Origin of the sequence: Rheinheimera sp. UJ63, from assembly GCF_021568285.1 — a bacterium.
GTDB lineage: Bacteria > Pseudomonadota > Gammaproteobacteria > Enterobacterales > Alteromonadaceae > Alishewanella > Alishewanella maricola.
This window is the reverse complement of the sequence record NZ_JAKGTQ010000005.1, coordinates 1-57671: the sequence shown is the minus strand read 5'-3', so window position 1 is coordinate 57671 and position 57671 is coordinate 1. Positions and strand designations below refer to the sequence as shown.

47 protein-coding genes (1 of these 47 running past the window's edge) are annotated in these 57671 nt (G+C 48.0%); 25 read left to right on the top strand and 22 right to left on the bottom strand.

Annotated elements, in window-relative coordinates:
* The 3 genes from rpoD to rpsU all read right to left on the bottom strand — a co-directional run.
* On the bottom strand, window positions 1–680 hold the 5' end (the start) of the coding sequence (rpoD, locus tag L1N97_RS13565; RefSeq protein ID WP_226751719.1) for an RNA polymerase sigma factor RpoD. The gene continues 1171 nt to the left of window position 1, outside the view; only the first 680 of its 1851 coding nucleotides appear in the window; the start codon lies at window positions 678–680; the stop codon falls past the left edge of the window.
* 85 nt (window positions 681–765) lie between these two features.
* Window positions 766–2526, bottom strand: a complete 1761-nt coding sequence (gene dnaG / locus L1N97_RS13560; RefSeq protein WP_236130153.1) for a DNA primase — start codon at window positions 2524–2526, stop codon at window positions 766–768.
* Window positions 2527–2673: 147 nt separating this feature from the next.
* Window positions 2674–2889 (bottom strand): 30S ribosomal protein S21, encoded by a 216-nt coding sequence (rpsU, locus tag L1N97_RS13555; protein ID WP_189430033.1) that lies wholly within the window; start codon window positions 2887–2889, stop codon window positions 2674–2676.
* A gap of 27 nt (window positions 2890–2916) precedes the next feature.
* Here rpsU and L1N97_RS13550 point away from each other — a divergent pair, with 27 nt between their 5' ends.
* Window positions 2917–3126 (top strand): hypothetical protein, encoded by a 210-nt coding sequence (locus L1N97_RS13550; RefSeq protein WP_229587024.1) that lies wholly within the window; start codon window positions 2917–2919, stop codon window positions 3124–3126.
* Window positions 3127–3144: 18 nt separating this feature from the next.
* Window positions 3145–4158, top strand: coding sequence for a tRNA (adenosine(37)-N6)-threonylcarbamoyltransferase complex transferase subunit TsaD (tsaD, locus tag L1N97_RS13545; protein WP_236130152.1), 1014 nt, complete (start codon window positions 3145–3147; stop codon window positions 4156–4158).
* A 13-nt stretch (window positions 4159–4171) separates the two neighbouring features.
* Here tsaD and plsY read toward each other — a convergent pair whose 3' ends face one another.
* Window positions 4172–4777 (bottom strand): glycerol-3-phosphate 1-O-acyltransferase PlsY, encoded by a 606-nt coding sequence (plsY, locus tag L1N97_RS13540; protein WP_229587069.1) that lies wholly within the window; start codon window positions 4775–4777, stop codon window positions 4172–4174.
* A gap of 137 nt (window positions 4778–4914) precedes the next feature.
* Here plsY and folB point away from each other — a divergent pair, with 137 nt between their 5' ends.
* Genes folB through L1N97_RS13525 form a run of 3 tightly spaced genes read left to right on the top strand, consistent with a single transcriptional unit; the run spans window position 4915 to window position 6577 of the window.
* On the top strand, window positions 4915–5280 hold the full coding sequence (gene folB / locus L1N97_RS13535) for a dihydroneopterin aldolase (RefSeq protein WP_226751724.1): 366 nt from the start codon (window positions 4915–4917) through the stop codon (window positions 5278–5280).
* On the top strand, window positions 5280–5774 hold the full coding sequence (gene folK, locus L1N97_RS13530; RefSeq protein WP_226751725.1) for a 2-amino-4-hydroxy-6-hydroxymethyldihydropteridine diphosphokinase: 495 nt from the start codon (window positions 5280–5282) through the stop codon (window positions 5772–5774). The genes folB and folK overlap by 1 nt, the downstream gene beginning before the upstream one ends.
* Complete coding sequence (locus tag L1N97_RS13525) at window positions 5771–6577, top strand: undecaprenyl-diphosphate phosphatase (protein ID WP_236130151.1); 807 nt, start codon at window positions 5771–5773, stop codon at window positions 6575–6577. Before folK ends, L1N97_RS13525 begins: the two co-directional genes overlap by 4 nt.
* Here L1N97_RS13525 and L1N97_RS13520 read toward each other — a convergent pair.
* The gene (locus L1N97_RS13520; RefSeq protein ID WP_236130250.1) at window positions 6574–7806 is read right to left on the bottom strand and encodes a multifunctional CCA addition/repair protein; all 1233 of its coding nucleotides are present in this window, start codon (window positions 7804–7806) and stop codon (window positions 6574–6576) included. The genes L1N97_RS13525 and L1N97_RS13520 overlap by 4 nt on opposite strands.
* A gap of 71 nt (window positions 7807–7877) precedes the next feature.
* Between L1N97_RS13520 and L1N97_RS13515 the strand changes: the two genes are divergently transcribed.
* Both L1N97_RS13515 and L1N97_RS13510 read left to right on the top strand, forming a co-directional pair.
* Window positions 7878–8807, top strand: coding sequence for an ExeA family protein (locus L1N97_RS13515; protein WP_236130150.1), 930 nt, complete (start codon window positions 7878–7880; stop codon window positions 8805–8807).
* A 5-nt stretch (window positions 8808–8812) separates the two neighbouring features.
* Window positions 8813–9523 (top strand): general secretion pathway protein GspB, encoded by a 711-nt coding sequence (locus tag L1N97_RS13510; RefSeq protein WP_229587108.1) that lies wholly within the window; start codon window positions 8813–8815, stop codon window positions 9521–9523.
* A gap of 1 nt (window position 9524) precedes the next feature.
* Here the strand turns inward: L1N97_RS13510 and L1N97_RS13505 are convergent, their stop codons facing one another.
* Together L1N97_RS13505 and putA are read right to left on the bottom strand one after the other, a co-directional pair.
* On the bottom strand, window positions 9525–10649 hold the full coding sequence (locus L1N97_RS13505; protein ID WP_236130149.1) for an HD-GYP domain-containing protein: 1125 nt from the start codon (window positions 10647–10649) through the stop codon (window positions 9525–9527).
* A 118-nt stretch (window positions 10650–10767) separates the two neighbouring features.
* Window positions 10768–14544 carry a bifunctional proline dehydrogenase/L-glutamate gamma-semialdehyde dehydrogenase PutA gene (gene putA / locus L1N97_RS13500; protein ID WP_236130148.1) on the bottom strand — a complete coding sequence of 1259 codons (3777 nt, stop codon included), beginning with the start codon at window positions 14542–14544 and terminating at the stop codon, window positions 10768–10770.
* A 183-nt stretch (window positions 14545–14727) separates the two neighbouring features.
* Between putA and L1N97_RS13495 the strand changes: the two genes are divergently transcribed.
* Window positions 14728–15237, top strand: coding sequence for an Lrp/AsnC ligand binding domain-containing protein (locus L1N97_RS13495; protein WP_226751731.1), 510 nt, complete (start codon window positions 14728–14730; stop codon window positions 15235–15237).
* A gap of 13 nt (window positions 15238–15250) precedes the next feature.
* Here the strand turns inward: L1N97_RS13495 and L1N97_RS13490 are convergent, their stop codons facing one another.
* On the bottom strand, window positions 15251–15850 hold the full coding sequence (locus L1N97_RS13490; RefSeq protein WP_236130147.1) for a TIGR04211 family SH3 domain-containing protein: 600 nt from the start codon (window positions 15848–15850) through the stop codon (window positions 15251–15253).
* Window positions 15851–15971: 121 nt separating this feature from the next.
* On the opposite strand from L1N97_RS13490, the gene L1N97_RS13485 reads away from it, so the two are divergent.
* The gene (locus L1N97_RS13485) at window positions 15972–16886 is read left to right on the top strand and encodes a CYTH domain-containing protein (protein WP_229587121.1); all 915 of its coding nucleotides are present in this window, start codon (window positions 15972–15974) and stop codon (window positions 16884–16886) included.
* Window positions 16887–16901: 15 nt separating this feature from the next.
* Window positions 16902–19718: a bifunctional [glutamate--ammonia ligase]-adenylyl-L-tyrosine phosphorylase/[glutamate--ammonia-ligase] adenylyltransferase gene (gene glnE, locus L1N97_RS13480; protein WP_236130146.1), complete on the top strand. Its 2817-nt coding sequence runs from the start codon at window positions 16902–16904 to the stop codon at window positions 19716–19718.
* Here the strand turns inward: glnE and L1N97_RS13475 are convergent.
* The 3 genes from L1N97_RS13475 to tolC all read right to left on the bottom strand — a co-directional run bounded on the left by L1N97_RS13475 (window position 19715) and on the right by tolC (window position 22658).
* The gene (locus L1N97_RS13475) at window positions 19715–20299 is read right to left on the bottom strand and encodes a TcpQ domain-containing protein (protein ID WP_229587125.1); all 585 of its coding nucleotides are present in this window, start codon (window positions 20297–20299) and stop codon (window positions 19715–19717) included. The genes glnE and L1N97_RS13475 overlap by 4 nt on opposite strands.
* 13 nt (window positions 20300–20312) lie before the next feature.
* The gene (lpxL, locus tag L1N97_RS13470; protein ID WP_236130145.1) at window positions 20313–21239 is read right to left on the bottom strand and encodes an LpxL/LpxP family Kdo(2)-lipid IV(A) lauroyl/palmitoleoyl acyltransferase; all 927 of its coding nucleotides are present in this window, start codon (window positions 21237–21239) and stop codon (window positions 20313–20315) included.
* 123 nt (window positions 21240–21362) lie between these two features.
* A complete protein-coding gene (tolC, locus tag L1N97_RS13465) occupies window positions 21363–22658 on the bottom strand; it encodes an outer membrane channel protein TolC (protein ID WP_229587145.1) in 1296 nt (431 codons plus the stop codon).
* A gap of 116 nt (window positions 22659–22774) precedes the next feature.
* On the opposite strand from tolC, the gene L1N97_RS13460 reads away from it, so the two are divergent.
* From L1N97_RS13460 to rraB, 9 genes are read left to right on the top strand one after another with little or no spacing between them, the layout of a single operon-like run.
* Complete coding sequence (locus L1N97_RS13460) at window positions 22775–23419, top strand: NUDIX domain-containing protein (RefSeq protein WP_229587147.1); 645 nt, start codon at window positions 22775–22777, stop codon at window positions 23417–23419.
* On the top strand, window positions 23412–23846 hold the full coding sequence (locus L1N97_RS13455) for a DUF1249 domain-containing protein (protein WP_236130144.1): 435 nt from the start codon (window positions 23412–23414) through the stop codon (window positions 23844–23846). Before L1N97_RS13460 ends, L1N97_RS13455 begins: the two co-directional genes overlap by 8 nt.
* Entirely contained in the window at window positions 23846–24604 is a 759-nt protein-coding gene (locus tag L1N97_RS13450) for a metallophosphoesterase family protein (protein WP_236130143.1), read from the top strand. Before L1N97_RS13455 ends, L1N97_RS13450 begins: the two co-directional genes overlap by 1 nt.
* Window positions 24604–25194, top strand: a complete 591-nt coding sequence (locus tag L1N97_RS13445) for a YqiA/YcfP family alpha/beta fold hydrolase (protein ID WP_236130142.1) — start codon at window positions 24604–24606, stop codon at window positions 25192–25194. The genes L1N97_RS13450 and L1N97_RS13445 overlap by 1 nt, the downstream gene beginning before the upstream one ends.
* Window positions 25191–27083 (top strand): DNA topoisomerase IV subunit B, encoded by a 1893-nt coding sequence (parE, locus tag L1N97_RS13440; protein ID WP_229587189.1) that lies wholly within the window; start codon window positions 25191–25193, stop codon window positions 27081–27083. Before L1N97_RS13445 ends, parE begins: the two co-directional genes overlap by 4 nt.
* A gap of 34 nt (window positions 27084–27117) precedes the next feature.
* Window positions 27118–28521, top strand: a complete 1404-nt coding sequence (locus L1N97_RS13435; protein WP_236130141.1) for a hypothetical protein — start codon at window positions 27118–27120, stop codon at window positions 28519–28521.
* Complete coding sequence (parC, locus tag L1N97_RS13430; protein WP_236130140.1) at window positions 28518–30797, top strand: DNA topoisomerase IV subunit A; 2280 nt, start codon at window positions 28518–28520, stop codon at window positions 30795–30797. Before L1N97_RS13435 ends, parC begins: the two co-directional genes overlap by 4 nt.
* A 52-nt stretch (window positions 30798–30849) precedes the next feature.
* Window positions 30850–31584: a 1-acylglycerol-3-phosphate O-acyltransferase gene (locus tag L1N97_RS13425; protein WP_236130139.1), complete on the top strand. Its 735-nt coding sequence runs from the start codon at window positions 30850–30852 to the stop codon at window positions 31582–31584.
* A 13-nt stretch (window positions 31585–31597) separates the two neighbouring features.
* A complete protein-coding gene (gene rraB / locus L1N97_RS13420; RefSeq protein WP_229587217.1) occupies window positions 31598–31981 on the top strand; it encodes a ribonuclease E inhibitor RraB in 384 nt (127 codons plus the stop codon).
* 59 nt (window positions 31982–32040) lie between these two features.
* Here the strand turns inward: rraB and L1N97_RS13415 are convergent, their stop codons facing one another.
* The 9 genes from L1N97_RS13415 to L1N97_RS13375 all read right to left on the bottom strand — a co-directional run bounded on the left by L1N97_RS13415 (window position 32041) and on the right by L1N97_RS13375 (window position 41458).
* Window positions 32041–32574, bottom strand: coding sequence for a hypothetical protein (locus L1N97_RS13415; RefSeq protein ID WP_236130138.1), 534 nt, complete (start codon window positions 32572–32574; stop codon window positions 32041–32043).
* Between the two features lie 329 nt (window positions 32575–32903).
* Complete coding sequence (locus L1N97_RS13410; RefSeq protein WP_236130137.1) at window positions 32904–34175, bottom strand: DUF2254 domain-containing protein; 1272 nt, start codon at window positions 34173–34175, stop codon at window positions 32904–32906.
* Window positions 34176–34236: 61 nt separating this feature from the next.
* Window positions 34237–35592 carry a M24 family metallopeptidase gene (locus L1N97_RS13405; protein WP_236130136.1) on the bottom strand — a complete coding sequence of 452 codons (1356 nt, stop codon included), beginning with the start codon at window positions 35590–35592 and terminating at the stop codon, window positions 34237–34239.
* Window positions 35593–35620: 28 nt separating this feature from the next.
* On the bottom strand, window positions 35621–36307 hold the full coding sequence (locus tag L1N97_RS13400; protein ID WP_229587246.1) for an RDD family protein: 687 nt from the start codon (window positions 36305–36307) through the stop codon (window positions 35621–35623).
* Window positions 36308–36354: 47 nt separating this feature from the next.
* Entirely contained in the window at window positions 36355–36825 is a 471-nt protein-coding gene (locus L1N97_RS13395; protein ID WP_229587248.1) for a hypothetical protein, read from the bottom strand.
* Between the two features lie 319 nt (window positions 36826–37144).
* Entirely contained in the window at window positions 37145–37504 is a 360-nt protein-coding gene (locus L1N97_RS13390) for a VOC family protein (protein ID WP_236130135.1), read from the bottom strand.
* A 126-nt stretch (window positions 37505–37630) separates the two neighbouring features.
* Window positions 37631–37810, bottom strand: coding sequence for a hypothetical protein (locus tag L1N97_RS13385; RefSeq protein WP_229587258.1), 180 nt, complete (start codon window positions 37808–37810; stop codon window positions 37631–37633).
* 208 nt (window positions 37811–38018) lie between these two features.
* Window positions 38019–39653, bottom strand: a complete 1635-nt coding sequence (locus L1N97_RS13380; RefSeq protein WP_236130134.1) for a serine hydrolase domain-containing protein — start codon at window positions 39651–39653, stop codon at window positions 38019–38021.
* A 107-nt stretch (window positions 39654–39760) separates the two neighbouring features.
* Window positions 39761–41458, bottom strand: a complete 1698-nt coding sequence (locus L1N97_RS13375; protein WP_236130133.1) for a TIGR03545 family protein — start codon at window positions 41456–41458, stop codon at window positions 39761–39763.
* 198 nt (window positions 41459–41656) lie between these two features.
* On the opposite strand from L1N97_RS13375, the gene L1N97_RS13370 reads away from it, so the two are divergent.
* From L1N97_RS13370 to L1N97_RS13345, 6 genes are all read left to right on the top strand, one after another.
* Window positions 41657–43231, top strand: a complete 1575-nt coding sequence (locus L1N97_RS13370; RefSeq protein ID WP_236130132.1) for an amidase — start codon at window positions 41657–41659, stop codon at window positions 43229–43231.
* 125 nt (window positions 43232–43356) lie between these two features.
* On the top strand, window positions 43357–45807 hold the full coding sequence (locus L1N97_RS13365; RefSeq protein WP_236130131.1) for a heavy metal translocating P-type ATPase: 2451 nt from the start codon (window positions 43357–43359) through the stop codon (window positions 45805–45807).
* A gap of 74 nt (window positions 45808–45881) precedes the next feature.
* Window positions 45882–46298 carry a hypothetical protein gene (locus tag L1N97_RS13360; protein ID WP_236130130.1) on the top strand — a complete coding sequence of 139 codons (417 nt, stop codon included), beginning with the start codon at window positions 45882–45884 and terminating at the stop codon, window positions 46296–46298.
* Window positions 46299–46366: 68 nt separating this feature from the next.
* On the top strand, window positions 46367–48253 hold the full coding sequence (locus tag L1N97_RS13355) for an efflux RND transporter periplasmic adaptor subunit (RefSeq protein WP_236130129.1): 1887 nt from the start codon (window positions 46367–46369) through the stop codon (window positions 48251–48253).
* A gap of 2 nt (window positions 48254–48255) precedes the next feature.
* Window positions 48256–52053, top strand: coding sequence for an efflux RND transporter permease subunit (locus L1N97_RS13350; RefSeq protein ID WP_236130128.1), 3798 nt, complete (start codon window positions 48256–48258; stop codon window positions 52051–52053).
* 187 nt (window positions 52054–52240) lie between these two features.
* Complete coding sequence (locus tag L1N97_RS13345) at window positions 52241–54304, top strand: hypothetical protein (protein WP_236130127.1); 2064 nt, start codon at window positions 52241–52243, stop codon at window positions 54302–54304.
* A 99-nt stretch (window positions 54305–54403) separates the two neighbouring features.
* Here the strand turns inward: L1N97_RS13345 and L1N97_RS13340 are convergent, their stop codons facing one another.
* Both L1N97_RS13340 and L1N97_RS17090 read right to left on the bottom strand, forming a co-directional pair.
* Window positions 54404–57238 (bottom strand): serine/threonine protein kinase, encoded by a 2835-nt coding sequence (locus L1N97_RS13340; RefSeq protein WP_236130126.1) that lies wholly within the window; start codon window positions 57236–57238, stop codon window positions 54404–54406.
* Window positions 57231–57584: an ECF-type sigma factor gene (locus L1N97_RS17090; protein WP_442967248.1), complete on the bottom strand. Its 354-nt coding sequence runs from the start codon at window positions 57582–57584 to the stop codon at window positions 57231–57233. The genes L1N97_RS13340 and L1N97_RS17090 overlap by 8 nt, the downstream gene beginning before the upstream one ends.
* Between the last annotated feature and the right edge of the window lie 87 nt (window positions 57585–57671).

Sequence of the window (57671 nt, the reverse complement as noted above, 5' to 3'; positions counted from 1 at the left end):
AACTCAGCAAATTTAACGCGAGCAACTTCGGGATCAGGCCCCGTATCTGTATCGCTATCGTCGCTGTCGCTATCATCATCGCTGTCGTCGTCGGTATCTTTACTGTCATCCTGATGTTCTTCAGGTAAATCAGAGCCGATATTGCTACCCATCACAGGTGCTTCTTCAACTTCGTTCGGATCAATAAAAGCAGAGACAATGTCACTTAGGCGAATTTCTTCCGCTTCAAACTTATCCCATTGTTCTAACAGGTAAGTAATGGCTTCAGGATATTCAGCAACCGAAGTTTGCACCTGATTGATGCCTTCTTCGATCCGCTTAGCGATAACGATCTCGCCTTCGCGAGTCAACAACTCAACGGTACCCATTTCACGCATGTACATACGTACGGGGTCCGTGGTGCGACCTAATTCTTTATCTACGCTAACTAGCGCTTGAGCAGCTTCTTCCGCAGCGTCTTCATCGGCGGCGGCATCGGACATGATCAGATCATCAGCATCAGGTGCAGTTTCGTACACTTGAATGCCCATATCGTTGATCATACGAACAATATCTTCGATCTGATCTGAATCGATAATGTCTTGTGGAAGGTGATCGTTAACTTCAGCAAAGGTTAGATACCCTTGCTCTTTACCTTTCAGGATCAGGAGTTTTAACTGCGACTGAGGACTTTGCTCCATAGAGACTTATCTTCCACCAAAGTTGATTAATCTAAAAATGCGAACTAGCGATTATAACAAAGCGGGGCTTTTCTAGCCAGCCGCGTTAGCCAACTGTTCGCGGTTTTTTGCTTTTTAAAGCTCTTAACAGCAAAACATACTCATGTTGTTCTGCTTGTGTTAGTTGTTTTAATTTATCTTTTCGTTCCAACGCTTCTAGCCGTTGTTGTAAATATATATCTTCGATCGAGTGAAACGTGTCGAGAAAATCCTGACTTAATTGTTCCGGTTCGATTTGATGCTCCCATGTAGCTAACTTTAACAGGATGGCATGCTCAGGCAAATCTCGCCAGTATTCCAACAATTGAGCTGTAGTTAACTCGGGTTTTTCTAATAGCAGTTCTTGTATTTTTAATAACAAGCTCATGCCAGGAATGCTTGCTGTTGCCAGCTCGGGAGCGTAGGGCATAACCTTTGCTAAAGACGGATACTGTAATAACAAAGCCATGGCGCGACGCATCGGTGTAATTTTTAGATTAGCACTGGCTGGGCGTGGTGCTACAGGCCTGGCGTTGCTGGGTTTAGTCCGCTGTGTTTTACGGCCTAACAAGTTATCCAGTTTGTCGGTTAATTGCTCGCGGTAAAAACTGCCGGGTACTTGTTTAATTAATTCAGCGCCTTTATTGGCCAGTGCCGATTTACCCGCATCAGTCGCCACATCATGCATCACCAACAAATGCTCGAATAAATATTGTGACAGCGGTTGTGCTTGCTCTAAGCGAGCCAAAAAGGCCTCTTTACCTTCTTTTTGTACCAACGAATCTGGATCTTCGCCATCAGGTAAGAACACAAAGTTAAGTTCTACACCGTCTTTTAATTGCGGCAAGGCATTTTGTAAGGCGCGCCATGCTGCATCGCGACCGGCGCGATCACCGTCGTAACAACAAATTACCTGCGGAGCATAGCGGAACAACGTATTAATATGATCTGAAGTGGTCGCCGTACCTAAACAGGCTACAGCAAAGCGAATGTCATGTTCCGCCAGTGCCACAACGTCCATGTAGCCTTCAACCACTAACAGTCGGCTTAGATGACCAGGTTGTTGGCGTGCTTCATATAAACCGTAAAGCTCCCGACCTTTATGAAATAAGGTTGTTTCGGGTGAATTAAGGTATTTGGGTTGTCCATCACCGAGTACTCGACCACCAAAAGCGATGACTCGACCGCGCTTATCGCGGATCGGAAACATCAGTCGGTCACGGAAAAAATCAAACTCACGGCCATTTTCATTCCGGCTGATCAGTTTTAATTGCAACAACTGATCTCGTATCGCTTTACCACCTTGGCCGCTGAGTACTTTCAGCAGCGCGTCCCAGCTTTCTGGGGCATAGCCTAGTTGAAATTCGGCAGCGGTTTGGGCACTTAAACCACGACGAGTTAAATACGCTTGCACTTCCGCTGCTTTACTATGCTGTTGTAACTGCTGCTGATAAAAATCAGCCGCTTTTTGCATCAAGCTATAATCATCGGCTTGCGGTGCCGGCCTGTGCGGTTGGTTGCCTTGCTCACGCGGCACTTCCATATGCAGATCTTTGGCAAGCTCTTCAATCGATTCAACAAATTCTAGCTGCTCAAACTCCATCATAAAGGTGATGGCATTACCGTGCGCGCCACAACCAAAGCAATGATAAAACTGCTTATCGGGGCTAACCGTAAAAGAGGGGCTTTTTTCGTTATGAAAAGGGCAGCAAGCGGTGTAGTTGCGACTACCTGCTTTTTTTAACGGTACGCGTTTATCGATTAGCTCAACAATATCGGTGCGAGCCAGTACATCATCGATAAATTGACGGGGAATTTGTCCTGCCACTTTTGTCCTTTTTAATGCTGTTTCAGAAAAAGACAAACCGTGTTACAAGAACACGGTGTGCAGATAAAGCATGTTTCGAAAGCGGCAAGTGATTAACTTGGCAGTAGCACTGCACTCCGCTTTCTACCGATAACCGGCAGCTGTAGATTAGTACAGGCGGATACGGCGTGCGTTTTCGCGAGAAAGCTTCTTAGCATGACGTTTTACCGCTGCTGCTTTCTTACGCTTACGAATCCAAGTTGGTTTTTCATAGAACTCTTTTGCACGAACGTCTGCTAATACGCCGGCTTTTTCACAAGAGCGCTTGAAACGACGTAAAGCTACGTCAAAGGGTTCGTTTTCTTTTACTTTAACTACAGGCATTAAATTCTCACCTCAGGCCAAAACTGGTTGTCGTTAACCAATACGATTAAAAATGGTGCGGTATTTTACGCAAAAAGCGCCCCAGATGTAAAGCGCTTCTGCGATCTTAAATCAGATCATCTGGCTATAGGTGCTGCAAGCCGTTACAATGCGCGTTTTCAGGGCGGCAATCATAACGGAAAAAAACAGCGTCTGCTTGCGTTTTTCTGCATTTTTCGTCGTGCTTGGCGCAAATAATCAGCTGAGGCTCTAAGAATGCGTGTATTAGGTATCGAAACCTCTTGTGATGAAACCGGTATCGCCATTTATGATGGTGAAAAAGGGCTGCTTAGCCATGTGTTATACAGCCAAATCCCTATTCATGCTGATTACGGTGGCGTGGTGCCTGAGTTAGCGTCACGCGATCATGTGCGCAAAACCTTACCCTTGATTAAACAAGCTTTAAAAGAAGCCGGTTTAACGGCGGCAGATATTGATGGTGTTGCTTATACGGCGGGGCCAGGTTTGGCTGGCGCCTTGTTGGTGGGGGCCACTTTGGGACGCAGCTTAGCTTTTGCATGGCAGAAACCGGCGCTGGCGGTGCATCATATGGAAGGGCATTTACTGGCGCCCATGCTTGAAGAAGACGTACCGGCCTTTCCGTTTTTAGCGTTATTAGTGTCGGGCGGCCATACGCAATTAGTGGCGGTAGAGGGCATTGGTCAATACCGTTTGCTGGGCGAGTCAATTGATGATGCTGCCGGTGAAGCTTTTGATAAAACAGCGAAGTTAATGGGTTTAGATTACCCTGGCGGCCCGTTACTGGCTAAGTTAGCGAAAACGGGCGATGCTAAAAAATACCCATTCCCGCGGCCGATGACTGACCGTCCTGGTTTAGATTTTAGTTTTAGCGGTTTAAAAACAGCTGCCTCTATGGTGATTCAAAAAGAAGGCAACGCTTTACAGGTGCAAGCTGATATTGCCGCCTCATTTCAGCAAGCAGTGGTTGATACCCTTTTGATTAAATGCCGTCGTGCCTTGGCAGAAACCGGCTATAAGCGTTTAGTGATTGCCGGTGGGGTTAGCGCGAATGAATCGCTGCAACACCAATTAGCCGAGCTGCTCAGTAGTTTAGGGGGTAAGGTGTATTATCCGCGCAAGGAGTTTTGTACTGACAATGGCGCGATGATTGCGTTTGCGGGTTATCAGCGTTTAAAGGCTGGGCAACAGCAAGATTTAACCATAGGTGTAACGCCACGTTGGCCGCTAGAGCAGTTACCTGCGCTATAAAAATCTCGGGTGCTTATTCACGCACCCGTTTTGATTTATCCCAAATTTTACTTTCTTGGCCGCGGTAGAGGCGTAAAATGTTTTCACGATGCCGTGCAATAATCAGCAGGCTAAGCATAAACACCGGCAGGGTATATAAAGGTTTAATCCACCAGGTAAATAGCGGTGCCAAAGCCACGGTCATTATTGCGCCCAGCGAAGAGTAACCCGTTACTAATACCACTGTTAGCCAAGAGCCAATTAATAAACCCGCTAAATCTAAGCCAATCGGCATCATTGCCCCTAACGCGGTGGCAACGGCTTTTCCGCCTTTAAAACCAAAAAATATCGGATAAATGTGACCGATACAGGCGCAAATACCCACAGCCCCTAACCAGACCGGTTCGATTTTTAAGAAATAAGAGCCCCAAACCGGAATAGTGCCTTTGAGAATATCGAACACTAAGACCAAAACGGCCGGGAATTTACCGCCAAGGCGCAGCACATTAGTGGTACCAGGGTTACCCGAGCCGTGAAAACGTGGGTCAGGTAAGCGAAAAAGTTGGCAAACCAGCACAGCCGAAGAGATAGAACCTAGCAGGTAAGCAATAAGCATCATTAACAAGATCAGCAGGGTCATTCCATGGTTCCTCAGCACCCTTTTTTACGATACTATTGCGGCATATTTGTCGGACAGCAAAATACGGGCGTTGCTGTATATATTCTATCCGACCAGCCTACCTGAAACGAAAAATAACGCAATGCGGAATTAACTGGATGGACATCGTTTTTATCAAGCAGCTACAGGTTGATACCGTGATTGGCGTGTACGACTGGGAAAAAACAATCAAGCAGCGCTTGCTGTTAGATCTTCGCTTAACCGCCGATCAGCGGGCTGCCGCTCAAGCAGATGATATTCGCTTAACACTTGATTATGCAGTGATTAGTGCCCGCGTGATTGAGTTGATTACTGCCGAACCTATTGAATTAATTGAAACAGTGGCTGAGCGCGTGGCGCAATTGTTATTAACAGAATTTAGTACCAGCCAAGTGGAAGTGACGGTCAGTAAACCCGGTGCGGTGCCTCAAGCGCAAACGGTCGGGGTACAGATCACGCGCTTTGCGCCAGAGGTTAATCACTGATGCCACGTATTTATATTAGTGTAGGTTCTAACATTAATCGTGATTTTCATGTGCGCCATGGTGTACGCGCCTTAGTCAGTGAACTGAGTGCGGTAACGTTATCTTCTGTTTATCAAAGTGAAGCCGTGGGGTTTGTTGGCGATGACTTTTTTAATATGGTGCTCGGTGCAGACACCGATTTATCTATTGTTGATTGCATTAGTTTATTAAAGCGCATTGAAGATCAATTTGGTCGCGTGCGTGGTGCCGAAAAGTTTTCTGGTCGTACTCTGGATTTAGATTTGTTGACCTACGATCAGCAAATCTGTGATTCACCCGTGGTGTTACCTCGGGCAGAAATTACCGAGAATGCTTTTGTACTGTGGCCTTTGGCTGAAATTGCCGCAGATGAGATCCATCCTACCACCGGTTTAAGCTATGCCGCTTTATGGCAGGGCTACAACCAATCCCAAAAAATATGGCCCGTTGAATTTTCATGGAGTGAGCCAACTTGAGTACCATTGAAGTTATTATCCTGTCTTTAATCCAAGGATTAACCGAGTTTTTACCTATTTCCTCTTCGGCCCATTTAATTTTGCCCTCTGCCGTTTTGGGCTGGCAAGATCAGGGTATTGCTTTTGATGTCGCGGTGCATGTCGGTACCTTGTTGGCAGTGATGCTGTATTTTCGACAGGATATTGGCAATTTAACTGTGGGTTGGGTGAAAAGCCTAGGCGGTAACCACAGCACGGATAGTAAGTTGGCATGGTGGGTGATTTTAGCCACGATCCCCGCAGCCTTGGCAGGCTTATTGGCGGCCGATTTAATTGAAACCTTTTTACGTTCACCTTGGGTGATTGCTATCACCACCATCGTTTTTGGTTTGGCGCTATGGTGGGCTGATGTTACGGCAAAACAGCATATTCCGATGAATGCATTAACCTTAAAGCAAACTTTGTTTATTGGTTTTGCCCAAGCCATTGCCTTAATCCCGGGTACGTCGCGTTCGGGGATCACCATGACGGCGGCTATGTTAATTGGTTTAGATAAAGTTAGCGCTGCGCGTTTTTCATTTTTACTGTCGATCCCGATCATCGTACTCAGCGGTGGCTATCAGGCCAGCAAACTGCTCAGTGAGCCAGCCGAGTATGATGTGGGCGGCATCTTGTTAGGGGTATTGTTATCCTTTATCAGTGCCACCATTTGTATTCACTTCTTTTTAAAAATTATCAGCCGCATGGGCATGTTGCCCTTTGTCATTTACCGCATGTTGCTAGGTATCGGCTTGATGGCGTTTTTAAGCCTGTCTGCGAGCTAATTACCATTTAGCGTTTGTTGTGCGTGGCTAATGGCTTGTAAGCGTGCTTGTTGCAAGGCCTCTTTAATGGCGGGCCCTGTTATGCCCTGTGCGATCAGGGCTTTTGCACTTACCGCCATCGCTGCTTCGGCCAGCTTGGGTAACAGCACTGCGGGCGGGTAGTCTGCCTGTTCAAAGCCTGTTCTACCGCGTAAATCAGCGGTACAGCACAGTAAAATATCGCTCAAACGCTCAGGCTTTCGCCACAAATCGATAGCGTTAAACAGTTTTAATACGGTTTTAGCATTAAGTTCTGCTGCCCGATGGATCAGTTGATGGTATTCACAGACCAACAATGCCAGATCGCGACAGTCGTTGGGTACGCGTAGTCTTTTACATAACGCCGTAATGAGCGCTAAACCACGATGTTCATGACCATGATGGGCGGGTAATTCTGCTGTTGGCGTCAGCCCTTTCCCTACATCATGCACCAAAGCAGCAAAGCGGATATCTAAGCGTTGACTTAACGTGGCCGCTTGTTGCAGCACTAATAAGCTATGAATGCCGCTATCAATTTCTGGATGCCATTTCTCGGGTTGTGGTACGCCCCAAAGTGCGGCAAGTTCGGGCATCAATACCGACAGTGCACCACATTGCTGTAATAACTGAAAATAAGCAGCAGGCTGCTCGGTATTTAACGCTTTAGCGGTTTCAACCCAAACGCGCTCGGCACTGAGTGTGGTTAATTCACCGTGCTGACTAAGCTGTGTCATCAGTGCTAAGGTTTCAGGCGCTACAGTAAAACCCAGATGAGCATAACGCGCATAAAAACGCGCGACACGAAGCACGCGTAGCGGATCTTCAACAAAGGCGTCAGAGACATGGCGTAGCTGTTTTTGCTCTATATCACGCTGGCCGTGAAAAGGATCAATATAGTTTCCTGCAGCGTCTTGGGCGATGGCATTGATGGTCAGATCGCGCCGGGCTAAATCTTGTTCCAAAGTGACATCTGGGGCGGCGTATACCGTAAAACCAGTATAACCTGAACCCGCTTTGCGCTCTGTGCGCGCTAAGGCATATTCCTCTTTCGTTTTGGGGTGCAGAAATACCGGGAAGTCTTTACCGACTTGTTGGTAGCCTTGGCTGAGTAATTCTGCAGGTGTTGCCCCCACAACCACCCAATCGCGTTCGTGAAAAGGGTAACCGAGTAATTGATCGCGAACTGCGCCGCCGACAAGATAAATTTGCACAAGCTTTCCTGCTGCTGGTTTTTTTGCCATTATACCTGCCTTGCGATGAAATGCAGTGCTAAAGGAATGTGATGTACACCGGATTTTTTGGTTTAAACAGTGCGCCATTTTCAATAGCGCCGAATCCCGACTTTATGTATCTCAGCCCACGTCATGCTGAAGCGTTAGCCCATTTGCGTTATGGCTTGGGGGATGCCGGCGGCTTTGTGCTACTGACCGGCGAAGTAGGTACCGGTAAAACGACCGTCTCACGCAGTTTGCTGCAAGAGTTAGACGAGACCACCGATGTGGCGTTTATTCTTAACCCAACGTTATCGGAATTAGAATTACTGGCGGCCATTTGTGACGAGTTGAAAATTCGTTACCGCAAAACCGATGCGAGCTTAAAACTATTAGGCGACAAAATTACCCAACGGTTGCAAAAAAACCATGATGCCGGCAAGAAAACCATTTTAATTATTGATGAAGCCCAGCATTTACAGCCTGCTGTATTGGAACAGTTACGCTTGCTCACCAATTTAGAAACAAATACCAAGAAATTACTGCAGGTGATTTTAATTGGCCAGCCAGAATTACAGCAGCTGTTGCAACGTAACGATTTACGGCAATTAGCTCAGCGCATTACGGCGCGTTATCATTTATTGCCGCTTAATTTAGCCGAAGTGCAGCAATATATGCGTTATCGTCTGCAAGTGGCGGGTTGCCAGCGACCGGTATTCAGTGACAAGGCGGTAAAAAAACTGTTTGAATTAAGCGGCGGTATTCCACGGTTATTGAATTTACTCGCCGACAGAGCGTTATTAGCAGCTTATAGTCAACAGCAAGCGTTAGTCGAATTAACACATGTGCAACGGGCAGCAGCCGAAATTTTGCCTAGTCACCCAGCCACAAGTCAGCGACAAGCTTTACCTAACTGGTTATGGCCGCTGTTAGCGCTATTAGGTATAATGTTCGGGTTTTTATTGGCGCTACAAATTGTGCCGATACTGCGCGGAGAGTAAAGATTATGTCCATTTTAATGGATGCGTTAAAACAGCAACAACCCGCGCCTCAGGTGCCATCCACCTTTTGGCGCAATGTGGCAATTAGCCTTGCCTTAATTTTAGCCACCACCCTTGGTTTTGTAGCCGGTTATATGCTGTTAGCCAGCAAACAATCGCCAAGCGATGTGACTCAACCGGCCGCACTGATCCCCGAGGTGGCGCAACCCGCAGGCCCAGCGTTAATCGCAAAAACCCTAGAGACTAAAGCGGTTGAAGCACCGGTGGTTGCAACAACAGAGCCAGAACCGGCCGCTGAGCCAGAGCGTTTTGCGCCTGAGCCACAGATGGTAACCGTGACAGCGAATACGCCACAAGCTGAGCCGGTGAACGATCCGGAAATCTCGGCTGAGTTACGTGAGCGTTTTGCCAGTGCGCTGGCCGAAACAGCAGGTAATCCACGTTCTGCCTCGAATAATCTGACAACACACAGTGCGCCGGCACAAGATATCGCCATGCTGGATCTCACTTTACAGCGGCAATTACCGAAGTTACGTTTTGAAGCCCATGTTTTTGCTACCCAGCCCGCTCAGCGCTGGGTGAAAGTGAATGGTAAATCATTACAAGAAGGGCAATGGATCACGGCTGACGTGCGCTTACGGGAAATTACACCGCAATATGTGTTGCTCGAATTTGGCCAACAACTTTTTAGTATGCGGGCGTTAAGCGAGTGGTGAGTTACAAATAGTTACGTACTTCTAAACCATATTTTCTTAAATCAACACAGCCTTCTATTTGTTCTTCTTGCTGCCGCGATAAATCGATGACTCGCGGCGGCAGATGATGCTGATGCACACTGTGGTAAAACACCTTTACCCGTGGCAACGTCGGCTTTTTCTGATTATTCTCCAGTACTAAGGCTAGCCGCCCAGTCGTTAAGCGTACCACGCTACCCGGCGGGTAAACGCCAATACATTTAATGAACAATTGTAATAAACTATTATCCAATTGTGCTGGCGCCATCGCCATCAGTTGCCGGATCACATTAAGCGGATTCACGTAGCTGGTTTGCACATTACTTAATTTCTCATACAAATTAACGATGGTTAGCATACGGCTACCATTACTGATTTGTTGTTCTTGGAGCGGCGGTGAGCCACTGCCATCTAACAAGGCACAATGTTGGCTGATCCAAAAAGACACTTCGCCAGCCAAAGCCGTGCTTTGCTGCAACACCATCAAACTGGTGCTAATGGCGTTAGCATCGGGTTGTTGCAACAGCATCGGCTGTTGCGCTTTACCCACATCATGTAACAAGGCTGCCGTGATCAGGTTTTGGACTTTGTGTTTGGGGAAATTTAAAAAACGGGCGAAAGCGGCCATATAAACGGCACAGTTAATGGAGTGTTGTAGCAGCATATCGCTTTTTTCGGCGATACGAGTCAAATACAGCAAAACATCCGGATTGCGACTAACCGAATCAAATAATCCGGCACTGACTTCATGTACCAGGCTCAAATCAATAGGCTCTTCGTTGGCGGCGGCTTTTAGCACCTGCTGCTGTGTTTTTTTGGTTTGCTCTAAACTGCGCTCGGCTTTGGGTTGCTCTTCGGCAAATACTGCGCGAAATGCTTCGGGCTCTTTTTCAGGTGGTGGCGGTTTTGTTTCGACTGGGCGTGGGGTCAGTTGTTTGCTCGGGTCAATGGCAACCACAAGCACGCCCTGATTTTTTAAATTGCGGATGCTTTCACGTGTGCGGACAAAGCCAGCATGTTTGATGGCCAGTTGTCCGGTTTGCTCCAGCACTTTGACAATATAGCTGCCGGGCTGTAATTGGGCTATCGACACTCTTTGATATGGCATCTAATGATCTTTGCATCCGTGAAAAGTGATGAGACTCAACTAGGTCGTATTCCTAGCATAGCAAAAAGCCCGCATTTAAGCGGGCTTTTTTAATCGCACAAGCTTCTATTTTGCCGCGTTAACCGACGTTTTCAGCCATTGTCATTAACGAGGCATTACCGCCAGCCGCTGTGGTGTTGATGGTAATGGTTTTTTCAGTGACTAAGCGATGTAACATCCGTTCATCGGCAGGCGCGGTGATTAACGGCAGTATTGCACCTTCACGCGCGGCGATCAGTTCTGCTGCCAGCGGTTTTAAAGCACTGCTGACTTCAATCACGGCACCGGCCAGATCGGTATGCGCTAACAACGTCGTTAAGCAATCTAAGCGAACTACCGCTAACAGATGTTGTGGCATACCGGCAGCAATTAACGCTTTAATACAGGCTTCCGCTTCGATAACATCGTCTTCTTCAACCGCGGTGATCACGGCATTACCTGCGGCTAAAGCAGTAATAATGCTTAATAACCAATGGCTAAAGCTGCTGGTGTCATCACGCAGTAACGCTAATATCCCGCGTGGATCTAACGTTAAAGTGTTGCTTTCACCTGTCGGCCCCGGCAGATTAATCGGCCGTTGCAGCTCCAGTTCAACACGTTGTAACTTGCTGCGGGCCACGGTTAACACTTGCTCTAAATCAGGCTCTTGTCGACTGACAACCTTGTTAGAAGCCAAAGAGGCTAAGAACTGCCGTAACACAGATGTACGCTGGTTAATGGGTAAGGCTGCCCATTTATGCTGCGCAATATCCGCCGCTGGCATGGCATAAGCCACGGCACGGCTGGTGGTTTCTGCCAGCAGACGCACTTTTTTACCCTCATCTAACGCTGGGCAATCAACACTCAGGTTATCTTTGACTAAGCGCTGCAAATACAGTGGGCCACCGGCTTTGGGGCCGGTACCCGATAAACCACGACCACCAAAGGGTTGCACACCAACCACGGCACCGATCATGTTACGATTTACGTAAATATTTCCGGCTTTAATTTCACGGCGAACTTTTTGCGTTAACTGATCAATACGGCTGTGCACACCGGTGGTTAGGCCATAGCCGGTGGCATTGATTTGCGCGATCACGTTATCAATCTCTTCCGCTTTAAAGCGAATAATATGCACCACAGGGCCAAACACTTCACGCTCTAACACGGTGAGATCGCTAATTTCGTATAAGTGTGGTGCAAAGAAGAAATGCTCACCTTCTGCTGGGATCGGACAAGCAAAATGCAGCGTCGCTTTATCTTGCAAATACTGTACGTGATTGGTTAAACGCTCATGTGCTTTGCTATCGATAACCGGGCCTAAATCGGTGCTTAACCATGCAGGATCACCTACATGTAGCTCTGCCATGGCGCCTTTGATCATGGTGATAATTTTATCTGCAACATCTTCTTGCAGGAACAACACCCGTAAGGCCGAGCAGCGCTGACCCGCGCTTTGGAAACCCGAAGAGATCACATCATCGACCACTTGCTCAGGCAAGGCTGTCGAGTCGACAATCATACAGTTTTGACCGCCTGTTTCCGCGATAAGCGGCACAGGTTCACCGCCGCGCTCAGCTAATTTACGGGCGATCCAACAACCGGTTTCTGTTGAGCCGGTAAACATCACACCTTGCACACGCAGATCCGGCACAATGTGTTCACCTACTTGGCGCCCTGGTGCAATGACCAACTGCACCACATGCTTAGGCATGCCGCATTCACTTAACAGCTCGAGCGTCCGCACGGCAACTAAGCTGGTTTGCTCTGCCGGTTTGGCAACAACAGTATTACCGGCAACAATAGCGGCGGCCACTTGGCCGATAAAAATTGCTAGCGGGAAGTTCCATGGGCTAATACATAAGAACACGCCACGGGCTTGTTGTGGTTTAGCGAACAACAGCTCAGCTTGATGCGCGTAATAACGACAAAAATCAACTGCTTCTCGTACTTCCGCTACGGCATCGGCCAGCACTTTACCGGCTTCTTTAACGCAGAGGGTCAGTAATTCATCTTGATGTGCTTCCATGGCATCGGCTAAGCGACGTAACAAGGCGGCGCGCTCCGCAACCGGCGTATCAGCCCAACTGGCAAAAGCGGCGTCGGCATCGCTTAACATTTGCTGCATGGCTTCAGGGGTAGCATATTGCAGGTAACCAATCACTTCTTTTAAGTTGGCCGGGTTTACTACCGCTACGTCATCCGCGTCGCTGCTGACGACGTGCAGTTTGTCTTCCCACTCTTCCATACTCTGTTTTAGCGGCGTCAGCTGGTTGATGTCGGTGAGATCTAAACCCCGCGAGTTATTGCGGCTGTGGCCAAATAAGGCGATGGGCAGTGGAATGCCTGGGTTACGTTTACTTTGCCAACCTTTGACGATTTCTACCGGGTCATGCAGTAAGGATTCAACCGGAATAGAATCGTCGATAATGTTGTTAACAAAAGAGCTGTTGGCACCGTTTTCCAATAAACGACGCACCAGATAGGCTAATAAGTCAGAGTGTTCGCCAACCGGAGCATAGATGCGGCACGGGATCTTTTCATTTTCGACAATCAGATCATAAAGTGCATCACCCATACCGTGCAGACGTTGGAATTCAAAGCCAGTCAGATCACCTGCCATTTCAATAATGGTGGCGACGGTATAGGCATTGTGCGTGGCAAATTGCGGGTAAATACTGTCACGATAACTGAGCAGTTTTTTCGCACAAGCTTGATAAGAGACATCGGTAGCCGGTTTGCGGCTAAATACTGGGAAGTCGGCTAAACCTTCTACTTGCGATAACTTAATTTCAGTATCCCAATAGGCACCTTTTACTAAGCGCACCATCATTTTACGGCCAACTTTAACCGTTAACTCGCGCAGCCATTCAATGACATAAAAGCCGCGTTTTTGATAGGCTTGTACGGCTAAACCAAAGCCTTCCCAACCATCCAGATCGGGGTCGCTAAACACTTTGGCAATCACATCTAACGACATGTCTAAGCGGTCAGCTTCTTCCGCATCCACGGTAAAGCCGATATCGTATTTTTTAGCGGCTAACGCCAGTTGTTTTAAGCGCGGCACTAATTCGGCATGCACCCGATCTAGATGGCTAAATTCATAGCGTGGGTGGATAGCAGATAATTTTACCGAGATACCCGGGCTAACAATGGGGCCCCGACCTTTGGCTGCTTTACCAATAGCTTCAATGGCCGTTAAATAAGCCTCAAAATAGCGATCTGCATCGGCCATGGTACGGGCGCCTTCGCCCAGCATATCGTAAGAATAACTAAACCCTTTGGCTTCCATGACGTTAGCACGTTCTAGTGCCTTATCAATGGTGGTACCCAAGACAAATTGCGTACCCATAATTTGCATGGCATAGCGCACGGCTTGGCGGATCACTGGCTCGCCTAAGCGACCACAGGTACGCTTGAGCAAACCAAATTGTTGTTTTTTCTCGTCATCAGAATAATTAACTAATTTACCTGTGACCAATAAGCCCCAGCTTGAAACGTTAACAAATAATGAGCTGCTGTTGCCCAGGTGAGCACTCCAATCGCCTTGCGATAATTTATCGCGGATCAGTCGATCGGCTGTTAGGCTGTCAGGCACACGCAGCAAGGCTTCGGCTAGGCACATTAACACCAAGCCTTCCTCTGTCGACAGTGAAAACTCGTTTAATAGGGCATCAACTCCGCCTTTACCCACCTGCGCTTGGCGAATATATAAAACCAGTTGCCGTGCACGCTCCCAAGCCCGACTGCGTGTTTTCGCATCCACTTCTGCCAGTGGCAACAAAAAGTCTAGAACGTCATCTTCATCGGCGCGGTAATAATCGCGAATGAGTTGGCGGATAGGGTCTGTGGTGACCAAAGAACCATTAAACAGCATAGAATTATCCTGATTGTCGATACGTGAATTTGCGTTGTCATTAATGACCCGCACGAACATGCCTTTGGCTTTATTGTTATCAGCGGCATTTTAGAGAAAAGACCACAGCATAGGGTGGTTATTTTTGCGGTTTAACCGTATATAATTCTGTCAACAATATCAAATACCCAAGAAAATACTGCTATGAACTCGAACCCCAAAGCGAAAGCACTTGATCGTATTGACATCAGTATTCTCGATACGTTGCAAAAAGAAGGTCGAATTGCCAATGTTGACTTAGCCAAAAAAGTCAATTTAAGTGCTAGCCCTTGTATTGATAGAGTAAAACGTCTTGAAAAAGAGGGGTTTATTGAAGGTTATGGCGCAAGGCTGAATAGTGGCAAGTTAGGTTATGGCACCGCGGCTTTTATACAAGTAACGTTAGATAGAACCACCAGTGATGTGTTTGATAAGTTTCGCGATGCCGTGGTGCAGATCCCGGAAGTGGCAGAGTGTCATATGGTTGCTGGGGGCTTTGATTATTTACTGAAACTGCGATTACCGACTATGGAAGCTTACCGGCAGATCCTTGCCAAGATAGTCGATTTACCCGGCGTAGCGCAAACCCACACCTATGTGGTGATTGAGCAAGTGAAAAACGACCGCGGTTTACCCTTGAAAACGCATGCTGATGCCAGTACGCCCCCACAATAGGGGCGTTGGCGTGTTACATCCAGCGGTCGCTGTTGCGACGGCTTGGAATTAGTTTGGGTAACAATAAACCGAATACTAAACCGAAGGTTAAAATCACACCACCAATGGTCATTGGTTGCTGCCAAAAGCTTGCTTGGGTGGCATTCAGTTCGGTGGTTAAACGCTCGTTATTACGTCGTAGTTGTTCTAATTCTTGTACGGCTAAATCACGCTCGAGTGTTACTTGATCTAAAGTGGCTTGCAGTTGGCTGGCACCTTGCTCAAGGCTATTTAAGCGCGAGCTTTGCTCTTGAAAAGTGGCCGTTAATTCACTCAGTTGGGCATTTAAACCGGGCGTAAACGTCAGATGCTCTTTTGGCAACCAAGCGGTTTTATCTTCTTCATACTGAATTTGCGCATAATCATTGTCTTCAGACAGGAATACCACGCTGCTACCGGCCGCTAACGTGCCGACGATACGATATTGATTACCCGGCCCAGAGTGCAAGTACACCACTAAGGCATCGCTGATAAAAGCCGGTTTTTGCTCAGTTTGGCTTTGTGCAGGTAACACGCATAGCAAGAGACTGAGTAAAAATAACGAACGAACAGAGCTGCGAAATAATCTAAACATAGGTATCCTGAGACTTAATTTAAAACAGATGTCATATAACAATATCGGCGATGATAGGCAGTTGTGTGGCAATTGACAAGGACTAATAGCCGTAAGGCCAGTTCGCTGTCGGAGAGTGGTAATGAGTCTGGAACTTGAACTTAAGTATTTAATCAGTGCTGCAGATGCCGCGTTACTGCCGGATCTGTTACAGCTTTACCCCATTTTACGTACAACTGAACCTCAATCACTGTTAAATGCCTACTTTGATACGGCAGAGCATTGGTTTCGGCAACATGATATGGGATTGCGCTCGCGCTTAAAGTTAGGGCGTTTTGAGCAAACCTTAAAGCTAGCGGGGCAACAACATGGCGCCTTGCAAATTCGCCCAGAATACAATGTACCTTGTCACGGTGTGATACCGCAGCTTGACCAGTTTCCTGCTGAAGTGTGGCCCGCAGACACAGATATTAGCGCATTGCAAACACAGCTGGTTGAGCTATTTCGTACTGACTTTCAGCGCAGTAGCTGGGTGGTACAACTGCCGGATGCTGAAATTGAAGTGGTCTACGATAATGGCGAAGTGCGAGCCGGGGAGCGGCGCCAAGCGATTTCGGAAATGGAGCTAGAGTTACTTTCAGGGCGGCCACAAGCCTTGTTTGAACTGGCCGAATTCTTATTAAAAGCCTTGCCATTGCGCACCGGTTGGCTTAGTAAAGCCGCCCGCGGTTATCAACTGTTCCATAATAAAACCACTGCTAGACCCAAGCCGTTAGCTGCCCAACAAGCTGCACAACCGCTACTGGTGTATTTGCAGCGTTTACAGCAATTAGAAAACTGCTATTTGCAAGAGTTAGCGCCTGATTTGTTGAGCGAGGTCGAAGACGCGTTACAGCAACTTGCGCATCAATTAACCGATGAAGGACAACAACTCTTGTCCAGTCAGGCGCGCACAGCGGCCAGAGAGTTGGCAGAAAGCGGTGCTTTAGTCTTTAACAGTCAGGCGTATCATCTGCTGTTATTAAAGGTATCCGCTTTACTGTTACAAGACGTTTAAGCAAAGGAGTACAACATGACCGCATCACAGGCGCAGGGCAGCTATTGGCAAGCCGATTTTGAAGCCTTATCACCGCAATTGGACGCGGCCACGTTGGCTAAGCTTACTCGTCTGTTGCAGTCTAGTACTTTTATTGGCCGCACGCTCAGGCAACAGCCGCAGTTGCTGGCGCTCTGTTGTGATAATGAACGTTTACAGCAGCACTTAGCCGCTGGTTTTCATGATCCCTTAACTGCCATCACTTCAACGGCTGAAAGCGACGTATTTTCTGCGTTACGTCGTTATCGAAATGCCAGTTTATGCTTGATTATGGCGGCGGATATTTTTGAATTACAACCGATTGCCGCCAGCCTAACGTCGGTATCGCAATTAGCGAATACCTTGATTAACAGCGCCTATCAATGGGCTTATCAGCAGCAAAGCCTCAGTAGTGGTCAGCCTTTAGATGAACAGGGCGAGCCCATGCCGTTACTGATCTTAGGCATGGGTAAGTTGGGTGGTGGTGAGCTGAACTTCTCATCCGATATCGATTTGATATTTACTTATCCCCGTAACGGCGAAACGGTGGGCGGACGTCGGCCGTTAGAGCATCAACAGTTTTTCACTAAGGTCGGGCAAAAGCTGATTGCCGCCTTACATCAGGTGACGGCTGATGGGTTTTGCTATCGTGTGGATATGCGTTTGCGGCCTTTTGGCGATAGCGGGCCGCTGGTACTCAGTTTCGCAGCGCTGGAAGATTACTATCAAGAGCAAGGGCGTGAATGGGAACGTTACGCCATGTTAAAAGCGCGCGTACTTAACCCCGATAAGCGTTACGCGCCTGAGTTACAAGCCTTATTAAAACCCTTTATTTACCGGCGTTATATCGACTTCTCCGCGATTGAATCGCTGCGGCGGATGAAACAGTTAATTGAACAAGAGAATCGTCGACGCAATCGGCGCGATAACATTAAGCTTGGCGCAGGTGGGATCCGCGAAGTGGAATTTATTGTGCAAACCTTGCAGTTAATTCGTGGTGGGCGTATTCCACAATTACAGCAACAATCGCTGTTAAAGGTGTTGCCTTTACTGCAAGAGCACGAGCTACTGAGTGCCGAACATGCTGCCGCTTTGCAGCAAGATTATCTGTGGCTGCGTCAAGTAGAACAAGGCCTGCAAGGTATTGACGATAAACAAACACAAACCTTACCGGCCGAGACGATGGGTCAACAACAGTTATTAGCGTGTTTAGGGCGAACCGATTGGGCCAGTTTGCAGGCAGACATTGAAGCGGCTATGCAGCGTATTCATCAGTATTTTAAATTGGTGATTGAGCCAGAAGAAAACCTGGAATCGCAAGAGTTAAGCCTTGGGCGCTTATTGTGGGACAGTGACAGTGTAGGCCCGGATTTAGCCGAGCAAGTTGATTGGTTAGATCTGGCTGAGGCAACTGCACTGCTGGAACAATTACAGCAGTTTAAATTGGATTGTCAACGCCGCTCAGTGGGTCCGCGTGGCCGTGAATATTTAGCCAAGCTGATGCCACAACTGTTGCATTGGTTACAGCATCAACAGGCTTCTAATACCATTTTAAGTCGGATCCTTGGTGTGTTTAGTAAAATCGTCACCCGCACCGCCTATTTAGAATTACTTTTTGAAAATCCGCCTGCGATGCAGCAGTTGGTGCTGCTTTGCTCGCAAAGCGGTTGGCTGGCCGAGCAACTGGCCCGTTATCCGATGCTGCTGGACGAATTGATTGATCCGAGCCAGTTGTATCAGGTGGCCACCATTGATGACTATCGTGATCGCTTACGCTTATATTTATTGCGAGTGCCGGAAGATGACTTAGAGTTATTAATGGAAACCTTGCGGCAATTTAAACAAGCGCAGCAGCTACGTATTGCCGCAGCTGATATTTCGGGGGCTTTGCCCTTGATGAAAGTGAGTGATCACTTAACCTGGTTAGCTGAAGTGATTGTTGAACAGCTGGTGAATTTAGCGTGGCAACAAATGGTGGCTCGTTATGGTTTACCGGCGGGAGCCAGCGATCAGGATAAAGGTTTTGCGGTGATTGGCTATGGTAAGCTCGGCGGTTTAGAGCTGGGTTATGGCTCGGATCTTGATCTGGTATTCTTGCATCAATGCCGCAGCCAAGAAGGCACCTCCGGCGATCGTAGCATCGATTCGTTGCAATTTTACTTAAAACTTGTGCAGCGCATTCTACATTTAAGTACCACGCGCACCAACAGTGGCGTGCTGTACGAGATTGATACGCGCTTAAGGCCTTCCGGTAATTCTGGCTTGTTAGCTATTCATATCGACACCTATCAGCAGTATTTACAGCAGGATGCCTGGACGTGGGAGCACCAAGCTTTAGTCCGGGCGCGGATGATCTTAGGCTCGGCGGATCTGCGATCCCAATTCAGCCAGATCCGGCAACACATTTTAACTTTAGCGCGCGATCCTGCGCAATTAACCCAAGATGTGCTGCAGATGCGTGCTAAGTTGCGTGAGCATCATGGTGTCGCGACGGATGATGTAAAACACAGTGTTGGCGGTATTGTTGATCTGGAATTTCTCAGCCAATATTTGGTGTTAGCTTATAGTAAAGACTATCCGGCGCTGTTTGAATTCACCGATAATATTCGTATCTTAGCGGCCGCGGCGGCCAGTGGTTTACTGCCAGAAGCGGAGGCCACGGCTTTAGCCGAGGCGTATCAAGTATTACGTGGCGCAGGGCATCGGCATACACTTGCGCCTGCTACGGTGAATGTGGATAGCGGCTTGGCGCAGCATCGCGCGCAGGTACAGCAAAGTTGGCAGCATTGGTTTGCCAATGCGCCAACAGCTTAAAGCTGGTAAGGGTTAGGGCCGGTCGCCACACAGTTTTGTTGAAAAAACGGATCGGTTAAATAGGTCACCACTAAAGCCCGGGCATTAGGACAAAAAAAGCCAAAAATAGGCTGCTTAAAATCCGGGCTGATGGTCACCGTCATTTCCTGTAATGCTTCGACTAAACTACCGTTTGTGACAAAGTACTCTTTAACAACGTAGTCGCGCGGTAACGCCCAAAATAGCTGCATTTGCTCTTGATCAGCATAATCTTGCAACACCTGCTTAATGGTTTTTCCGGCTTCAAAACGTCGACGGATCTGTTGGCCACGCCAGGTTGCCGCGGCCGGTGCGGCTACTTGCAATTCGCGTCGACGTAGGCGCAAGACCAATTCATCGCTCGTATCCGGAATGGTAATAATAAAATCGCTGGCATCGCGGGTTTTTTGCAGGCTGGTGCGATAATCCGAATAAAAACGGCTAAAGCCCTCGGCGGCGGCATTCTTTTTAGTTGGATCAAACAATAGCTCAGGTTTAGTGACGAGCAAAAACACTAGGCCAATGACCAAGATCCCCACTAGCAGCTGTAATAAAATCTTCATGGGTTATAACGTCCTAGTCATATAATGACGGTGCTTCAGCATCCGGTCGGGTTTTAAACCGCCGATGCAGCCACATATACTGTTCGGGGTTTTTTAATACGGCTTGCTCAACCCACTGATTAACGCGGGTTACATCGGCGCGATCATCGCCACTGGGAAAATGATCAAACGCCGGCAGTATATCAATTTGATAGCCGCGATAATCAGGTAAACGATAAGTATAGATCGGGATCACCACGCAGTTTGCCGCATTGGCAAAAAGTAAGGTGCCGGTGGTGGTGGCGGTATCTGCCACCGCAAAAAAAGGAACAAACTCAGCCCGACTGCGGCCGTAATCTTGATCAGGAAGATAAAAACACACTTCTTGCTGATTTAGCGCTTGGATCAAGCCTTTGACATCCCGCTTGCCAATCATATATTTATTGCTGCGGATGCGACCGTGGTACTGCAGATAATCCATTAGCGGATTATTGTTCGGACGATAAAAACCAATACTGGGGTGGGTTAAGCCAATCACTCGCCCAGCCGCCTCTAAGTGTAGAAAATGCCCCGCCAGCAATAAAATACCCTTGCCGCTGGCGACCGCCTGCTGGATATGCTCGTAACCGGTAATATGGGCTAAGCGACGAACCCGCCAATCCGGCCACCACCAGCCAATTACTGTTTCAAACATGGCTTTGCCGCTTTCTTCGGCATTGCGCCATAACAAGGCTTCACGCTCAGCCGCGCTTTTCTCTGGAAAACAAAGCTCGAGATTTCGTCTAGCAATTTTTTGACGGGATTTTAAGGCTTTAAATAATAACTTTCCTAAGGCTGCGCCTAGGGTCATCAGCACACGGTAGGGTAACCAGCTGATAAGGTACATCAAGCCGACACCGATCCATAACAGCCAATAACGCGGCAATAAAAAACGCCAACTAAACTGAGGAAACTTAACCAAAATTGATATCCGAAAAAAACAAACTGTCGGTATTGTATCGAAAAAATCGCAGCAGGAAAGGTGAAACTGGTAGGAGCATACGAAAAGACGAGGTATACCGACGCGCGGTATACCTCAACAGATTTACATCGTCAGTGCGTTGTTAATGGCTAACAGGTCTTCTTCTGTTAAGTTACCGGCAGCTTGTTTGAGCTGTAACTGCGCTAGGATGTAATCATAACGCGCACCTGATAGGTTACGTTGTGCATCAAACAAGTTACGGGTGCTGAGTAAGACATCAACGATAGTTCGGGTACCCACTTCAAAACCGGCTTCAGTTGCTTGTAAGGCGCTTTGTGCCGAAATAACCGCTTGTTCTAAAGCACGGATCACCGACATTTGCGAATTGACATCGTTAAATGAGCTACGCACTTGTCGAACCACAGAGCGATAGCTTTGTTCTAAAGCTTGGCTGACTTCAACATAGCTAGCTTGTGCCACACGCACGTTTGCATCAATAGCACCGCCGCTGTAAATCGGTACAGAGAGGCTAATGCTGATTGAGCTGTTGTCAAAGCGATCAAAGCCTGATGTTTTAGATACACCTAAATTGGCAATCGCATCAACAGTGGGTAAATGACCCGCTTTCGCTAAATCAATATCAATTTCAGCCACATCTAACGAAATGCGCTGAGCTTGTAAGACCAAGTTGTTTTGCTCAGCAATGCCAACCCACTCATTAGCTGCTGCAGGCTGCGGCCGTGAGGTAGAAAATTTGTCGGTATTTAACATGGCTACTTCAGCATGATACTGACCCGTGATTTCGCGTAGGGCTTCACGGGCATTTTCTAGGTTGTTTTCACTGCTGATTTCACGCGCAACCACGCTGTCATATTGTGCTTGAGCTTCATGCACATCGGTAATCGCCGTTAAGCCTACCGCAAAACGTTGTTTGGTTTGCTCTAACTGGCGTTCTACAGAGCGTTTTTCTGCAGCCACGAACGTTAAGTTATCTTTGGCTTTTAACACGTCAAAATAAGCTGACGTTACGCGTAAGATCAGGCCTTGCACTTCAGCGTTGTAAATGGTTTGGCTTTGCAGCGCCACTTTTTCTGCGCGTGGCAAACTTTGCCAATCAAACCAATCAAACAGGCTTTGCCGCGCGGTAACGCTGGCACCGATGCTGTTACTGCCACCGAAGCGTAAATCATCGTTAGAAGAACGACCAATTTCAGCGCCAAAGCTGACAGAGGGTAATAAACGGGCTTTAGAAATATCAATACGCGCGGTAGCGGCATCGCGGTTAGCGGCAGCACGTTGCACAACCGGATCCTTTTGGGTAGCGAGCTGATACACCGCTTTTAAGTCATCAGCCTGTAGTTGTAGGCTAAAAAAACTCAGCGATGACAGCACTAGAGTGCTTAATAACGTCTTTTTCATGTAATAAATCCTGGCTGAATAAGGAAACTGCCCAAATGATAACCTGTTAAAGTAAACTAGGTAACGTTTAAACCGTAAAGTTACCCGGTAGAGTGTAACAAAATGTGAGGGCAACCATGTCGCAATTCAAGATAGAGCAGTATCCTTCTTTTCAAGCAGAAGATCTGGAAATTCTCGACAAAACCACGGTTTTTCAGGGCTTTTTTCGGATTGAGCGTTGGCAACTGCGACATAAGCTGTTTGCAGGCGGTTGGAGCCAGCCAATGACCAGAGAAGTTTTCGAGCGCGGACAGGCTGTGATAGTCTTACCTTATAATCCACAAACCGACGAAGTGGTTTTGGTTGAGCAGTTCCGCGTGGGCGTGGTCGATCAAGGTCAAAGCCCGTGGTTACTGGAATCTATTGCTGGAATGATTGACGACGGCCAAACGGCAGAGCAAACCGCTATTCGTGAAGCGAAAGAAGAAGCGGGCTTAACCTTAAGCGAGCTTTGGCCAATGTTAAATTATTTTTCGAGCCCCGGTGGCACCACAGAGAAAATTCATTTGTATTTAGCCCGGCTAACACAACCCGTTACTGGCGGTTTATTTGGGCTCGATGCTGAACATGAGGACATCAAAATGCACGTTATGCCACGGCAAACGGCCATGCAATTATTAGCAACAGGGCACATTAACAATGCTGCGACAGTGATTGGCTTGCAATGGTTAGCGCTGCATTTAAGCGATGTGCAGCAACGCTGGGGTGAACGCCTTGCATAAATCGGTTTATGTACCGCAGTTACCCGACTTTTTGAGTTTGTGTGAACGCAACTATGCCGCACTGCTGCCGTTATTGCCCGAATCGCCGCAACTTGGCGAGCAATTATTTATCGCGCTGGGTGAGCAGGATATTTATTGCATAACGGTACTTGAGGTTGCGCGCTTTACCACTCGGGTGAAAATAGAGTTAAGCAGTGCCGATCATGTTTATTTTCAACCCAGTTTTGATGTGCAGCTTTACCATGATGCGCGGTTAGCCGAAGTGGTGCGAGCGCAGCAGCAATGGCGTTTTATTGGTGTGTATCCTTATCCGAATGCCACCATGTCGCAGCCTGATGAAAAACGACAAATTAATATGTTACTGCGCGATTGGTTAAACTTATGTGCGCGGCGCGGTACTCGGCAGCATTCGGCGGTGTCAGGTTAATGCACAACTATGTCTTCCCAGCAAAAGCGGCCTATCGTTTAGTGCAAATTACCGATTGTCATTTATTGGCAGAACACGATGGCATATATCGTGATTGCCAACCGGCGGTGCACTTACAAGCGATTTTAGCGCAATTACAACTGTCGCCACCCGACGCACTCATTTTAACCGGCGATCTCACCCAAGATCACACCTTGGGCAGTTATCAATTATTGGCACAACTTTGCCAAGAGCTAAGCTGCCCCGTGTTTGTGTTACCCGGTAATCATGATGATTTGGCTATGTTAGCTCAGCTGCAACAACAGCCACCGTTTCAAAGGGCAGAAAGTTTAAGCTTAGGCGAGTGGCAGCTGTTTTTGTTAAATACCAAGGGCGCGACACCTGCCGGTGAGTTTGCCGAGGATCGGCAAAGCGCTTTAGCCCAGCAGTTTGCAAAAAGTCAGGCCAAACAGTTTTGGTTGTTTTGTCATCACCACCCTCAGCCATTGGGCTGTTTTATTGATAAACATGGTTTGCGCGATCAACAGACCTTTTGGCCCTGGTTACTGCGCGAACCCAAAATTAAAGGGCTGGCGCATGGTCATGCGCATCTGGCCTATCACAAGGTGGCGCAGGGCATTGATATTGTGGGTTGCCCAGCCAGTTCGGTGCAGTTTTTAGCAAGCGATGACTGGCAAACCGTTAATGCCGGACCACAATGGTGCGAATGGTATTTTGCTGCGGCAGGTCAGGTCAGTTGGCAGTTTAAGAGGCTTTAATGCAACGAATTTTATATTTACACGGTTTTGCCAGTTCCAGTCTTTCGACCAAGGCGGTGCAAACCCAAGCTTACTTTACGGCATTACCGAATGTGCATTTTCAAGCGCTAGATTTACCTTACACGCCCGATGCGGCGATGCAGGTATTAGAGCAAGCCATAGTGCAACCGCCAACAGCCATTATTGGCAGCTCGCTGGGTGGGTTTTTAGCCACGGTACTGGCCGAGCGTATCGGCTGTCGCGCCTGCGTGATCAACCCGGCTGTGGCACCGCATCGGGTATTAAACCAATTTTTGGGTGAGTACGAACATCCGGTGTTACAACAGCGTTATCAGGTACAAGCGCAGCATATGCAACAGCTCGAAGCCTTGATGCCGATGCAGTTGCAACAGCCCAGTCGCTATTTAGTCCTTTTGCAAAGCGGTGATGAGGTGTTAGATTATCGTTTGGCCGTGGATTATTATCAGGGCGCACAGGTTCAGCTAGTTACAGGTGGTGATCATAGCTTTGTTGGTTATCAAGATTATCTGCCACACATTGCCGATTTTTGTCTGCAACCTCAGGAAACGGGAAGCCAAATTACAGTATGACTGAACAACTTTATAATGCCGAATCGATCGAGGTTCTCACCGGTTTAGAGCCGGTGCAGCGCCGTCCAGGTATGTATACCGACACCACTCGGCCAAATCATTTAGCGCAAGAAGTGATTGATAACAGCGTGGATGAGGCGTTAGCCGGCCACGCCGATTTAGTGCAGGTGATTTTGCATGATGATCAATCGATTGAAGTTATCGATAACGGTCGAGGCATGCCGGTGGATATTCACCCTGAAGAAGGGGTGTCGGGCGTAGAATTGATTATGTGCCGGCTGCATGCGGGTGGCAAATTCTCTAACAAAAACTACCAATTCTCCGGTGGTTTACACGGTGTTGGTATTTCTGTTGTTAACGCCTTATCGAGCCGAGTGGATGTGAGTATTCGCCGCGATGGTCAGGTTTACGATATCGCCTTTGAACATGGTAACAAGGTGGCAGAGTTAGCCGTTAGTGGCACCGTAGGTAAGCGCAATACCGGTACACGCGTTCGGTTTTGGCCCACCGCCTCTTATTTTGATTCACCCAAGTTTTCAGTGAGTCGTTTGTTACATGTATTAAAAGCCAAGGCCGTATTGTGCCCTGGTTTAACCGTAAAGTTCGATGACAAAGTTAACCAGCAACAGTATCAATGGTGTTATGAAGCCGGTATTCGTGACTATCTCGCCGAAGCCGTACAGCATTTTATTGCCTTACCTGAGCAGCCGTTTGTTGGGCAATTTACCGCCAGTACCGAAGCGGTAGAGTGGGCGTTACTGTGGCTGCCGGAAGGGGGGGAGCTAACCACCGAAAGCTATGTGAATTTAATTCCAACGGCGATGGGCGGTACGCACGTTAATGGCTTGCGCCAGGGGTTGTTAGAAGCCATGCGAGACTTCTGCGAATACCGCAATTTGTTGCCACGAGGCATTAAGCTATCAGCAGAAGATGTCTGGGATCGCTGCGCTTACGTGATGTCATTGAAAATGCAAGATCCGCAGTTTGCTGGCCAAACAAAAGAGCGTTTATCGTCACGGCAATCGGCGGCTTTTGTCAGTGGTATTGTCAAAGATGCCTTTAGCTTGTGGTTAAACGAGCAAACCGATGTGGCTTTAGCCTTAGCCGATTTTTGTATTAACAATGCCCAAAAGCGACTACGGGCTGCGAAAAAAGTCATTCGTAAAAAAGTGACGTCAGGCCCCGCTTTACCCGGTAAGTTAGCCGATTGCTCGGCACAAGATTTAGCTCGCACCGAACTCTTTTTAGTCGAGGGTGACTCGGCGGGTGGCTCGGCTAAACAAGCGCGTGATCGGGAGTTTCAAGCCGTGATGCCACTGCGCGGTAAAATTTTAAATACCTGGGAAGTAGAATCTGGGCAAATCTTGGCTTCACAAGAAGTTCATGATATCTCCGTGGCCATTGGTATCGATCCTGATTCGTTAGACTTATCCAGTTTGCGTTATGGCAAGGTGTGTATCCTAGCGGATGCCGACTCGGATGGTCTACACATTGCCACCTTGCTGTGTGCTTTGTTTATGCGACATTTCCGCCATCTAGTTGAGCAGGGCCATGTCTATGTTGCCATGCCGCCATTGTATCGAATAGACATTGGCAAAGATGTGTACTATGCGCTTGATGAAGAAGAGAAAAATGGTATTCTCGACCGTATCGAAGCGGAAAAGAAACGCGGCAAAGTTAATGTGCAACGTTTTAAAGGCTTAGGTGAAATGAACCCGCTGCAACTGCGTGAAACGACAATGGATCCGAACACCCGGCGTCTAGTACAACTGACTATAGACGACGCGGCGCAAACGATGGAATTGATGGATATGCTGTTGGCGAAAAAACGTGCTACCGATCGGCGTGATTGGCTGGAATTAAAAGGTGATAGAGCCATCATCGCTTAATCTAGGCACGGCTAAAGCATTTATGGAGTTACCTGTGAAAAAACTGCTGGTCATTCTTCTGTGGTGTTGGGTTAGTTTCGGCTATGCTGAGTCGTTACCTGATGATGTGCCTGAGTGGCTGCAGCAAGTTGCTGCAGAAAAAAATCGTGCGCCAGAACAAATGCTCGAGATTTTAACGGCTAATCAGGCGCAGTTTGCTCACTTAAGCGCAGTGGCTCAGGCTTATTGGTTAAATCATCAAGCCACCATTTTAAGTCATTTAGGTCGTTTTCAAGAGCAGCAAGCGGTGGCAGAGCAGGGTATTGCGCTACTCAAAGATAACCCGAGCAGTTTATATGCCGAGCTCAGCTATGAGCTGGGCTTTGCCTTTGAAATGAAATTAGCCTTAGCCGATGCGATGAAGTGGTATCAAAAAGGCATGGCGACGGCAATGGCTGTCGAAAATGAAAGGCTGCGTTTACGCGGGCTAATTAATATTTCGGCGGTTGATTCGTTACAAAATCGTACGCATCAAGCGTTACAAAACTTACAAGATACCTATGCGCGAGCGACGCAATTAAAAGATAAAGAGCTCTTAGCCGAAGTGAATGCACAGCTGGGCTTGTTGTACTCTAACTTGTCGTATGAGCAAGACGCGCAAGAGTTCCTAGAGCAAGCCTTAGTGCTGTATGAAGAGTTAGGCTGGCATAAAAACCGCGTGACGGTATTGTATAATTTGGCTCGCAATTACAGCTATTTAGAAGACTTTGAGTTAGCGCTACAAAGCTTCGAGCGGATGTTGCAATCGGCCTTAAAAGAGCAAGATATACTGAATTTGTATTACGCTTACAACGGTTTGGCGATAACCAGTAATGAAATGGACAAACCGCAAGTGGCGTTAAATTATATGGAAAAAGCCGAAGAGTATTTGGCGGTTATTCATTCCGACTATTATTTAGCCAGTCATCATTATGAAAAAGCGCTGATTTATCAAAACTTGCAGCAAAACACCCAAGCCATGCAGCAATTATTGCTGGCCGAGCAATATATGCAAACGGCAGAGAACAGTGGTTCGGGTAATATGCTGTTATCGTTTCAATTACTCAAAGCGGAATTGTTAGCGGATCAAGGGCAATATGAACGTGCTTTTCAAACTATGCGGCTTTTTGTTCGTGGTTTTCAGCAATTTCGAGATAAAGAAAACGAGTTAGAAATTGCAAAAATGCGCTTGAGTTTTGAAGCCGAGCGCGAGCAAGTTCAGCAAAATATGTTAGAGCAAGAATACCAATTAAACGCGTTACGCTTAGCAGAAGTTGAACGTAATAGAGTAATGCAATGGTTATGGCTGGGCATGGCCGCGACCCTAGGGCTATTCATACTGGTGGTGGTGTTATTACTGCGCCGCACCCGTTCAGCGAAGGCCACACCCAGCTCGCCAACACGACAGGATCAGGCATGACAGAAACCGTACTTTCCGCCGATGGCACCGAACAGCTGCCACTGCGCCGCTTTACCGAAGAAGCCTATTTAAATTACTCCATGTACGTGATTATGGACCGGGCCTTACCGCATATCGGTGATGGGTTAAAACCGGTGCAACGTCGCATCGTCTATGCCATGTCCGAATTAGGCCTGTCGCATCTGGCGAAATATAAAAAATCGGCGCGTACTGTCGGTGATGTGTTAGGTAAGTTTCATCCGCACGGTGATTCCGCGTGTTATGAAGCCATGGTATTGATGGCCCAACCCTTTTCATATCGTTATCCGTTGGTTGACGGCCAAGGAAACTGGGGTGCGCCGGACGATCCAAAGTCTTTCGCGGCAATGCGTTATACCGAAGCCAAATTATCGCGCTTTAGCGAAGTCTTGTTATCTGAGTTAGGCTCAGGTACCGCCGATTGGATCCCAAATTTTGACGGTACCCTCGAAGAGCCCAAGGTGTTACCGGCTCGTTTACCGCATATTCTACTTAATGGTATCACCGGTATTGCAGTAGGTATGGCCACGGATATTCCACCGCATAACGTGCGTGAAATTGCCAATGCGTGTGCTGAGATCTTGGATAATCCGAAAGCTGAATTAGCCGATTTATTACAGCATGTGAAAGGCCCCGATTATCCAACCGATGCCGAAATTATCTCTTCTATCGAAGATATTGCTGCGGTATACGCGACAGGCCGCGGTAGCATTAAAATGCGTGCGGTGTATCTGCAAGAAGAGGGCGATATTGTGATAACGGCGTTGCCGCATCAAACGTCGGGCTCGAAGGTACTGGAGCAAATTGCGGCGCAAATGCAGGCGAAAAAGCTGCCAATGGTGTCAGATTTACGTGATGAATCGGATCACGAAAACCCCACCCGCATTGTTATTGTGCCACGCTCTAATCGTATTGATGTTGAGCAGTTAATGCAGCACCTGTTTGCCACCACTGACTTAGAGCGTAGCTATCGGGTTAACCTGAATATTTTAGGGCTAGATCACCGGCCACGGGTGCGCAATTTACTGGAAATCTTAACCGAGTGGCTGAGCTTTCGCCGTGACACCGTGCGTCGGCGTTTGCAGTTCCGCTTAGATAAAGTGTTAGACCGTTTGCATGTATTAGAAGGTTTGTTAATTGCCTTTTTAAACATCGACGATGTGATCCGTATTATTCGAACGTATGACGAACCTAAGCCTGAGTTGATCGCCTTTTTTGGGGTAACAGAGCGCCAAGCTGAAGCGATTTTAGAGCTGAAATTGCGCCACCTTGCCAAGCTAGAAGAAATGAAGATCCGGGGCGAGCAGGATGAGTTGAGCAAAGAGCGCGATAAGCTGCAGGCTATTTTAGGCTCTGAGAAAAAACTGACTAAGCTCGTGCGCGATGAGTTGATGGCCGATGCACAAAAATACGGTGATGATCGCCGCAGCCCTATCGTGCAGCGTGAAGAAGCCAAAGCCTTAAGCGAAAAAGAATTATTGCCAAGCGAAGCGGTTACCGTGGTGTTATCTGAAAAAGGCTGGGTGCGCTGTGCCAAAGGGCATGATGTGGATGGCAATGCCCTCAGTTATAAAGCCGGCGATGCGTTTAAAGCCTTGGCGAAAGGCCGCTCGAATCAACAAGCGGTATTTTTAGATTCCTCGGGCCGCAGTTATGCCACCGAAGCGCATGAACTACCCTCGGCTCGTGGCCAAGGTGAGCCATTAAGCGGCCGTTTCGGCATTGTTGCCGGCGAAACCGTTGAGCACGTGTTAATTGCCGATGAAAAACAAACATTACTGCTCGCTTCTGATGCGGGCTATGGTTTTGTGGCGGAATTTAATGACTTACTCAGTCGCAATAAAGCCGGTAAAGCGCTGCTCAGTTTACCGACGGCGGCAAAAGTATTGCCACCGTTACCGGTTGGCAACCCCGATACCGATTTACTGCTGTGTATTTCAAACGAAGGCCGTATGCTGGTGTTCCCTGTGGCCGAGTTACCGAAGCTCAGCAAAGGTAAAGGTAATAAGCTGATGTCGATCCCGTCGGCACGTTCAGCCAGTCGAGAAGAATTTGTCAGTTTGTTAGCCGTTGTACCGGCTGATGGCAGTGTCACCTTAGTGGCCGGTAAGCGTAAACTTAGCCTGAAAGTTGATGACTTACAGCACTATCATGGTGAACGCGGTCGGCGTGGTAATAAGCTGCCACGCGGTTTACAGCGCATTGATGAAATAATTGTCAATGGCCTTAGTGATCAAACCAGCAGCCCGAGCGAATAACGTTATAATAGGCCCTGATCTGATTGTGGTGTGAGTTGGCAAGGGGCCTGATGTGGTTGCTGTATTGCGTATAGTGTTATTAGTGCTGTTTTTTATTGGCAGCACCGTGGCGGGATTACTGGTTTGTTTATTCCGCCCTTTTCATCCTAACAATGTGGCATTGTTTAGCAAATGGTACGGCAAGGTATCGTGGATCCTCGGCATTGACGTAGAGATCCGTTACGATCCGGCGATTGTACCAGGCGAGCCATACGTGTTTATTGCTAATCACCAAAATAACCTCGATTTATTTACTATCAGTGGTTCAGTGCTACCGCGCACCGTAACCATTGGTAAGAAAAGCCTGAAATTTATTCCATTCTTTGGCCAATTATATTGGCTTAGCGGTAACTTCTTAATTGACCGTGATAACAAAGCTAAAGCGCTCAACACGATGTTGTTTGCCGCAGAGCGTATCGCCAATCAAAAAATCTCGGTATGGATGTTTCCCGAAGGCACCCGCAGTTATGGTCGGGGGCTGCTGCCGTTTAAGATGGGCGCTTTTCACATAGCTTTAGAAGCGAATGTACCTTTAGTGCCGGTATGTATGAGCTCTACGCATAACCAGTTTAAATTAAACCGCTGGCGCAACGGTAAAGTGATTATCCAAATGAATGCGCCGGTGGTGCTGACTAAAGATGATAATTTACGCCAGTTTGCCCGAAATGTTCGCCAGCAAATGGCAGATCAAATTAGCGCGCTTGATGCCGAGCTGGCTAACGACTACACTGCGCAACAGAAAAAATAACTGAGTACTCTTTATGGAAAACTGGCAAGAATTTACCGCAGAAACCATCAGTGCCTTATTAGAAGATGGTAGCGATCCGGATGCACTGTATACCGTGGAACATCATTTTTATGATAAAGACTTTAATAAACTTGAAAAACTGGCGGTTGAGCTATTTAAGCTAGGTTATGAAGTGACCGATGCCGAAGAAGTTGAGTTTGAAGATGGCGCCAATGCTTGGGTCTTCGATGCCATCTGTGAGCAAGCTTTAGATGAAGCCGCGATCACGGCAGATGCCATTAAATTGGAAGCTTTAGCGAAAAAACATCAGGTTGAATATGACGGCTGGGGCACCTACTTTGAAGGTGACGATGACGAAGCGTTCGATGAAGAGTTTGACGAAGACGACGAAGCTTAATTTAGCTTGGGCTTGCCAGCTTCGCTGTTGTGCACAGCGAAGCGGTTAGCAAACCGTGTTTATTTACTATTTTGTTTGTAACGTTCTTCTGCTTCTACAATTTTATTTTTACCATCGGTAATTAACTGCTGCCCTTTTTTGATGGCCGACTCACCTTCTTCTTGAGCGCTTTTACCGCGTTTGATCAGCTCGTTACCTTCTTCAATCTCTTCTTCCGCTTCTTCCCAAGCCTCAGCCAATTTTTCTAGTCTACTAACCATGTCATTGGCGGCTTTACTAGTGTTAAGGTTGTTTGCACTGAGCGCGAGCGTTTTGAATGCTTGGCGGTTTACTTGTAAATCTGTGTTGCCATTGGCGAATAACTTCTCGCCCTTACGGCTATAGTCTTTGCCCTTTGCAACTAACTTTTTGCCTTCTTTAAGCAAGTCTTCACCTTCACGCGTGTCTTTTTTGCCTTGTTCCCACATTTTTGAGATAGCAATTTGCGATTCACCTTCGGCTAAAATCCGTTCGCCAAAAGTGGGCGCCTTCGTGGCACAACCAGTCAGACTCACTAAACCCGTCAGTAAAATCATTGTTGCGATAGTCTTCATAACATCAACCTCTTAAATTTTTTATTCATACTGTCATACCGTTTTACAAGCTATCTTTAGTTTTATTGCACTGCCAATGGGGGCGCCATTATCTGGCTAAGCTGTATCCGTACGCTAGGTTTGGTGTGCAGTGTTCAGAAACCTTTGCCTCACTAAAATATGCTGTTATGCCTTACTGTTATTATGAGCTATTCTCAAGAATAATGCTGCGTTGGGCGTTAAATAATATTTTTGTGAGTAACCGATGAGCGAAGAAGGGCTGACCCTACGCTGCAAACATTCGCTATCGTCAGGCTGTGCATTAAGAGCGCTTGAGTGGCTCATTTATTTTAAGTTGGCTTGATGCTGTCTTTAATGATCTGCACGTCGTCAGCGTGCAGTAAAGCTTGCTCAGCGCGAGTGAACGCACGCTGGCTATGATAAACGGCCGCCTCACGGTTTGCCGCTGAGCCCAGTAATGACAATGATTGTAAGCCCTTTTGTAGGCGAATTGACACCTCGAGGGTGCCGGCACCATCGCGCGCGATAGCGGTAAAGGCATCATCATACAGATCTCGCATCGTCAGCTCTGGCACGGCGACACGCGGAAAAATAATCTTAGCTTGTTGCTGCTCAGCGTCGGTGAGTGGCTTATTCCACAAGGCGATTAATCGCACTAAGGCACCAATGATATTGATGGCTGTACCGGGGTCATTAATTCCCGGTGACAGAGCTCGCCCAGCAATCTCCGATAACACGACTAAACCAAAGCGAGGATCATCGACAAATAGGCGCTCACGGCCAATTTGAAACGCCTTGGCAATGCAGTGGTCTTGTTCTTGGGCCTTTGCAGATAATTGATGCACATAAGCGAGTACGCGATTCGGTGCGGCAAAAGTACCCGGTAGTGCGGCTACTTCAACATGGACATTCATTTTGTCTGCCCACTCTTGAATGGCAGACATATCAATATGTTGCACATAGCCAATCTCGTTTGCAAAAACGGGGTGGCCTTGGCTGGCGTCAACTGAAGCGGGGATACCACACAATGTTGGGAAGATGCGGCGGCGCTCTAAAGCCGCGGCGGTGGCCAATTCCACTTTTTCGATAGTAGAGCCCAGCCGCCCCAGTCGGGCAATCCGATCAACCCAGCGGACAAAGACAGTGATCACCAAACCAAATACGAATACGGTCAGAGCAAACAAAATAAATAAGCCTGCTTTGTCAAAAAAGCTATTTTTTAGCGCCGCGATGGCCACCACACTAAAAATAAAAGCGCCAACAAAAGTTGATAATGCATTTTGTGAAACATCGTCGGCGACCATTAAACGAAATGCACGAGGCGTAGCCGAGTTACTGGCGGAGTTGTAGGCGGATAGCATCGAGGTGACCGAAAACGTTGCAATCACTAACATACTAGAGGCCATAATCGACAATAAGCTCTCCACCGAGTCGATGCTGATATGGGGCACCCATTTAATCAATGCTGTGCCATCGGCCAGTTTGGCGATAAAAACCGCCGCAATCGACAATAAACACACCGCTAAAGGTCGCACCCATAGCCGCTCGTGTAACTGATTAAGTAAAAAGCGTAAACGGTCAATCGATACTAAAGCGGCCATGTTTTTTCCTCTTTTCGGCTAAAGGGGGCTAGCGTGCAGCTAAACCTCGACTATTGCGGCTTTAGTTTGTCGGTGCAGCAATTAAGATTAAATCTTGCTGTGGCGCTGTTAAGAATTGTGCGCCTGCATCGGTAATCACCACCATTTCTTCTACAGAAATCGTTTTTGTTTGCTGTTGGGCGCTCCCTGGATAATACCAACTGTAAAAGCCGTCATAGGAAAAGGTCATGCCAGCGTCGAGTTGCCGCTCGGAAGCAATGCGCACGCCCAGATTCGGGCCAGTATCATGTGCGACATAGCCTACCGGATGGCCCGTGCTCCACATGACGGGCAGTGAGCCTGCTTTGGCCATCACTTCGAGTTGCGCTTGATGCACGCTGTTTCCTGTAACCCCCGGCTTCATTGCCGCAAATGCTGCTCTACCGCCTGCTAAGGCGCTATCCCAAGCATGTTGAATGGCTGCTGGCGCTTTATTTTCGCCGGGTTTGAGCACATAAGCAAAGCGCTGAATATCCGTCACCCAATGCTCGAACACACGAATACCAAAATCGATTTGAATAACATCGCCTGGTTGGATCACGCGAGGAGTGGCATGAGAGTGACCACGGTCTGGGCCTGAGTTAACCGCAGGGTTTTGATCTGATGCCCAAGCATCTTGCACACCGGCCTCTGCCATTTTTTGTTTTAAATAATTCGCAATATCTAGATCTGTGGTAACACCGGGGATAACGTGCTGATAAGCTTCATATTGCCAGTCTGATGTCAGGCGAGCTGCTTGTGCCATTATGGCCACTTCCGCCGGTAATTTACGAGCAAGCCAGTAATAAATGAGCGGCTCTGCGGCAACGAGAGTTAACTCACTGCCTTGCAGTGCTGCTGTCAGCGCTAAATATTGTGAGTGGCTTAAACCATCAGCTTGTGGGTTTTGACTAAAACTATTTACCGCCAATTCTCCACGAATGTTTTGTATTTTTAACCACGCTGCTGCTGCGGCAATGGCATCTTGTTGTTTTGCTACTTCAATCACTTCATTAAAGCGTTGTAGCTCTTTTAAGGCGGTCGCTTCACTGCTGGGTGAAAAAATACGCGACATCACCCCTGTTGGAGTGCGACTGAACAGCACCACCGCAGTACCGCCAGCGTTTTCACAGCCAACGTGTTTGGCGAGTGGATCGTTGTCATTTTCACGGCAAACAATGAACCAATGTGTTACGCCTGTGTGATCCATGGCTTTGGGCAATAAGGTTGCGATACGTTGTTGCAGAATATCAGGCCAAGGAGAGGGCCCGCTAAACGCTGGCTGCGTTAGGGATGGAGCCGCCTGTGGTGTTACGACGGGCGGTTCGGCAGGGCTATGAAAAGCAATAAACGCCAAGTTAAGCACGATTAGCGGCACTAGTGCGCGGGCTGTTTTCATTCGAGGTTATCCTTTTTGGTCTAAACGCTTAACAGCGCACAACCACTGTTTTGCCGATAAAGTCATGTAACGCGCGACGTTTGTGATTAAAGAGCATGGTGACGAACTCTGAAATACTCCACACTACAGCGAAAACAGCAAAACTCATAATTGCGACGGTTAAGGTTGAGCTAATCGTGCCACTGGTTACGATTGATAGCGCAACCGTAAGCAGCAAGCTGATATAGATAATGTTGAGCACCAAGTTTACTGATTCGCGACGCAGCGCTTGCTTTAACGAGATGGCCGACTCAGAGGCATGATCCAGCACTTTTACTTTGGTGATCATTTTGCCCAGCGTTTGACCAAAATAGCCATGCATCACTAGGGTATAAATTGATAACTGCAGACCGTTAAAGGCATGCAGTAACGTATTTTGGTTACTGTATTCAATCCCAAATAACAGGCTCTCGATATAGAGGATTAACGTAAACAGCAAACCATCGATAATCGCTGCACCAAAGCGCGGCCAAAAAGTGGCATATTTAGACACCGCTTTACTTGGCAAAGGTTCGATTGGTACTGAGGCTAACGATGCCATGGCTTTATGCTGATGTTGCTCGAGTAAATGTAAAACGGTGGCATAGCGATCGGGAAATTGCTCTTGGTCGATATATTTTTTGACCTCGAGCAATTCGTCATAAGAATAGCGGCTAAAATCGGGATTGAATTCCATTTGCGATAAATCCTGTTTACGTTTTGACTCGTTTTGCTGCCTTCAGCTTATTTAGCCAAGTTACCTGCTTCAAGGATCGGTAAGCCGGCTTCAGTAGGAATATAAATTCTTTCGCCTTTGCCATCCTGTAAGCCTTTGATCCAGATATACCGCAAATATTCTGTATTGCCTTTTAGCGACTCACCAATAATACGGTTGGACTCTGCAGCGGCTTTGGCTCGTTCAATATCGGCTAGGCCCTCGGCTTTGGCTCTCACCACCGCCGCTTTACCTTCGGCTTCTGCCAGCGTTACTCGGGCATTGGCTTGCATTAAGGCGGCCGTTTCTCGCGCTCGAGCTTCTTCAATTAAGATTTGTTTTGACCATTCGGCTTCTTTTAACGCAGCACGACCTTGCATCTCCATGCGATATAAGTTGTATTTAGGCCAGGCCCAAAACGACATAACAACAACGGCCACGCTAATCAACAAAAGCATAATCAATGAACCTACTGCGAGTGCTTGCCTGTTTTGATACATTAATAAATCCTTATTTTCAGAGCGGTTTTTGGGATGCGCTTTAGCTGAGCCGAAAAATAGCGTTGGTTTTGCTAATAATTATGTAGCATAAGTTAGTTTAATCTTTTACAAAGCACAACACCTGATTACCTTGGCATAGTGACCACACATCGATGTTAAAGCGCTAATGTCACAGATGATTTTTGATGCTGATCTTGCTGGATTACTATAGATTTTGCTCTGAGCGCACGGCTAACTCAGCATGACCATGCCATAACCGCAACAAGATGCAGTTAAACCGCTTATGACATCGATGATATTAGGCGATGACTTGGCAGGATTATTCCAGATATTTATCTGACCAAACAGCAAATTCATTGCCGCTAGGCTCAGTGAAATGAAAGCGGTGGCCACCAGGAAAGCTAAAAATAGGTTTAACTATACTGCCACCGGCTGCGCTAATCTTTTTTAGGGTTTGCTCAAGCTGTTCACTATAAAAGATCAGCAAGGCCGCGCCATGCTGCGTGTTCGAACAGAGGTCGGCTTGAAAAAAGCCCCCATCTAATCCCTGATCGCTAAAAGCAGTGTACTGGGGCCCATAATCGACAAAGCTCCAATTAAAAACCTGTTGAAAAAACAGCTTTGTCGCCGCTAAATCAACGGCGGGCAATTCAACATAGTGTAACTTTTCATGCTGCATTATTAACTCCGGTCTCTGAGTGTGGTCCGATCTGTCTCTGAGTAAGGTCAGACCTGTCTCAGAGTCTGGTTAAAGCCGTGTCTGAGTATGGTCTGGCCAAAGAATTTAACCTTGGGCTAGGTTTTGTTAACGCTGGATTGAAATGCGTTTGATTTCAGCAATCGCGATCCGCTCATCAGTTTTTTTAGTTTTTAAATACAGCCAGTAATCATCAAATTTAGTCACCACGCCAGACACCGCATACTCGTTCCACTGGGTACAATTTAAAAATACCTTCACTGTCTTGCCGGGTAATTCATTAAACATCGTTGCTCCTACACATGTTTAGTTTGCACTTAGCTAGCGCATATAAAGCTCGGCTAACTGGCTAATTAAGCTATCCGCAGTCTGTCAGTGTGGCTTAATCCTTCGCTGTTCGTGGCCAGACCAGTGTCTGAGTGTGGTACAACCAGTCTCTGAGTGCGGTCTGACCAGTGTCTGAGTGCGGTCGGATGAGTTAGGTTAAACGCTAGGGTTATTTGGCGTCTTGAGCCAGCCATTCGTTAAATAGCGCGAAGCCCTGTTCGGTGACGGGGATGGCGATATTGGTCAGTAGAACCAAGCCTTTTTCGGTTTTTAGGTCAAAAATCACTAAGCTGAAGAAACCGGCTGTTTGGCCGTTATGCCAAAGCCACTGTTGCTCGGTCAGCATCCAGCCTGGCGTCATGGCAGGTTGATCGGTGGTGGGTAGTGTGGTTAGCCATTGTTGCAGTGCCGTATCTTTGGCGTGGTGTTGAAAAATATGGCGCAGCATAGTGGCCATATCTTCAATGGAAGCGACGACCGCGCCAGCGCCGGCTAAGCTATCGAATTGCCAATTGGGCACGGTGTCGGCACTGATCGCATAGCCGCTCGCAAGGTCTTTAAAGCTTTGCTTGCCGGTTTGCACCCCCGCCGTTTTCATGCCTAATGGCTGCAATACTTGCTGCTGCATCACGCTGGCATAAGGCATCTTTGCTTGCTGCTCTGCCAAAAAGCCCAGTAAGCCATAACCAAAATTGGAATAGCCAAAGGCTTTTTCAGCAAACTCGGTGTTTGCGAGCGCGGCTTTTAGAGCCGCTTCATCATAATGGGCGTAAGGGTTGCTCAAATCATCTAGCGGTAAATTGGCGGGTAACCGGGGCAAACCACTGCGATGGGTCAGTAATTCTGCCAGGGTATAATGATGTGCTGCGAGCTCGGGTAGGGGGCTTTGCTGAGCCAGCGGGGTGTCTAGCTGCCACTTGCCTTGTTGCAGTTGTTTGATAATAGCCAATGCCGTTAAAGGTTTGCTAATAGAGCCGATCTCAAACAGTGTGTTTTGACTCACCGCTTGTTGCTTTGCCACATTGGCTTGCCCATGCAGCTGATAGCGTACTGTTTGGCCATCCACCCAAGCGATGGCCACGCCGTGCTGACCAAATTCAGCACTCAGCCATTCACTCATCTTACTTAGCGTTGGTGTTAGCGGCTGAGTTACCGGCTTTTTTTTTAGGATAAGCGGTATAGCTTGGCCTTGTACAAAGCTTCCTTGCCACGCGTCATCTTGCCAAGTGCCCTGATAGCTGGCATTAATCATGGATGACCCAAAGCGCAATTGCTGCTCACTAATACTGAATTGATCAACTGGAATACCATAACTTTGCTGTTTAGGGCTGTCGAGGGTGACATGATAACCGTTGGTAATTACCGCGATATTTAACACTAAAGGCAAACTGGCGTTAGCATTGATTTGCAACTCACCGAACAGCTGTTGTTCATGTACCAGCCGTGCTTCGTCGCTTTTCGTCAAGCGGCTTAAGGTTAGTGGCATTGGCCGACCTTGGGTAAAGGTCCCGCTGAGGGTTTCACCGTCAAATTTGCCAGTGAAAGCTGCTTTTAAGGCATCGACGGTAAAGTTTAAGGTATTGTCTTGTATGGTCATACTGCTAACGGCAATGTCGTTCGAATATTGATTAGGACTGCGTAGTAATAGCTGATAGCCTTCAGTGCTGGATTGTATTTGCAGTGCCAAGGTCAGGCCGCTGTTTGGTGATGTGGCTAGCACACCACGCCAATGGCCACTGATATCGGCTGCATTCACATTCAGGTTAAGTGCTAAGCTGCTAATAAGCATAAGTAAAGATTTCATCTGATGTATTCCTTTTACACACAGTGAACAGTATAGACAGGGATGACGTTTTGTGTAAAAGCCCCGACCTACCATGCATTATTGGCAAATCGGGGCTGGTAAGCTGCTTAATTACCGCCTAATTTATCTAGTAAGCGGTTACGCAGTTTGTCTTGGATGGAACCCATCTTGGCATTTAACAGCTCTTCTAACTTGCCTTCCAGCGCTTTAGTATCGCCTTCTTGCTGTTGCAATAAACTGAGCCATTCTTGTTGCCCGGCTAATTGTTGTTGTAAGCGGCTATCTAAATCACTGCGCAGTTTCGTTTGCAGAGCCGCTACTTTTTGCTTAGCTTCACCCAGCAAGGCATCACCTAACATCCGATCTAATGACGAGCGAATAGTCACGTCAGGTTTAGAAATTAAGCCTTCGGCTAACACATCCAGTGGGATCTGACCTTGCTGGTTTAACAGCGACACCAGCTGATCTAAATAGCGGTTGCCGGTTTTATCAAAGTTAGCGTTTTTCAATAGCACTTTGGCTTGTTGTTTCAGTTGGTCATCGACCAGTTTCAGCGAGCCGGTGGCACTAAATAACCCGGCCAAGATGGTCATAGCGGTTTTATCGTTGCCTAGCGTCAGATTCTCTAAGGCCATATCATCAAGCTGCCAGCTAAGGTTGGTGATCATCTGCTCCAGAATCGCAAAGTCGCCATTGAGCTTCAGGCTATTCAGTTTAGGTAAACCCGATACATCGAGTTTAAAGCGAGTGGCCACATTATTAATGAGTTGATGCTGGGTGGTAATGTCTTGCATATTAATGGTGGTTTCGGTGCCGGCCAGTAATAAATGCAGCTTAGCTTGTTTTACCCAAAAATCCGGATAGGGCTGATTCAGATCCAAAGGTTTGGCTGGCGTTGCATCGCCTTCTTGTTGTAAATAGGGTTTGGCCAGTTGATACAAAGCTTCGAGCTTTTGTATCTCACGGGCCCACACATCACCCAGCAAGATTTGGAAGATCGGTGCCAAACCGCCGTCTTGAATATTCGCCAGTTGTTTTAGTTGCTGCCAATCTTGCTCAGCCGCACTGCGCACCGCTTTTACTGCATCGCTCAGCTGGTCACGGCTTTGGCCAAAACTTTGCTGTAGGGTGCGTAGTTTTTCGCGCTCGGCCTTTAATTGTTGCTGTAAGCTGCTCAGTTGCTGGGTTTTTGTAGCTAAATCTGCGGCATCACTGATCTTGCTGTCGGTTAGTGCTTTAATTTTAGCTTGAAACTCTTCTAACTGTTGCTGGGTAGGCAGTTGCTGCCGTAACTCGGTAAACTTTTGGCGTTGGCCGCTGATTAACTCTTTGAGTTGCTGCCCTTGTTGCAGCGTTTGTAAATTGGCGCGCGCTAAAATCGACTCAGCAGTAGGCACTTCCACTTGCAACAACGACGCTAAATCCAGCGCATTGTCGTTCGGTGGCGGCACTCGATACACTTTGCCGGGTTGCTGACGCGCACTGCCATAGGCTAACTCGTTCACTTCTAATTCTTCTACCACGTAAAAACCTTTTAAGGCAGGCCAGGGATCAATGCGGGCAAAGGCTTGCTTAAAACTGACGCTGTTATAAGCCGGTTTAGCGGGATCGGTGAGTTGTACACCATTGATTTGTAACGATACCGGCATGAGGCGTAACGACACGCTGTCGACATTGGCTTCTGCACCGGTGGCTTCTTCAAGTTGGTCAATCAGTACGCTTTTAATGATGGTGTTAGCCAGTAACCAGCCAATCACCAGAAGGGTGATCAGACTGACTGGAATAAGCCAAAGTAGTTTTTTCATCAGGAAATCCTTATCTGCAACAAAGAGGCGAGTTCACCCCTACAGTGTAAGGTAAAACGCTGTTTGCTTCATCTTTTTGCAAAATAACCGGGTTTAGCCTTGCGACAGGTAACAGCTGGTTGCGATAAAGCAGGCTGTTCCAAAGCGCCTCAGCGTTTATGCTAAAGCATAAGTCAGTATTTGTAGGATTGATCTGTTATGCGCATATTATGTCTGTCGTTAAGTATGGTGTTGTTAGGCTGTCAACCGGCGGTAAAAGAGCAGCCGGTGACCTTAAGCTCGCCCGCGTGGACCGATGCCCGTGCCGCCCAGCAAGGTTTGGCCGCGGGCACCTTTACCAGTGAACAATTAGTGCAACATTATCTGGAACAAATTGCGGCGCACAATCTGCAAGGCTATGAGCTGCGCGCTATCGTCGATGTTAATACTGAGGCCCTTGCGCAAGCAAAATTGTTGGATGAAGAGCGGGCGCAAGGCAAAACGCGTTCACCGTTGCACGGCTTGCCGGTAGTGTTAAAAGCCAATATTGCTACCGCCGACCAGTTACCGACTACCGCTGGCGCCTTAGCATTAAAAGATCACCTCACGGCCAAAGATGCCGAGCTGGTTAAGCAACTGCGAGCAGCCGGTGCGGTGATCCTTGCCAAAAGTAACTTATCAGAATGGGCGAACTTTCGTGGTGAAGACTCGTCCAGCGGTTGGTCAGCGTTAGGCGGGCAAACCCGTAATCCACATGTATTAACCCATACCCCTTGTGGTTCGAGTTCAGGCTCAGGTGTGGCGGTGGCCGCTGATCTGAGCTTGCTGGCTGTGGGCACCGAAACAGACGGTTCTATTATGTGCCCTTCGTCTATCAACGGCATTGTGGGTATTAAACCGACCCGTGGCGCGGTATCGGGTGAAGGCATTATTCCAATTGCTGCGGCGCAAGATATTGCTGGGCCGATGGCGCGCAAAGTTTATGATGCGGCGTTATTACTTGAAGCGATGCTGACTTCTGAAGGGCGGGCAAAATTACCTGCGTCTTTAACCGCGGCGGCATTACAGCCTGCAACCAGTGGCAAAGTATTATTAGTGCGTGCTTATGACAGTCGTAACCCGGCGTTACCAGCTATTTTAGATAAAACGGCGGCAGTGCTAACGGCGGCGGGTATTGAAGTGGTCACTACCGACCAGTGGCAATTACCCTCAGCATTATATCAAGCGGAATTAGCCGTATTAGTGTATGAATTTCGCCGTGATTTACAGCAGTGGTTGACCGATTACGCCGCGCCTGAGGCCGTTAATACAGTACAAAAAATTGTCGACTTCAATAACGCGCAGGGCGAAACAGCTTTGGCGTTTTATGGTCAAGAATACCTTGAGCAAGCCGCTGCCACCGACTTAACCGCCCAAGCCGAAGCCTATCAGCAGGCGTTAACTCGTAGCCGTGCACTGGCAGAAGCCGCATTAAATACGTATTTAAATGAAGGCTACAGCGCGATAATTATGCCTTCTTATGGCCCAGCTTGGCCGATTGATCATGTGAATGGCGACAGTTTTAATTTTGGCACTTCTACCGCTGCTGCGGTAGCAGGCTACCCATCGATTACCTTACCGGGGGGTTATGATGGTGTGTTACCACTGGGCTTAAGCGTGGTCGGTTTACCCTGGTCTGAGCCCGAGCTATTGCGCGTAGCGGCATTGTTAGAGCAGCAGTTATCAGCTTATCGGCGTCCGGGTTTTGTAGCAAGTTTACCCAGCAATGCTGAGCCTGCAGCAGAATCAGAGTAATGTTAAGCGCTTAACTTACCGTGCAATTAAGGCGGCGAAGTTTGCAGCTTGCTAAGGAGTGGCTTAGGCTATACGCAGTCTTGCTGTTTCACCCACGCCATTCTTCACGGTAAGGAGCTCAAACGATGTCAACTTCTGCTTTGCAGCGCATACACATTCCGATCACCGGCCTGACTTGCGCCGGTTGTGTGCGCCGTGCGACTTCGGCGCTGACTAGCGTTAATGGTGTCAGTGAGGTCAGTGTTAATTTAGCCACGGCCAGTGCGGAGTTTAGCCTCAGCGATAACACGCTATTACCGACAGTGACCAGCGCTTTGCAACAAGCCGGTTATCCTACCCGACTCGAACAGATCGAACTGCAAATTGCTAATATGCACTGCGCTTCCTGTGTCAGTAAAATTGAAAAAAGTGTGTTAGCGCTGCCCGGTGTGCTTAAGGCCACGGTCAATCTCGCCTCAAACACGCTACAGCTGACGCGTATTGCTGGGCTGGCGGGTGATCGCGCATTACTTAAGGCGATTGCTGCTGCGGGTTATCAAGGCAAGGTGCAAAGTGCAGAAAACACCGATCTCGCGCAAGAGCAGCAACAAGCACAACAACGCTTAAGCCGACAATTCTGGTTAGCGCTGCTGCTAAGTTTACCGGTGTTTGTGTTAGAAATGGGCAGCCACCTGTTGCCGGGGTTAGCGCAGTGGCTACAACACGTTTTACCTTCGCCTTATAACGGCCTGCTGCAATTTGTGTTAACCAGCGTGGTGCTACTTGGCCCGGGGCGGCACTTCTTTACTACGGGGATCCCCAATTTATGGCGACTGTCGCCAGATATGAACTCGTTAGTCGCGCTTGGTACCTTAGCGGCGTGGAGCTATTCTAGTGTCGTGTTATTCCTGCCCGCACTGCTGCCTGTTGGCAGTCAGCATCTGTACTTTGAATCTGCGGTGGTCATCGTAACGTTAATCTTGCTGGGTCGCTGGTTAGAAGGGCGTGCACGTGGACAGACGGGGGCCGCTATCCAGCGTTTACTTGGACTACAAGTCAAAACCGTACGGATAAAAAGGGATGATGACTTTCAGGATCTGCCTATTAATGAATTGCAAACCGAGATGCAATTTCTGGTTCGACCGGGAGAGCGGATTGCGGCTGATGCCGAGGTAGTGTCAGGGGAATCTTGGGTTGACGAAGCCATGTTAAGTGGTGAGCCTATGCCTGTTGCCAAAGCGGCTGGCGCCAAGGTGACGGCCGGTACCGTAAATGGTGAGCAAGGCAGTTTAATCTGCCGCGCTACCGCCGTAGGTGAGCAAACGGTATTGGCGCAAATTGTGCGCTTAGTGCAACAGGCACAAAGTAGTCGGTTACCCATTCAAGCTTTGGTGGATAAGGTAACAGCCGTGTTTGTGCCAGTGGTCTTAGCCATTGCCTTACTGACAGCGCTGCTCTGGCTTTGGTTGGGTAGCGAGCAGGCCGTCAGTTTTGCGTTGGTGAATGCGGTGGCGGTGCTGATTATTGCCTGCCCCTGTGCCATGGGGTTGGCCACGCCAGTCTCGATTATGGTGGGTACCGGGCGCGCAGCGGAGCTGGGTATCTTATTTCGGCAAGGTGATGCGCTGCAGCAACTGCAACAAATTAAGCTGGTGGCTTTTGATAAAACCGGCACCTTGACCGCCGGTAAAATGCAGTTAACAGACGTACACTGCGCCGATGGCGTTACTAAAGAACAAGTGTTGGCGTTGGTGGCAGGCGTGGAGCAACATGCGGAACATCCGTTGGCACAGGCCTTATTAGCGGCCGCTAAGCACGCGAAAGTACAGCCGCTTGCCGCGACCGAGTTTAAGGCACTCACCGGGTTTGGGGTCAGTGCGCAAATCGAGGCACAGCCGGTATTACTTGGCAGTGCCGCCTTGTTGGATAAACAACAGATCAGCGTTAGCCGCTTTGAGCAGCAAGCCACTGCTTGTCGTGCCGCCGGCAAAACGGTGATTTATCTGGCCTATAATGGCCAATTATTCGCGTTACTGGCCATCGCCGATCAATTGCGCGCAGACAGTAAAGATGCGGTTCGGCAACTTCAACAAGCAGGTTTGCGGGTGGTGATGGTCAGTGGTGATAATCAGCACACCGCCAATGCGGTGGCCGCCGAGTTAGGTATTACCGATGTGCGAGCTGAAGTACTACCGGCCGATAAACAAGCGGTAGTGCAAGCGTTGCAACGTGAGTTCGGTAAGGTCGCTTTTGTGGGCGATGGCATTAACGATGCCCCCGCGCTAGCGGCAGCCGATGTCGGCATTGCCATTGGTAGCGGCACCGATATTGCGATTGACGCTGCCGATGTGGTGTTACAACGCAGTGAAGTTAAGGCGGTGTATCGGGCGTTAGGTTTAAGCCGCGCAGTGATGCGCAATATTAAACAAAACTTATTCTGGGCGTTTGCGTATAACATCGTACTGATCCCGGTTGCAGCGGGTTTATTGTACCCCGTCGCCGGTATTTTATTGGCGCCCGGTTTAGCCGCAGCCGCCATGGCCATGTCTAGCGTGTTTGTACTGACCAATGCGTTGCGCTTGCGGCGATTTCGCTAATTTTTGACAGTGGATGGCAGAGAGAGTATCTTTAACAGGCGTATTTACGCCAAATAATTTCAACAGGAAGTGTCATGTTAAGCACCTTGGTTCAACGCCAAAAACTCTGGACTGTGCCGCTGCTCGTCAGCTTGGCATTTTCCTGGTGCTTAATGCTGTGTCAAAATGTGGCGCAGGCAGCCACGGTGACTTCTGCTGCCATGGAGCAAACCACACCGCCTTGTCATAGTGCAGTTAACCGTGACGATGCAGCAGAAATGCCGCTGTTATCAATTCAACCGCTATCAAGTCAACAACACTGCGCGGGTTGCGATAATCAAGCCGCCAGCGCTGAGCCAGTGCAGCTGGCTTTTTCGGCAATATTCATTACTTGGCAAAAATTGCCAGCCGTCGAGTTTTTACCTACGGCTATCCCAGCCAGTCAATTACATACGCCCCCGCCGAAACCACGGTTGCCGTTGTATTTATCGAACAATCAATTACGTATTTAACCCTTTTCTGAGTTGCTTCTTTGCTAATGTTCGCATTGGCTCCAGCTATTTTCAGTAAGGGTTTTATTATGTTGCCATCTTCTTCACTCGCGTCATTATTGTTTTCTGTCAAATTGCCTTTGTTGGCACTGCCGTTATGTTTACTGCCGCTGTCTGCTATAGCGCAGCAACAAGCTGATCCGCATGCCGGGCATGCGCACAGTCAAATGCAGTCGACGGTTGCCGATCCTTTAGCGGCTTTACAGCCAGACAGTCAGGTGTACACCTGCTCGATGCATCCACAAATTCGTTTAACTGATCCTAATGCGCGTTGCCCAATTTGTGGTATGGCGTTGATCCCGGTGCCGCAAGAAGATATGGCAAAAGATGAAACTGCTACTGCGGCAGTGCTGCGTTTAAGCCCTCGTGCCGCCGCCTTACTGCAAACACAAGTGCAACCGGTGCGGCTCAGTAAGGCTGAAGTAAAGCTTAACTTACCCGGTAGCTTAGCGGCCGATCAAAGCCGTATTCAAACTATTAGTGCCTGGAGTAGTGGCCGTATTGAACAAGCCTATGTGAATCGCACCGCGCAGACGGTGCGTGCTGGCGAGCCGATGCTGGAAATTTTCAGCCCTGATCTTATCGTCATCCAGCAAGAATTGTTGCAAGCCAAGCAGCTGAGTGCTAGCCGCGGCAGCTTGCCGGCCGGTACAACGCTAGATAGCGCACGCCGTCGTTTACGTTTGTTAGGTGTACCTGCCACGCAAATTGAGCAGATCCTTAATCGTGAACAGTTACAAGATACCGTCACCATCAGTGCGCCAGTCAGTGGCATTATTACCGATAAATGGGTTAATCAAGGTGCCTATGTCAGTACCGGTCAACCGCTATTTACTGTAATGGCTTTAGATCAGTTATGGCTTGAGTTAGAGGTGTTTGAACAACAACTGGCTTTGTTGCAGCCAGGTTTAGCCTTAGAGGTCAGTTTGCCTGCTTTTGCCGGTGAAAGCTTTAGCGCCAGTATTGAGCTGATTGAGCCGATGTTAAATAGCAGCAGCCGCACCGCCCGGGTGCGCGCACTGCTGCCTAATGCCAGTGGCCGGTTCCAACCGGGGATGCTGGCGCAGGCCAGCGTTACCATACCTCTTGCAGATACCTTGTTAATACCCGCCAGTGCCGTGCTTTTTACGGGTAAGCAATCCTTGGTGTATGTGCAAACTGCTGCCGAGCAACCACATTTTACTCCGCGGCAAATTACCTTAGGCCAGCGCGTTGGTGAGCAATATCAGGTATTAGCGGGGCTTAATGAAGGCGAGTTAGTGGTAACCCAAGGCGCCTTTCGTTTAGACAGTGAGCTGCAAATTCGCGGTTTAGCCAGCATGCTAAACCCCACCGCCACCGGGGGTGCCCCGATGGTACACCAACACGGTTCGAGCAGCACTTCAAGCACCAGTGCAAGTAATAGTGTCAGCCATGCCGATCATAGCATGATGGAGCGCCCAGAGGGTGGCGCAACCGTTACACCAGTAAAGCCCAGCTCAGCTTTTGTGTTAAGTGATGAGCAACAAGCCCCGTTATTGGCCGCTTATCAGCAGCTATATCTCGGTTTAATCAGTGACGATCTTAGCGCATGGCGCCAAGGCACGCTGGCAATGCAACAAGCGGTCGCGGGCATTGCGTGGCTGGATCGTTTTCCGGGGCTATTAATGGCACTTAAGGCCGGTGAGGGCGAGCTTGAGCAAGTAACGGATCTAGAGAGTGCTCGCGCCTTATTCTATCGGCATAATATCGGTTTATTACGTTTTGCCGAGCTAGGGGTATTCGCCCAAGGCTGGTATGAAGCCTATTGCCCAATGGCGCGCGATGGTGAAGGTGCTAGCTGGTTGCAGCCGACTGAGCAGTTACAAAACCCGTACTTTGGCCCGATGATGCTGAAGTGTGGTGATGTACTGCGCCAGTTTACTGAGGGGGCATAAGGATGTCTGAGGTAAATAATGGCTTTGGCCGTGTGCTGGCCGTGCTGATGCGGCAAAAATTAGTGGTGATGCTGCTGGCATCGCTGTTGTTAGTGGCGGGTATTGGTGTGGCGCCTTTTGCCTGGCAACACGGTATACCACTTAAACCGGTAACGGTGGATGCCATCCCTAATTTGGGTGAAAACCAACAGATCGTTTTTGCGGATTGGGCTGGGCGTTCGCCACAAGATGTCGAAGATCAAGTCACTTACCCGCTCAGTGCTGCGCTAATGGGCGTGCCAGGGGTGAAGGATGTGCGCTCACTGTCGATGTTCGGCTTTAGCAGTATTGCGCTGATTTTTGACGAAGATATCGAGTTTTACTGGGCACGTTCGCGTATTTTAGAAAAGCTGGCTAGCCTACCTGAAGAGACGTTACCCAGTGGTGTGCAGCCCGCGTTAGGCCCTGATGCCACTGGGCTAGGCCAGGTGTTCTGGTACACGTTAGAAGGACAAGACCCGCAGGGGAAAACCACCGGTGGTTGGACCTTGGCTGAGCTACGCTCAGTGCAGGATTGGTATTTACGCAGCGGCTTGTTAACCGCTGAAGGTATCAGCGAAGTCGCGGCCATTGGTGGTTATCAGCGCGAATATCAAATAGAAGTCGATGCCAATTTACTGCGTTTGTATCAAGTTAGTTTAGAGCAAGTCACGGCGGCGGTGATGGCATCGAATCTGGACGTAAGTGCGGGCAGTCGCGAAATTAATGGTGTTGAGTACCTGATCCGCGGTCAGGGCTTTATTAAAAACCTGGCGGATCTTGAACAAGCGGTGGTGCGACTGGGGCCGAATAATACGCCCATTCGGGTGCAAGACGTGGCCAGCGTGAATGTTGGCCCTGCCGCGCGGCGCGGTGCTTTGGATGTGGCCGGTGCCGAAGCGGTAGGCGCCGTCGTGACGGTGCGTGAAGGCTATAACCCACGGCAAGCGATTGCTCACTTACGCCAGCGCATGCAAGAGTTAGCGCCAGGCATGCCGGCCAAAGCGGTGATTGACTGGGCAAAGACTAGCCAGGTTGAAGTTGAACGCTTTGCCAGCGCCCAATCACTGCCAGATTATCAACTGCAACCTAACGCCTGGCGCGACTGGCTGCGCGCGCAACCGCAAGCCGATTGGCCCACTTGGCTCACGCTAAGTCAGGTCAGCATAGTGCCGTTTTATGATCGTTCGTTATTAATTGATGAAACCGTCGGCACCTTAGAAAGCGCCCTCAGTTTACAATTATTATTAACCACCATTGTGGTGCTGGCGCTGCTGTGGCAAGTGCGGGCCGCCTTGGCGATCAGTTTATTACTGCCGGCCACGGTACTCTGTACCTTTTTGCTGATGCGGCTGTTTCAGGTGGAAGCCAATATCGTCGCCTTGGCCGGTATCGCCATTGCCATCGGCACTATTGTCGATTTAGGCATTATTTTTACAGAAAATTTTCTGCGCCAGCGTCAAGACAAACCGGCGCTGTCAGTGTTACAGGCAATTTTGCAGGCCGGGCAAGAGGTAGGCCCAGCCATTCTGACGGCCATTAGCACCACGGTGATCAGTTTCTTACCGGTATTTGCCATGACCGGGGCCGAGGGCAAATTGTTTGGGCCTTTGGCCTATACCAAAACCTTTGTATTACTTTGTGCTGTGCTCCTTGCAGTGACGGTATTACCGGTGCTGCTGTATTTGTTGTTCGCGCCTACTACCCAAGGGTTACGTACTACCTTGCATGGTTTAGCAAAGCGCCTACCCGCACCACTGTTGGCTTGGACGGCTTTCTTGCCCAACGCTTTACTACCGCGGTTAAAGCATGTGCTGGTGATCATCCTGCTCATTACCGCCTTGGTGTTGCTGTCGCAATTGTGGTTACCGTTAGGCCCTGCCGCCGGTTTTTGGCATAACTTACTGTTGGTCAGTACGCTGTTGCTGCTGATTTTAGGCGGCTTTTGGTTGTTTCAGCGCGCCTACTTGCCGTTATTAGCGCTGTGTTTACGTTTTAAAGCACTGTTTATCGTTTTACCACTGTTGGTGGTGCTAACGGGGTTAAGTGTCTGGCTGGGGGCAGATCGGGTGATCCCGGGTGTGCAAGCCGAAAGTAGCTTAGCCAAGCGTTTTCCGGGCTTGGGGCGTGAGTTTATGCCGGCACTGGATGAAGGCGCTTTTCTGTTTATGCCCTCGTTAATGCCGCACACCTCAATCAGTGAAGCCTTAGCCGTACTGCAACAGCAAGACAAAGCCATTGCGGCTATTCCTGAAGTTAAATCGGTCGTGGGCAAAATTGGCCGGGCAGACACAGCGCTAGATCCGGCTCCACTGGGCATGATTGAAACGCTGATCCAGTATCACAGTGAATATCGCACTGATGCGCAAGGACGTCGGCAATTTTTCCGCTTTGATAGTAGCAGCCAGCAATTTGCTCGTGATGCGAATGGCGAGTTGATTGCTGATCCGCGTGGCCGACCTTATCGGCAATGGCGTGAGCATATAACGTCGCCAGATGATATTTGGCAAGAAATTGTGCAAGCGGCGCAACTACCCGGTGTGACTTCTGCGCCGAAACTGCAGCCGATTGAAACGCGCTTACTGATGTTACAAACCGGCATGCGGGCGGCGATGGGCATTAAATTGCAAGCGCCCGATTTGGCTACATTAGAGCAAATGGCGCTGCAATTTGAAGCCATACTTCGCCAAGCGCCAGGCATAGCACCGTTAACGGTGAATGCCGAACGGGTGGTCGGCCAGCCTTATTTAAGTATTGTGCCGGATCGGCAAGCGATTGCCCGACATGGCTTGTCGATGCAACAGGTGCAGCAAAGTATCAGCACGGCGCTGGGGGGCATGGAAGCGGGGCGCACGGTAGAAGGGCGCGAACGTTACCCGATCCGCGTGCGTTATCAGCGTGAGCAACGCGATACCGTGGAGGCGATCAACCAGGTGCTGATTAGCACGCCTGCGGGCTATCAGGTGCCACTCAGTCAACTGGCCGAACTGCGCTATGAGCGCGGCCCACAAATGATCCGCTCGGAGAACAGCTTTTTAACTGCTTATATTACTTTTGGTGCGCACCCCGGTTTAGCTGAAGTAGAAGCCGTGGCTCAGGTAGAAGCGCATTTGATGCAATTGCTAAACGAGGGCGAGTTAATTTTGCCTGCCGGTGTAAGTTACCAGTTTGCCGGCAGTTACCAGCAACAACAAAGTGCGGCGGCCACTTTAATGTGGCTGGTGCCCTTAGCCTTAATTTTGATCTTTATGTTGCTGTATCTGCAGTTCCAACAAGTCAGTACTGCCTTGATGATTTTTAGCAGCATTGCCATTGCTTGGGCCGGCGGCTTTATTGCCTTAGATGCCTTTGCTCAGCCTGATTTTCTCAACGTTAGCTGGTTTGGTGCCAATTTACGTGAGCTGTTTAACCTGCAAGCGTATAACTTGAGTATCGCCGTATGGGTCGGCTTTTTAGCGTTATTTGGTATCGCGGTCGATGACGGCATCGTAATGGCGACCTATTTAAAGCAGCAATTTGCCGAACATCAACCCCGCTCGCAAGCAGCGGTACGCGAATTGGTATTAGCCGCGGCCGCCAAGCGCATCGGCCCTTGCTTAATGACCTCCGCCACTACCATCTTAGCGTTATTACCGGTGCTCAGTGCCAGTGGCCGCGGCGCCGATCTGATGATCCCGATGGCCGTGCCCACCGTCGGCGGCATGTTTTTTGTACTACTGAGTATCTTTTTAATTCCGGTACTGTACTCCGCACGCGAGGAATGGCGCTTAGCGCTTAAGTAACCACTTAAGCTTAAGGGCGCATTGCGCCCTTAACTTTTATGCAGGTTTGTGCTGTTAGCAAGGTTACTAGAGCTGTGTTAACTAACATAAAGCCTCACTGATGGCTGGTTTAAATTTTAGTAAACCTATAGTTATTGATTGATAAAAAGCGTTATCATTTGGCCCTTAGCATATATAAGGGACTAGCATGCGTCATTTTATCGTATTTCTTTTTTTAGCGCTCTTAGCGGGCTGCGGCGGTGGTGGCAGTGATAGCAATACTGGCAGTGGCACAGGCTCAGGCGGCAATAACACTGGCAGTAACAGCTTAACCATTACCGCGGATAACGCGCTTTATCTCGCTGCTATAACCAGCTTAAGCAATGATACCCTGACAAGTTTTGCGCAACTGGCCGTGTTGGCGCATGACGAACTGAACAATAAACCCAGAGCGTTGGCGTTAACCCGCCCGGTGTTTTGTCAAAACGGCTCCCAGGCAAGTGCATTAGTAAAACAAACGGTATCTGATACGTATTATTTGGGCGCGAATCAGCGCTTTAATATTGTCTTTAACCAATGCCAGCTTCCACAGTTATCGGCATTAGTGAATGGTGAGTTAGAGGTAGAGATTAGCACGGTCACCCTTGATGGCTATTCTTTAGAGATATCGGCAGCGCAGTATAGGCTTATTGGCCGTAACCTGCGTTTAACAGATGAAGAAGGCTCTATTCAGGTAGCTTTGGATGTTAATAGCCGTTATAGCGCTAACCAGCAACAGTATACACATGCGCTAACACCCGCCTTAGGCAGTAATCTAACGCTTACTCTTCCCGACAACAAACGGGAACAGTTTAGTGGTTTTAATACCCAACTTATCCTAAGTAATCAAACAGGCCGCTATCAGCTGTCAACCCAAGGTAGAATGCAAAGCGAGACGCTAGCAGGAACTGTAGCCGTTAGCACGATATCGCCGCTTACCGGCCGCTTACAACGTTTACCCAATGGTGGCGAGTGGCTGTTTCAAGGAAGCGGCAATAGCACTTTGCGCTTGTCTGCGCTTTCTAGTGAGCCCGGCAAAGTAGCCAAGGTTTCTTTACCTGCCTTAGCGGTAGAAGGTGAAATAGACTGGCTTGACCTTAGCACGGGTGCTGCTTGGCAAAAAACGGGGTTAGCGAAAAACTATACTTGGCGAGAGCAGCGCGATTTTGTCAACCTGGAGCAAGAATGGCAAGTTACCGGGCAAAGCGTTGTGGCTGAGCTTTTGCCTGAGCAACCGTTATATTTGCATTTTAGTAATGATGTACACAGTTTAGGCGGTTACGGCAGCACGCTGACACTGATCGCGGTAGATGAAAACAACAATACGTTGTTCGGTATTCCGGCCATTGAGGTAGAGATTAGCTTGCAAGGTACCATTGTAAAGTTGCAACCACTAAGTGCCATGTTAGCCGGTTTTCGCTACCGTTTAGGCAGTATGTTTGGCCGCAATGAGGCCAGTAGCAACCTTGCCAGCACGCCTTATTTCTTTGCGACATTAAAAGAAGAATTAGCGGCCACCTTAAATGTAGACACGGTATTGTTTCGCTCAGGTCAAACCGTAGATATAACGCCCAGCATCCAATCTTTGCTAGGGCAAGCTTCAGTAACGTGGCAAACCGATAACACTGTTGTAGCGAAGCGTGCCCTAGCAGATCAAGGTATCAGTTTAACGTTTGCCACGGCACCTGCGGGCGGGTTTTTGCGCGGTAGCTTAACGTTGCAGCTTAGTAATGCCAGAGGCAATCAACTTTTGCTTGAGCGCCCTTATGTGGTGATAGATGAGCAGTTAGAGAATTACTTTTTTAACAGCGTTGAGCCCTTGTCAGGTGTCGGTGTGGCCAGTGCCTTGTTAGCGCCAATCAATGCCAATCAGGATATAGGCAATGACACAGGAATTTACACCGGTGTATCGGGTTTTTATACCGACACGCCGGGCGATACTGCGCAAAGCAAGCATTGGTCACTTTGGTTAAGAACCGGTGGTGGCGGCATCCTGCAGCCGGGTACTTACACCTCGGGTGCTGAAAGCGACTTTGCTGCACCGCACATCATGGTGAATGTAGAAAAGCGCACTTGTGATACGGAGTCAGCGACCTTTACTGTAGAACAAGCACAATACGACGCTGACAATATTTTTGTCACAGCGCTGCGCGCCAATTACGACTTGGTATGCACTAGTAACGGGCAACGTTATAAGTATCAGGGGCAAATTCGTTATCAACGTCGCTTTTAAGTGAGCCACTTGCTGAGTTTATAAAGAAGTACAGAGTAAAAAGGGCGCGGTTAGCGCCCTTTTATAGTAAACAAGAATCTATTTAATGACTTTAGATGCCTAACGAATAACTGATGGTAAATTATCCTGCTGCGCATTAATTAGTTTCGTTAATATTTTTTCTATTTTTCCTTCGGGATCTATTTGTTCAAATTTCATGGCATAAGTACAACTATCAATCGGTACCATTCCAAACAGAGCTCTCAACGTGCGAAGTTTATGCATATATGGATAATTGTGCGTGAGTGATTCGCAAAATTTCCCGTTGTTTTCTACTAATAAGGCTTTGGCCTCATCTGTTTTTCCTTGCTGAAAATATAGTTCAGACGTTAGTAAAATAAGGTTTAATTTGCCTTGAATATGATTGGGTGAATAGCCTTTTTGATGATATTCAGTAAGCTGCTGCTGCGCTTCCTTTAAGCGATCGAACTCAATAAAGGCTTGGATCTGATAGCGTTTAGTTCTTTCAATGTAAGTGTCATGTAAATGTGTTTCAGGCAGTTGTTCTAGCTCGTTGAGTAGCTGTGTTAAAACATCAAATACTGATTCTGATTTTGATTGAATTAGGCTAGGTAGCATAGCCATCTTAGTTGTAAAGTATTTAGAATACAGAGGCTTGCCATTTTTTTGTTGGAAACTTAGTGCAAATTGACACGTTTCTAGTGATGGCAGTCCTGCAATTTGGTAATTGTGGCATTGGTCAAAAACATAAAATCCTTTAATGCGTTGGCCACTATTAAAAATAGCGTTGTTAATGTTGATTCTAGAAAAGTTAAATGCTTCACCCATTTGTCCATAAATTTTTAATATAGTTGATAGTAAATCATAAGAAAGCTCACCAAAGCGGGGATCCGCTAATTCGCTCATTTTTTCTAGCAACTTAGGATAACGCTTGGCCTCTTTAAATTCGCTCGAGTGCAAAAGGTCTAAGTAACTATAAAATTGAATCAGTGGTGTTAGGCGTTCACGTTCAATTCTTTCACTGTCAATTAGTCTAATTTGGTTATCATAAAAAATTTTAGCGTAGTCTTTAAAAGGGTGATGTCCTGATATTGTCGCGACGAGTTCTTTAAAGTCCTTTTCGGAGTTTTCCCATTCTATTGAACCATATTCATAAAGATCATTTTCAATTTGTGCCTTACTGGCAAGCACGGTGAGCTTTAAAACAATCGAGGTGTTGGGTTGTTTTGCTAAGGCCCATGCTTCATTAAGAAGTGCTTTAATGTTTACACCACTTTGTTTATAAGTCGATTCACGCACGGCTAACAGCTTTAAATGCACTTCAGCATCTAAGCTTAAGTTATCTAAGCCACCTGCAGATGCTAATAAGTCCCTTATTTTTAATTTGAAAGGCGTTAGCATGGCATCCGCTACGTAGATTTCCCACTCCAATAGCTTTTGATAAGTGGGTTCGGATAAATCCACTTGTGATTTCAGCCCATCAATTATGTAATTTAATCCTGAGATTGTGTCTTCATAACGAATTTGATGGACATGCATTTCGACTAGCATCTTTTGTGCTACTAAATGGTAAGGCAGCAATGATGCTTTATTTTGGGTTAGCTCAAACAATTTTTGAGCATAAGACGCCATGGTGTAGTAGTCACCAAGTACAAGTTGTGCTTCTGCCAACGCCAGTAACAGTTTTGCAGCTTGCCGTTCTGGTAAGCGTGTAAGGTCAAGTTTTGTGATGGCGCTGATAATCTGCCGCTGTCGATCTAATTCATTCCCTGTCACAATCCGAACTTGGCTAAGTAAGTTTTGCGCGACTTCTAGATTGGCGGCAGCCTGCAATTTTTGTATTTGCAACTCTTGATGTGACTGCCAAGCTATAGCAAAAGCAGTTAACGAAAGTATTATTGTAACAATAGCAAAGCCAACAGCTAATCTATGCCGGTATAAAAATAATCTTAGATGATAACGCTTTCTGCTAACCGCAGACACAGGACGAAAAGCAAGATATAACTCGAGGTCTTTTATCATGTCAGACATGCTGCGATAACGCTCAGTCGGATTCTTGGCACAGGCTTTATCTGTGACAGCAGAAAGCACACTATTAGTATCTTGGCCCAATACGAAGCCGAGTAATTTCCCCGCGCTATAAACATCACTGGCCGTGGTTAAATGTTCCCCACTAATTTGCTCAGGGCTTGCATAGTCTAGCGATAATCCTCTGATATAAGCTTGCATCTTTGCATCGGAAGTGGCACCTAATAACCTAGCAACACCAAAATCTAACAAGTAGGGTTTGCCTGAGTCATCTATCATCACATTCTGCGGTTTTAAGTCTGCATGTAATAGTTGCCTAGAATGCGCATGGAGCAGCGCATAAAATATTTGTAACAATAGTTTTAACTTAGCTTTTTTGTTAAGCGAGCGCTGTAACAAATAGTGGTTTAAGGTTTGTCCTTGTACACGTTGCATCACTAAGTACATGTAACCATCTTCTGTTCTACCAGCATCATAGACGGAGACAATATTATCGTGCGACAACGATGCAAGAGCCTGTGCTTCAAAGTTAAGCCTTGCACCATCAGTAGCTAAGTATTGTGAAAATATTTTCACTGCAACATCTTGTTCAAACTCACCATCGGTTCGAACACCTGCAAAAACTGAACTCATTCCCCCAGCGCCAATCAGTGAGGTGAGTTTAAAAACGCCAAGTTGTTTACCAATAAAATCAGTGGCAGGAATAGCTTCTGCAGATACGCTAAAACCCATATTAAAGATGGCTGTTACATCAGGCGCAGTTATTGCCAATAAGCGACGTAAGTGTTCAGCAAGACAGCTATCATCGATATGCTTTGATATGTATGCTTCTCTGTCTGCTTCAGAAAGTGAGCTTATGGCATGATAATGTTGTATCAGTTGTTGGTTTTGCAGCGTATCAAGCAAAAGTGAGTGCCAAATGTTGTTTTACAAATAGTAAATCTTTTTCAACGGAGGATAGGCTTATCGACATCATCTCAGCAATTTCGGCATTAGGAACTTTGCAAGCATACTTCAACAGAAACACGGCTACTTGACGATCGAAAGAGCCCTTTAAATCTTCTAAATGTGATTGCATATCAATCAACTTATCTAAAAGTAGTTGTTCGTCCTTCGTCGTTTCTTCAACTTGTATAAAGTCTCTTTTCAGCGCTCGCTGTTTTCTGGTGTGATCGATTAGGATCGTATAAATAACTTGGGCAAAAGTTTTAAAAAAAGTAAGCGTCCGGCGATCACAGGTTAGCGCTCTGATTTAAGTGTCCACTTAATTTTAGTGGACACTTAGTGTCTTAAATCGCGTCACCTGACTGTTTAGATAGATCGATATTCCAAGGTAACA

What these genes read in the sequence shown, in the direction of transcription:
- rpsU (WP_189430033.1), bottom strand. Translation starts at nt 2,889, where the DNA reads ATGCCTGTAGTTAAAGTAAAAGAAAACGAACCCTTTGACGTAGCTTTA.
- tsaD (WP_236130152.1), top strand. Translation starts at nt 3,145, where the DNA reads ATGCGTGTATTAGGTATCGAAACCTCTTGTGATGAAACCGGTATCGCC.
- plsY (WP_229587069.1), bottom strand. Translation starts at nt 4,777, where the DNA reads ATGACCCTGCTGATCTTGTTAATGATGCTTATTGCTTACCTGCTAGGT.
- folB (WP_226751724.1), top strand. Translation starts at nt 4,915, where the DNA reads ATGGACATCGTTTTTATCAAGCAGCTACAGGTTGATACCGTGATTGGC.
- folK (WP_226751725.1), top strand. Translation starts at nt 5,280, where the DNA reads ATGCCACGTATTTATATTAGTGTAGGTTCTAACATTAATCGTGATTTT.
- L1N97_RS13515 (WP_236130150.1), top strand. Translation starts at nt 7,878, where the DNA reads ATGTACACCGGATTTTTTGGTTTAAACAGTGCGCCATTTTCAATAGCG.
- L1N97_RS13510 (WP_229587108.1), top strand. Translation starts at nt 8,813, where the DNA reads ATGTCCATTTTAATGGATGCGTTAAAACAGCAACAACCCGCGCCTCAG.
- L1N97_RS13505 (WP_236130149.1), bottom strand. Translation starts at nt 10,649, where the DNA reads ATGCCATATCAAAGAGTGTCGATAGCCCAATTACAGCCCGGCAGCTAT.
- putA (WP_236130148.1), bottom strand. Translation starts at nt 14,544, where the DNA reads ATGCTGTTTAATGGTTCTTTGGTCACCACAGACCCTATCCGCCAACTC.
- L1N97_RS13495 (WP_226751731.1), top strand. Translation starts at nt 14,728, where the DNA reads ATGAACTCGAACCCCAAAGCGAAAGCACTTGATCGTATTGACATCAGT.
- L1N97_RS13490 (WP_236130147.1), bottom strand. Translation starts at nt 15,850, where the DNA reads ATGTTTAGATTATTTCGCAGCTCTGTTCGTTCGTTATTTTTACTCAGT.
- L1N97_RS13485 (WP_229587121.1), top strand. Translation starts at nt 15,972, where the DNA reads ATGAGTCTGGAACTTGAACTTAAGTATTTAATCAGTGCTGCAGATGCC.
- glnE (WP_236130146.1), top strand. Translation starts at nt 16,902, where the DNA reads ATGACCGCATCACAGGCGCAGGGCAGCTATTGGCAAGCCGATTTTGAA.
- L1N97_RS13475 (WP_229587125.1), bottom strand. Translation starts at nt 20,299, where the DNA reads ATGAAGATTTTATTACAGCTGCTAGTGGGGATCTTGGTCATTGGCCTA.
- tolC (WP_229587145.1), bottom strand. Translation starts at nt 22,658, where the DNA reads ATGAAAAAGACGTTATTAAGCACTCTAGTGCTGTCATCGCTGAGTTTT.
- L1N97_RS13460 (WP_229587147.1), top strand. Translation starts at nt 22,775, where the DNA reads ATGTCGCAATTCAAGATAGAGCAGTATCCTTCTTTTCAAGCAGAAGAT.
- L1N97_RS13450 (WP_236130143.1), top strand. Translation starts at nt 23,846, where the DNA reads ATGCACAACTATGTCTTCCCAGCAAAAGCGGCCTATCGTTTAGTGCAA.
- L1N97_RS13445 (WP_236130142.1), top strand. Translation starts at nt 24,604, where the DNA reads ATGCAACGAATTTTATATTTACACGGTTTTGCCAGTTCCAGTCTTTCG.
- parE (WP_229587189.1), top strand. Translation starts at nt 25,191, where the DNA reads ATGACTGAACAACTTTATAATGCCGAATCGATCGAGGTTCTCACCGGT.
- parC (WP_236130140.1), top strand. Translation starts at nt 28,518, where the DNA reads ATGACAGAAACCGTACTTTCCGCCGATGGCACCGAACAGCTGCCACTG.
- rraB (WP_229587217.1), top strand. Translation starts at nt 31,598, where the DNA reads ATGGAAAACTGGCAAGAATTTACCGCAGAAACCATCAGTGCCTTATTA.
- L1N97_RS13415 (WP_236130138.1), bottom strand. Translation starts at nt 32,574, where the DNA reads ATGAAGACTATCGCAACAATGATTTTACTGACGGGTTTAGTGAGTCTG.
- L1N97_RS13410 (WP_236130137.1), bottom strand. Translation starts at nt 34,175, where the DNA reads ATGGCCGCTTTAGTATCGATTGACCGTTTACGCTTTTTACTTAATCAG.
- L1N97_RS13405 (WP_236130136.1), bottom strand. Translation starts at nt 35,592, where the DNA reads ATGAAAACAGCCCGCGCACTAGTGCCGCTAATCGTGCTTAACTTGGCG.
- L1N97_RS13400 (WP_229587246.1), bottom strand. Translation starts at nt 36,307, where the DNA reads ATGGAATTCAATCCCGATTTTAGCCGCTATTCTTATGACGAATTGCTC.
- L1N97_RS13395 (WP_229587248.1), bottom strand. Translation starts at nt 36,825, where the DNA reads ATGTATCAAAACAGGCAAGCACTCGCAGTAGGTTCATTGATTATGCTT.
- L1N97_RS13390 (WP_236130135.1), bottom strand. Translation starts at nt 37,504, where the DNA reads ATGCAGCATGAAAAGTTACACTATGTTGAATTGCCCGCCGTTGATTTA.
- L1N97_RS13385 (WP_229587258.1), bottom strand. Translation starts at nt 37,810, where the DNA reads ATGTTTAATGAATTACCCGGCAAGACAGTGAAGGTATTTTTAAATTGT.
- L1N97_RS13380 (WP_236130134.1), bottom strand. Translation starts at nt 39,653, where the DNA reads ATGAAATCTTTACTTATGCTTATTAGCAGCTTAGCACTTAACCTGAAT.
- L1N97_RS13375 (WP_236130133.1), bottom strand. Translation starts at nt 41,458, where the DNA reads ATGAAAAAACTACTTTGGCTTATTCCAGTCAGTCTGATCACCCTTCTG.
- L1N97_RS13370 (WP_236130132.1), top strand. Translation starts at nt 41,657, where the DNA reads ATGCGCATATTATGTCTGTCGTTAAGTATGGTGTTGTTAGGCTGTCAA.
- L1N97_RS13365 (WP_236130131.1), top strand. Translation starts at nt 43,357, where the DNA reads ATGTCAACTTCTGCTTTGCAGCGCATACACATTCCGATCACCGGCCTG.
- L1N97_RS13360 (WP_236130130.1), top strand. Translation starts at nt 45,882, where the DNA reads ATGTTAAGCACCTTGGTTCAACGCCAAAAACTCTGGACTGTGCCGCTG.
- L1N97_RS13355 (WP_236130129.1), top strand. Translation starts at nt 46,367, where the DNA reads ATGTTGCCATCTTCTTCACTCGCGTCATTATTGTTTTCTGTCAAATTG.
- L1N97_RS13350 (WP_236130128.1), top strand. Translation starts at nt 48,256, where the DNA reads ATGTCTGAGGTAAATAATGGCTTTGGCCGTGTGCTGGCCGTGCTGATG.
- L1N97_RS13345 (WP_236130127.1), top strand. Translation starts at nt 52,241, where the DNA reads ATGCGTCATTTTATCGTATTTCTTTTTTTAGCGCTCTTAGCGGGCTGC.